At 66.0% G+C, this 57,671-nt stretch carries 36 protein-coding genes and 1 riboswitch (2 of these 37 cut by a window edge); of the genes, 17 read left to right on the top strand and 19 right to left on the bottom strand.

Going from position 1 to position 57,671, the window contains the following annotated elements:
- Positions 1-334, top strand: the final stretch of a protein-coding gene (locus AC1PLS_RS16785) for a LysR family transcriptional regulator (RefSeq protein WP_184433548.1). 569 nt of this gene lie to the left of the window's left edge; the window shows 334 of its 903 coding nt (coding positions 570-903); its start codon lies off the left edge, out of view; its stop codon occupies positions 332-334.
- On the opposite strand, the gene AC1PLS_RS16780 is transcribed toward AC1PLS_RS16785, so the two are convergent.
- The 4 genes from AC1PLS_RS16780 to AC1PLS_RS16765 form a co-directional block, all read right to left on the bottom strand.
- Positions 326-1,105, bottom strand: coding sequence for a substrate-binding domain-containing protein (locus AC1PLS_RS16780; RefSeq protein ID WP_184433550.1), 780 nt, complete (start codon positions 1,103-1,105; stop codon positions 326-328). The two genes, AC1PLS_RS16785 and AC1PLS_RS16780, sit on opposite strands and share 9 nt — an antisense overlap.
- Positions 1,102-2,181: a tricarballylate/proton symporter TcuC gene (gene tcuC / locus AC1PLS_RS16775; RefSeq protein ID WP_481103878.1), complete on the bottom strand. Its 1,080-nt coding sequence runs from the start codon at positions 2,179-2,181 to the stop codon at positions 1,102-1,104. The genes AC1PLS_RS16780 and tcuC overlap by 4 nt, the downstream gene beginning before the upstream one ends.
- A 314-nt stretch (positions 2,182-2,495) precedes the next feature.
- A complete protein-coding gene (locus tag AC1PLS_RS16770) occupies positions 2,496-5,144 on the bottom strand; it encodes a hybrid sensor histidine kinase/response regulator (RefSeq protein ID WP_184434371.1) in 2,649 nt (882 codons plus the stop codon).
- Positions 5,145-5,346: 202 nt separating this feature from the next.
- Entirely contained in the window at positions 5,347-6,519 is a 1,173-nt protein-coding gene (locus AC1PLS_RS16765) for an OprO/OprP family phosphate-selective porin (protein ID WP_016902551.1), read from the bottom strand.
- Positions 6,520-6,805: 286 nt separating this feature from the next.
- Between AC1PLS_RS16765 and AC1PLS_RS16760 the strand changes: the two genes are divergently transcribed.
- Both AC1PLS_RS16760 and AC1PLS_RS16755 read left to right on the top strand, forming a co-directional pair.
- Positions 6,806-8,152 (top strand): dicarboxylate/amino acid:cation symporter, encoded by a 1,347-nt coding sequence (locus tag AC1PLS_RS16760; RefSeq protein WP_184433552.1) that lies wholly within the window; start codon positions 6,806-6,808, stop codon positions 8,150-8,152.
- A gap of 198 nt (positions 8,153-8,350) precedes the next feature.
- Positions 8,351-10,660, top strand: coding sequence for an NADP-dependent malic enzyme (locus tag AC1PLS_RS16755; protein WP_481103877.1), 2,310 nt, complete (start codon positions 8,351-8,353; stop codon positions 10,658-10,660).
- Positions 10,661-10,977: 317 nt separating this feature from the next.
- On the opposite strand, the gene AC1PLS_RS16750 is transcribed toward AC1PLS_RS16755, so the two are convergent.
- Positions 10,978-14,340 carry a GH92 family glycosyl hydrolase gene (locus tag AC1PLS_RS16750; protein ID WP_481103876.1) on the bottom strand — a complete coding sequence of 1,121 codons (3,363 nt, stop codon included), beginning with the start codon at positions 14,338-14,340 and terminating at the stop codon, positions 10,978-10,980.
- Between the two features lie 316 nt (positions 14,341-14,656).
- Here AC1PLS_RS16750 and AC1PLS_RS16745 point away from each other — a divergent pair, with 316 nt between their 5' ends.
- The 3 genes from AC1PLS_RS16745 to AC1PLS_RS16735 are packed head-to-tail and all read left to right on the top strand — an operon-like array spanning position 14,657 to position 17,289.
- Positions 14,657-14,854 (top strand): zinc-finger domain-containing protein, encoded by a 198-nt coding sequence (locus AC1PLS_RS16745; RefSeq protein ID WP_016902555.1) that lies wholly within the window; start codon positions 14,657-14,659, stop codon positions 14,852-14,854.
- Positions 14,855-14,864: 10 nt separating this feature from the next.
- Complete coding sequence (locus tag AC1PLS_RS16740) at positions 14,865-15,977, top strand: glycosyltransferase (protein WP_481103875.1); 1,113 nt, start codon at positions 14,865-14,867, stop codon at positions 15,975-15,977.
- Positions 15,958-17,289 (top strand): O-antigen ligase family protein, encoded by a 1,332-nt coding sequence (locus AC1PLS_RS16735; protein WP_481103874.1) that lies wholly within the window; start codon positions 15,958-15,960, stop codon positions 17,287-17,289. Before AC1PLS_RS16740 ends, AC1PLS_RS16735 begins: the two co-directional genes overlap by 20 nt.
- 61 nt (positions 17,290-17,350) lie before the next feature.
- Here AC1PLS_RS16735 and AC1PLS_RS16730 read toward each other — a convergent pair whose 3' ends face one another.
- Positions 17,351-18,271 carry an LpxL/LpxP family Kdo(2)-lipid IV(A) lauroyl/palmitoleoyl acyltransferase gene (locus tag AC1PLS_RS16730; RefSeq protein WP_104571392.1) on the bottom strand — a complete coding sequence of 307 codons (921 nt, stop codon included), beginning with the start codon at positions 18,269-18,271 and terminating at the stop codon, positions 17,351-17,353.
- A gap of 76 nt (positions 18,272-18,347) precedes the next feature.
- On the opposite strand from AC1PLS_RS16730, the gene waaA reads away from it, so the two are divergent.
- Entirely contained in the window at positions 18,348-19,664 is a 1,317-nt protein-coding gene (waaA, locus tag AC1PLS_RS16725; RefSeq protein ID WP_481103873.1) for a lipid IV(A) 3-deoxy-D-manno-octulosonic acid transferase, read from the top strand.
- A gap of 575 nt (positions 19,665-20,239) precedes the next feature.
- On the opposite strand, the gene AC1PLS_RS16720 is transcribed toward waaA, so the two are convergent.
- The 3 genes from AC1PLS_RS16720 to AC1PLS_RS16710 form a co-directional block, all read right to left on the bottom strand.
- Positions 20,240-21,622 carry a TolC family outer membrane protein gene (locus AC1PLS_RS16720; protein ID WP_102580728.1) on the bottom strand — a complete coding sequence of 461 codons (1,383 nt, stop codon included), beginning with the start codon at positions 21,620-21,622 and terminating at the stop codon, positions 20,240-20,242.
- 20 nt (positions 21,623-21,642) lie between these two features.
- Positions 21,643-22,299, bottom strand: coding sequence for a protein-L-isoaspartate O-methyltransferase family protein (locus AC1PLS_RS16715; protein WP_024938983.1), 657 nt, complete (start codon positions 22,297-22,299; stop codon positions 21,643-21,645).
- Positions 22,300-22,427: 128 nt separating this feature from the next.
- Positions 22,428-23,081, bottom strand: coding sequence for a TetR/AcrR family transcriptional regulator (locus AC1PLS_RS16710; RefSeq protein ID WP_065032828.1), 654 nt, complete (start codon positions 23,079-23,081; stop codon positions 22,428-22,430).
- 232 nt (positions 23,082-23,313) lie between these two features.
- On the opposite strand from AC1PLS_RS16710, the gene AC1PLS_RS16705 reads away from it, so the two are divergent.
- A complete protein-coding gene (locus tag AC1PLS_RS16705; RefSeq protein WP_260297848.1) occupies positions 23,314-26,361 on the top strand; it encodes a diguanylate cyclase in 3,048 nt (1,015 codons plus the stop codon).
- A 36-nt stretch (positions 26,362-26,397) separates the two neighbouring features.
- On the opposite strand, the gene AC1PLS_RS16700 is transcribed toward AC1PLS_RS16705, so the two are convergent.
- Complete coding sequence (locus AC1PLS_RS16700) at positions 26,398-27,282, bottom strand: LysR family transcriptional regulator (RefSeq protein WP_481104511.1); 885 nt, start codon at positions 27,280-27,282, stop codon at positions 26,398-26,400.
- A gap of 120 nt (positions 27,283-27,402) precedes the next feature.
- Here AC1PLS_RS16700 and leuC point away from each other — a divergent pair, with 120 nt between their 5' ends.
- The 3 genes from leuC (at position 27,403) to leuB (ending at position 30,734) form a co-directional block, all read left to right on the top strand.
- Entirely contained in the window at positions 27,403-28,851 is a 1,449-nt protein-coding gene (leuC, locus tag AC1PLS_RS16695; protein ID WP_102255905.1) for a 3-isopropylmalate dehydratase large subunit, read from the top strand.
- 67 nt (positions 28,852-28,918) lie between these two features.
- Positions 28,919-29,566, top strand: a complete 648-nt coding sequence (gene leuD, locus AC1PLS_RS16690) for a 3-isopropylmalate dehydratase small subunit (protein WP_481103872.1) — start codon at positions 28,919-28,921, stop codon at positions 29,564-29,566.
- Between the two features lie 94 nt (positions 29,567-29,660).
- A complete protein-coding gene (gene leuB / locus AC1PLS_RS16685; RefSeq protein WP_046344201.1) occupies positions 29,661-30,734 on the top strand; it encodes a 3-isopropylmalate dehydrogenase in 1,074 nt (357 codons plus the stop codon).
- Positions 30,735-31,586: 852 nt separating this feature from the next.
- On the opposite strand, the gene AC1PLS_RS16680 is transcribed toward leuB, so the two are convergent.
- The 5 genes from AC1PLS_RS16680 to ilvC form a co-directional block, all read right to left on the bottom strand.
- Positions 31,587-33,149, bottom strand: a complete 1,563-nt coding sequence (locus AC1PLS_RS16680; RefSeq protein WP_104542316.1) for a 2-isopropylmalate synthase — start codon at positions 33,147-33,149, stop codon at positions 31,587-31,589.
- Positions 33,146-34,216 (bottom strand): threonine dehydratase, encoded by a 1,071-nt coding sequence (locus AC1PLS_RS16675; protein WP_024940103.1) that lies wholly within the window; start codon positions 34,214-34,216, stop codon positions 33,146-33,148. The genes AC1PLS_RS16680 and AC1PLS_RS16675 overlap by 4 nt, the downstream gene beginning before the upstream one ends.
- Positions 34,217-34,339: 123 nt before the next feature.
- The gene (locus AC1PLS_RS16670) at positions 34,340-34,597 is read right to left on the bottom strand and encodes an ACT domain-containing protein (RefSeq protein ID WP_046344199.1); all 258 of its coding nucleotides are present in this window, start codon (positions 34,595-34,597) and stop codon (positions 34,340-34,342) included.
- Positions 34,581-36,302 carry an acetolactate synthase 2 catalytic subunit gene (gene ilvG, locus AC1PLS_RS16665; protein WP_016902671.1) on the bottom strand — a complete coding sequence of 574 codons (1,722 nt, stop codon included), beginning with the start codon at positions 36,300-36,302 and terminating at the stop codon, positions 34,581-34,583. The genes AC1PLS_RS16670 and ilvG overlap by 17 nt, the downstream gene beginning before the upstream one ends.
- 42 nt (positions 36,303-36,344) lie before the next feature.
- A complete protein-coding gene (gene ilvC / locus AC1PLS_RS16660; protein WP_481103871.1) occupies positions 36,345-37,346 on the bottom strand; it encodes a ketol-acid reductoisomerase in 1,002 nt (333 codons plus the stop codon).
- A 642-nt stretch (positions 37,347-37,988) separates the two neighbouring features.
- On the opposite strand from ilvC, the gene ggt reads away from it, so the two are divergent.
- Positions 37,989-39,698: a gamma-glutamyltransferase gene (gene ggt, locus AC1PLS_RS16655; protein ID WP_166770336.1), complete on the top strand. Its 1,710-nt coding sequence runs from the start codon at positions 37,989-37,991 to the stop codon at positions 39,696-39,698.
- 79 nt (positions 39,699-39,777) lie between these two features.
- On the top strand, positions 39,778-41,616 hold the full coding sequence (locus tag AC1PLS_RS16650; RefSeq protein WP_184613083.1) for a methyl-accepting chemotaxis protein: 1,839 nt from the start codon (positions 39,778-39,780) through the stop codon (positions 41,614-41,616).
- Between the two features lie 9 nt (positions 41,617-41,625).
- On the opposite strand, the gene AC1PLS_RS16645 is transcribed toward AC1PLS_RS16650, so the two are convergent.
- Both AC1PLS_RS16645 and AC1PLS_RS16640 read right to left on the bottom strand, forming a co-directional pair.
- Positions 41,626-43,602 carry a prolyl oligopeptidase family serine peptidase gene (locus AC1PLS_RS16645; protein ID WP_481103870.1) on the bottom strand — a complete coding sequence of 659 codons (1,977 nt, stop codon included), beginning with the start codon at positions 43,600-43,602 and terminating at the stop codon, positions 41,626-41,628.
- Between the two features lie 303 nt (positions 43,603-43,905).
- Positions 43,906-46,677: a TonB-dependent receptor gene (locus AC1PLS_RS16640; protein WP_481104510.1), complete on the bottom strand. Its 2,772-nt coding sequence runs from the start codon at positions 46,675-46,677 to the stop codon at positions 43,906-43,908.
- A gap of 431 nt (positions 46,678-47,108) precedes the next feature.
- Positions 47,109-47,206: riboswitch (TPP riboswitch) on the top strand.
- Between the two features lie 114 nt (positions 47,207-47,320).
- Between AC1PLS_RS16640 and thiC the strand changes: the two genes are divergently transcribed.
- The 4 genes from thiC (at position 47,321) to AC1PLS_RS16620 (ending at position 55,852) form a co-directional block, all read left to right on the top strand.
- A complete protein-coding gene (thiC, locus tag AC1PLS_RS16635; RefSeq protein ID WP_481103869.1) occupies positions 47,321-49,198 on the top strand; it encodes a phosphomethylpyrimidine synthase ThiC in 1,878 nt (625 codons plus the stop codon).
- Positions 49,199-49,622: 424 nt separating this feature from the next.
- Positions 49,623-51,956, top strand: a complete 2,334-nt coding sequence (locus AC1PLS_RS16630) for a winged helix-turn-helix domain-containing protein (RefSeq protein WP_481104509.1) — start codon at positions 49,623-49,625, stop codon at positions 51,954-51,956.
- Positions 51,957-52,066: 110 nt separating this feature from the next.
- Entirely contained in the window at positions 52,067-52,960 is an 894-nt protein-coding gene (locus AC1PLS_RS16625) for a helix-turn-helix domain-containing protein (protein ID WP_024940093.1), read from the top strand.
- 48 nt (positions 52,961-53,008) lie between these two features.
- Positions 53,009-55,852 (top strand): TonB-dependent receptor plug domain-containing protein, encoded by a 2,844-nt coding sequence (locus AC1PLS_RS16620; protein ID WP_481103868.1) that lies wholly within the window; start codon positions 53,009-53,011, stop codon positions 55,850-55,852.
- 287 nt (positions 55,853-56,139) lie between these two features.
- Here AC1PLS_RS16620 and AC1PLS_RS16615 read toward each other — a convergent pair whose 3' ends face one another.
- Together AC1PLS_RS16615 and ppa are read right to left on the bottom strand one after the other, a co-directional pair.
- The gene (locus AC1PLS_RS16615) at positions 56,140-57,288 is read right to left on the bottom strand and encodes an HDOD domain-containing protein (protein ID WP_024940091.1); all 1,149 of its coding nucleotides are present in this window, start codon (positions 57,286-57,288) and stop codon (positions 56,140-56,142) included.
- A 113-nt stretch (positions 57,289-57,401) separates the two neighbouring features.
- Positions 57,402-57,671 carry the 3' portion of an inorganic diphosphatase gene (gene ppa / locus AC1PLS_RS16610; protein ID WP_005990841.1) on the bottom strand. 267 nt of this gene lie beyond the right edge of the window, so 270 of the gene's 537 nt are visible here — the last part of the coding sequence; the start codon falls outside the window, past its right edge; the stop codon is at positions 57,402-57,404.

Below are 57,671 nucleotides of genomic sequence, written 5' to 3'. Positions count from 1 at the left end.
CTATGGCCATGACTACATCACGCTCGACAAGACCTCGGGCAACCGGCTGGTGCTGGATCGGGCGCTGTCTGCATTCACGCCGGAGCAGCCGAGCATCTGCGAAACCCGCCACGTCACTACATTGCTGGGCTTGGTGGAGGCTGGCGTCGGCATTGCCGCCGTTCCTTCGATCGCCATGCCTTCCGGCCCGCATCCGGTGCTGGCGGCGGTGCCGCTGGTCGAACCGGAGGTGTTGCGCAACGTGGGGATCCTCAAACGCCGTGGGCGGACGCTGACACCGACCGCGCTCGAACTGGCGGAACTGGTGCGACGGATGCCCGCGCGCTCACGGTGAGACCGGATCCAGGCCGGTCGCGCGCGCAACCGCCTGCGCGTCACCCGACTGCAGGTAGGCAAGCAGGCGCCTGGCCGCTGCGGGATGATCCGGGCTGACCGGCACGCCTGCCGCATAGCGCGTGATCGACTGCAGCGGTTCGGGGATCTTGCCGACAACATCCACGCCTGCCACCGGGAGCAGTTCGGCCACCTGCTGAAAGCCCAGCTGATAACTGCCGTCGGCCACCACCGAGCCCACCGGGATGCGTTCGATCTTGCGGCTCTTGGCCATCATCGGGCCCTGGATCTGCAGCTGCTTGAACAGCGTGGTCTCGATGTAGACGCCACTGGCGCTGTCGGAATAGGCAACGGAATCGGCCTGCAGCAACGCGTGTTTGAACTGCTCGACGGTATCGATCTGCGGCTTGGGTGCGCCACTGCGCACCACCATGCCGATCCGGGAATCGGCCAGCTCCACCCGCGATGCCGGATCCACCAGTCCCGCATCGATCAGTTTCTGCAGCGCGCTGCCCACCATGATCACCACATCGGCATGCTCGCCACGCGCAAGCCGGTTGGGAATGGCTTGCGGCGTCTGCCCCATCGAAGGGCCATGCAGTGTCGCAACCTTCACCCTGGTCTGCCTGCTGTACTGCGGCGCCAGACGTTCGAAGGCGGCGGTGAAACCGCCGGAGGTCATCACGGTCAGATCCTGCGCGGCTGCGGCCGGCGACAGCAGGGCCGTGGTGACAACCGCAGCGAGCAATTTTTTCCAGAGAGCCCGCATCATTTCGCCGCTCCCGCAGCCGTATCGAGGCCGGTCGCTGCCGCTGCGTTGCCATGCCGGCGATACAGGAACAGCGTCGCCAACAGTGCGCACACCGACGCGAACACCAACCAGTACCCAGGGGCCGCCTTGTCGCCGCTGACATGGATCAGCCAGGTCGACATCACCGGCGTAAACCCGCCAAAGACTGCCGTGGCCAGGCTGTAGGCGAGCGAGAAGCCCGCCACCCGCACATGCGCCGGCATCAGTTCGGTAAGCGCGGGAATCATTGCGTACACGGTGATCAGATAGAACGCGGTCGTCGTCAGCGCCACCATCAAGCCGCCGGCAATCACGGTGCCGGCATTGTTCGCCAGCCCGCGCATCACCTGCTTCATCGTCACCCGCTGGGTGCGCTGCGCGAATTCCGCAGTCTCTTCCAGGCGCCGCCGCAGCAAAAAGATGAAGGGGATGATGACGCAACCGATGGCGAAGGGAATCCGCCAGCCCCACTGCGCCAGATCCTGCGGCGGCATCAGCTGGTTGAGCGCATAGCCGATGGCGGCCGCAGCGACGATGGCCACCTGCTGGCTGGCCGATTGCCAACTGGCATAGAAGCCGCGCCGCCCCGGCGTTGCCATCTCGGCCAGATACACCGACACACCGCCCATTTCGGCACCCGCCGAGAAGCCCTGCAGCAGCCGTCCGAGCAGCACCAGTGCCGGTGCCCACAAACCGATGCTGGCATAGCCCGGCACCAGTACGATCAGCACCGTGCCGCTGGCCATGATCGCCAGGGTGACGATCAAGCCCTTGCGGCGCCCGACATCGTCGATGTAGGCGCCCAGGATCACCGCGCCCAGCGGGCGCATCAGAAAGCCTGCGCCAAACACTGCGAAGGTCATCATCAGCGAGGCGAATTCATTGCTCGCCGGGAAGAACGCCGCGGCGATCTGGGTTGCGTAGAAACCAAACAGGAAGAAGTCGAACTGCTCGAGGAAGTTGCCCGAGGTCACCCTCAGCACCATCCCCAGTTTCGACTGCCGCGTTGCCTCAAGGTTCGAAGTCTGCATAGATCGCCCTCCACGATAGGTATGCACGTGCGTCTGATAGGTGAGGCGATCGATTCTGGTGGAGCGGGCCGGCATTGATAATTGCTGCTTTCTCATCGACTGATGCGCGTTGAACATCAACCACGCCGGAGCAATGCTCGACTCGACCTGGCGGCGATGCGACGAACGTGGCACGCAGCAGGTGCATGCAGGGCGTCCGCGAGGCGTGGGCGTTTATCGATCCAGGGCGTAGAAACGAACGCTGTCTCGAGCTGCCGATGCGCAGATCGCTCCTGAGCAGCGCGTGTGCTTCCGCTCTGCATCAACCGCTAGGCCGCATGCCGTGCCGGCAGCCGGGCAACCTATCCGCGCCGCAACAACATCTGGGTGACCAGTGCGCGCAGCGCGGGCGGGCGCACCGGCTTGGTCAGGAATCCCCAGCCCAGGTCGAGCGCGTGTTCGCGCAGCGCCGGGTCGGGTTCGGCGGTGACCAGGATCACGCGCGGTTCGCGTTGCCAGCGTTGCACCAACTGCGGCAGCAGCATGGGGCCGTAGTGCTCGCCCATGCGCACATCCAGCAACAACAGCTCCGGCACCTCGTCGGGGCTGGCGGTGGCCAATGCCTCGTCGGGTCCGCCGGCAAAGTCCACGCGGCATTCCCAGCGTTCCAGCAGGGCACGGCTGGCCTCGCACACGCGCGGGTCGTCGTCCACGCACCACACGCGGCAGCCGTGCAGGATCGGGTCGTTGGCGTTTTCTGCGGTGGTGGTGGTTGGCGGCGGCAATTGCCTGACGATGGCAGCGCGTTCGCCCAGCGGCACGGTCACCGAAAACACGCTGCCGCTGCCCAGCGTGGAACGCAGGCCGATGCGGTGGCCGAGCAGCCGGCCGATGCGCTCGACGATGGCCAGGCCCAGACCGGCGCCGCGATCGTTGGCCACGCCGTCATCCAGGCGCCGGAATTCTTCGAAGATCTCTTCCTGCAAGGCCTCGGGAATGCCGGGCCCCTGGTCGTGCACCTCGATGCGCAGCCAGCCGCCGCGACGACGGCAACCGATCAGCACCCGCCCGCGCGGGGTGTAACGGATGGCGTTGGACAGGAAGTTCTGCAGGATGCGCCGCAGCAGGTTTTCATCGCTCAACACCACTGCGGACGTGGGCACCCAGTCCAGCACCAGGCCGCGGTCTTCGGCCAGGATGCCGAACTCGCGGGCCAGCGTTTCCAGCAGCGGGGCGATGGCGAAATCGCGCACCTGGGTCTTCAGGCTGCCGGCCTCCAGCCGCGAGATATCCAGCAGGCTGTTGAGGATGGCGTCCTGCGCGGCGAGCGCGCCTTCGATGTTGTCGACCACGCGCGCGCTGCCGGGCTCGCCCACCTGTCCGCGCAGGACCGAGACGAACATGCGCGCGGCGTTGAGCGGTTGCAGCAGGTCGTGCACGGCCGAGGCGACAAAGCGGGTCTTGTAGCGATTGGCGCTCTCGGCCTCGCGCTTGGCCGCGGCCAGGTCGCGGGTCCGTTCGGCCACGCGGTGTTCCAGTGCATCGGCCAGCGAGCGCAGCTCGCGCGCGGCGTTCTTGTAACTGGTGATGTCGGCATAGCTGGTGACGAATCCGCCATCGGGCAGCGGATTGCCGCGGATTTCCAGCACGGTGCCGTCTTCCTTTTCGCTCTCGCGCATATGCGGTTTGCCGCTGCGCAGATGATTGAGGCGGCGTTCGATCGCCGCTTCGATCGGCCCCGGTCCGAGCAGGCCGCGGCGTGCGTTGAAGCGGAACAGGTCTTCGATCGGCCGGCCGATCTTCAGCAGTTCTGGCGGGAAGCGGAACAGCTCCACATAGCGCGAATTCCACGCCACCAGATTGAGCGCCTCGTCGATCACCACCACGCCCTGCGGCAGGTGTTCCAGGCTGCGGCTCAGACCGGCATTGGCCTGTTGCGCGGCGGTGACCACGCCATCCTGCGCGGTACGCAGTTCTTCGGCGTGTTGTTGCAGCAGCGTTTCCAGTTCGTGCCGGCTGCGCTGGCGCAATGCAGACAGGCGCCGCCGCTGCTGCACGAACAACCACAGCAAGGCCAGTGCCAACCACGCACCGGCCGCGGCAATCGCCGCGGCGCGGCCGGCCGCCGCGCTGGCGCGGGTGTCGTGCAGCAGATGCAGGCGCCAGCCGCTTTCGGGCACCTCCAGTGTCTGCCACAGCACCTGGCCGGCGAGCGGTGGGTCGCTGACCTCGGCCAGCACGCCACCGTTGCCGGTCTGCTCGATCAACCGGCGTCGCAGCGGCAGCAGGCCCTGGTCGGCGTACTGGCGGGTGCTGCGCAATTCGCTGCGGTCGCGCAGGCTCAGCGGGGCCAGCATGCGGTAGCGCCACTGCGGGCGGCTGGCCAGGAACACCACCGCATGCGCGTCGGAGGCCAGCACGATGTCCGGGGTTTGCAGCCATTCGCGTTCCAGCGCGGCCAGCGCGATCTTGATCACCACCACGCCCTGCACCTGGCCGCCGGCATCGACGATGGCCTGCGACAAGAAGTAGCCCGGTTCGCTGGTGGTCATGCCGATGCCGTAGAAACTGCCGCTGCCGTTGGCCAATGCCTGCTGGTAATACGGGCGGAAGGCGTAGTCCACGCCCACGTTGCTGCGCGCTGCGCGCCAGTTGCTGGCAGCCAGCGCAATGCCGTCGCGGTTGATGAGCGTCAGCGTGGAGGATTGGGTGACATTGTTGGCGCGCTCCAGTTTGCGATTGAGCCGCTCCACCTGCGCGGGCGACAACGGGCCGGAAACGGCCGCGCGCAGTTCCGGGTCCAGCGCCAGGATCTGCGGCAGCGTGCGATAGCGATCGATGCGTTGCTGCAGGGCCTGCGCGTACAGGCGCAGCTGGCGCCGCACGGTGGCGCTTTCCTCGTGCAGGGCGTTCTGTTCGACAAAATGCCCGGCTGCCAGCATGGCCACCAGCACGCCGCCCAACACGATGGTCAGGGTGAGCAGCAGACGGCGGCGTTGCGAGGCGTACATGCCGACAAGTATGGCGGTGCGTCGATGCATCGTGCAGCCATCGCCGCCACGGCGCCCCCAGATACGACTGCGGCCGCATCCCCGGAAGGAAGCGGCCGCAGGGGCCTGCATGCTGGCTTGAATAGCCAGGTTACCGCGTTGAAGCGGTCAACCGAAGCCAACCCGCGGCCGACCAGGCCCGCGTCAGCGTTGCGCGATAAGGCTAGAACTGCACCTGCGCGCGCAGCTCCATCACATGCGGGGTCTCATGCACGCCGTTGCGCGTGGCATCCACCCAGCTGTAGTTGGCCTGCATCTTGAAGTGGCTGGTGAGGTACCAGTTGGCGCCGATGGTGGTGTCGTGCTGGCGCCCGCCGCTGACGCGGTTGTCTTCCAGATCCAGGCGGCTGTAGCGGGCGGTCAGCTCGACCGCGCCGTAGTCGTGCGCCGGCTTGATGTTGCCCGGTACGCCGCCGGCATAGCTGCGCGACTCGCCGGTCAGCGTCCAGGTGCCATAGAGGTATTGGCCCTGCGCGATGTAATGCGGCAGGTTGTCGTTACGCGCCACCTCGGCGCGCAGCGCTTCGCTCTGCAGCGAGAACGGGCCGTGGATCCACACCGCTTCCACGCCGGCGCGGATCACGTGGTCCACATCGAGAATGGTGCCGGTGTCGATCAGACGCACGTCGGTCAGGCCGGCTTCCGGGCGGGCACGCAGGCGCACGCGCGGGCTGAACGACACGCCGCGGCCGTCGCTGAAGCCGCGCGGGTTTTCCACCGAACCGGCCAGGCCCAGGTGCAGCACGTTGCCTTCGGCCTTGAACGGGGTCCAGGCGGCATGCACGGCCTGGGTGGTGCCCGGGTTGTCGCCCTGCAGGTCCTTGCCGCCGTAGGCGCCGGCCTGCAGCAGGTACTGCTGGCGCTCCAGCGTCCATTCCACGCCGGTACGACGGCCCTGGAACACCGCCTGGATCGGCAGGCCCAGTTCCATGAAGCTGCCCGCACGCGAGCTCTGCACCGCTTCCAGACCCACCGGCACCTTCATGTAGCCCATCCGCACGCGACCGTAGTCCTGGCCGAACAGCGCCTTGGTCTCGACGCGGAAGAACACGTCCAGCCACAGCTTGGACTCGAAGTCGAAATACACCATGGCGTCGTAGACGCCCTTCTTCTTGAGGGTGGCGCCGAATTCCTTGCGGCGGAAGTCGGTGCGGTCTTCCAGGCGGTCGTCGCCGGAGAAGTTGTTGTCGTCGTAGGCATAGTTGCCGGTCAGGCCGAGCTCGGTGCCATCCCCGAAGGTGTATTTGGTGGGCCAGTTTTCCAGCGAGGTGGCCGCATTGGCGGCAGCGGGCGCGGCGGCGATGGCCAACGCGAGAACGAGCGGATTGAGGCGCATAGGTGTGGTCTTCGGCAAGGAGAAGGGGCCGGGCGTCCTGCCATGGCGGTCGCACTGAACAGCTTCAGCAAGCGCGCAGGTTCCGGACGGCCAACAACACAGGAATCGGTGTCTGCGTTAAACGGAATTAACGGCCGGTGGCGGCGCGGCTGAAGTGTAAGGCGACGTTCAGCCCGGGGACAGTGCGTAGTACCAATGGGCTATCGGCTCGGGCTGTGACGTACGGCCAGAATGCCCGCACCGGGTACCTGCTCAGGCACCCTCTATGTTCCCTCGGAGTGGCGTCATGCACATCAGCAAGCCTGCCGGCCCCTTGCCGGCGCCCGTCCCGTTTTACCGTCAGCTGTATTTCCAGGTGGTGGTGGCGATCGTCCTGGGTGCCCTGCTGGGCCACTTCGAGCCGACCTTCGCCGAAAGCCTGAAGCCGCTGGGCGATGCCTTCATCAAGCTGGTGAAGATGATCATCGCCCCGGTGATCTTCCTGACCATCGTCACCGGCATCGCCGGCATGACCCACCTCAAGACGGTGGGCCGGGTCTTCGCCAAGTCGATGACCTACTTCCTGTTCTTCTCCACGCTGGCGTTGATCGTGGGCATGATCGTGGCGCACGTGGTGCAGCCCGGCGCCGGCATGAACATCAACCCGGCCGAGCTGGATCAGAGCGCGGTCAATACCTACGTGCAGAAGTCGCACGAGCTGAGCCTGGTCGGCTTCCTGATGGACATCATCCCGGCCACGCTGGTCAGCGCCTTCGTCGATGGCAACATCCTGCAGGTGCTGTTCGTGGCGGTGCTGTTCGGGATCGCGCTGGCCCTGGTCGGCGAGCGTGGCCGCCCGGTGCTGAGCTTCCTGGAAGCGCTGACCGCGCCGGTGTTCCGCCTGGTGCACATGCTGATGAAGGCCGCGCCGATCGGTGCGTTCGGTGCGATCGCCTTCACCATCGGCAAGTACGGGGTGGAATCTCTGGTCAACCTGGCCTGGCTGGTGGGGTCGTTTTACCTGACCTCGCTGTTCTTCGTGCTGGTGATCCTGGGCATCGTGTGCCGGTTGTGCGGCTTTTCGGTGCTCAAGCTGATCCGCTACCTCAAGGCCGAACTGCTGCTGGTGCTGGGGACCTCCTCGTCGGAGTCGGCGCTGCCGTCGCTGATGGAGAAGATGGAGAAGGCCGGCTGCGAGAAGTCGGTGGTGGGCCTGGTGGTGCCGACCGGCTACTCGTTCAATCTCGATGGCACCAACATCTACATGACCCTGGCCGCGTTGTTCATCGCCCAGGCCACCAATGTGGACCTGAGCCTGGGCCAGCAGATCACCCTGCTGGCGGTGGCAATGCTCAGCTCCAAGGGCGCGGCCGGCGTGACCGGCGCCGGCTTCATCACCCTGGCCGCCACGCTGTCGGTGGTGCCGGACGTGCCGGTGGCCGGCATGGCGCTGATCCTGGGCGTGGACCGCTTCATGAGCGAGTGCCGCTCGCTGACCAACTTCATCGGCAACGCGGTTGCCACCGTGGTGGTGTCGCGTTGGGAAAATGCGCTGGACCGCGACCAGCTCAAGCTGGTGCTGGATGGCGGCTCGCCGCCGTTGCAGGCACCGGTGGCCTCGACCGACGTCGTCGCCCCGATCAGCGCACGCTGATGCTTCCTACGGCCCTGTATTCCGTCGGCGCTGCCGGCGGGGTGCAGGGCCGTTTCCGCTTCCAGCCCACACTGGCCGCAACGCACGACGCGCTGCAGCCTGCGATCTTCCTGCCACGCCGACAGCTGCGCGACAGGCCCTTGTTCAGGCAGGAGGGTAGAATTCAGCCCTCCTGCGCCTTCGAGACCCACACAGCCGATGTCCAACGACGACTTCAAACAGGCCGCCCTCGACTACCACCGCCAGCAGCCGGCCGGCAAGATCAAGGTCACCGCGACCAAGCCGATGCTGACCCAGCGCGATCTGTCGCTGGCGTATTCGCCGGGCGTGGCCTTCGCCTGCGAGGCGATCGTCGAGGAACCCACCCAGGCCAGCGAGCTCACCGCGCGCGGTAATCTGGTGGCGGTGATCACCAACGGCACCGCCGTGCTGGGCCTGGGCAACATCGGTCCGCTGGCCTCCAAGCCGGTGATGGAAGGCAAGGGCGTGCTGTTCCAGAAGTTCGCCGGCATCGACGTGTTCGACATCGAGATCAACGAGAACGACCCGGACAAGCTGGTCGACATCATCGCCAGCCTGGAGCCGACCTTCGGCGGCATCAATCTGGAAGACATCAAGGCGCCGGAGTGCTTCATCGTCGAGCGCAAGCTGCGCGAGCGCATGAACATCCCGGTGTTCCATGACGACCAGCATGGCACCGCGATCATCGTCGGCGCCGCCGTGCTCAACGCGCTGGTGGTCACCGGCAAGAAGATCGAAGAGGTCAAGCTGGCCACCACCGGCATGGGCGCGGCCGGCATCTCCTGCGTCAACATGCTGGTCTCGCTGGGCCTGAAGCCGGAGAACATCCTGGCGCTGGACCGCGACGGCGTGATCCACACCGGCCGTACCGACCTGGACCCGGACAAGCAGCGCTACGCGCGCGATACCGACAAGCGCACCCTGGCCGAGATCGTCGAGGGTGCGGACATCTTCCTGGGCCTGTCGGCGGCCGGCATCCTCAAGCCGGAGATGGTCGCGAGCATGGCGCGCCAGCCGGTGATCTTCGCGCTGGCCAATCCCAACCCGGAAATCACCCCGGAAGCGGCCAAGGCGGTGCGTCCGGATTGCATCATCGGCACCGGCCGTTCGGACTACCCGAACCAGATCAACAACGTGCTGTGCTTCCCCTACCTGTTCCGCGGCGCGCTGGACGTGGGCGCCACCGGCATCAACGAGGAAATGAAGATCGCCTGCGTCAAGGCGATTGCGGCGATGGCGCGGCGCGAGGCCTCCGACCTGGGCGCGGCCTATGGCGGCGAGACCCCGAGCTTCGGCCCGGAATACCTGATTCCGCGTCCGCTGGACCCGCGCCTGCTGGTGGAGCTGTCGTCCGCCGTTGCGCAGGCGGCGATGGATTCGGGCGTGGCCACGCGCCCGATCACCGACATGGAGGCTTATCGCGACAAGCTCGGCCAGTTCGTCTACCGCACCAGCCTGATGATGAAGCCGGTCTATGACCGCGCGCGCGCCGACAAGCAGCGCGTGGTGTATGCCGAGGGCGAAGAGGAAGTGGTGCTGCGCGCAGTGCAGAACGTCGTCGACGAAGGCCTGGCGTTCCCGATCCTGATCGGGCGCCCGGACGTCATCGAGGCGCGCATCGAGCGCATGGGTCTGCGCCTGACCGCCGGGGTGGACTTCGAGATCACCAACATCCTCGACGACCCCCGCTTCAACGAATACTGGCAGTACTACCACGCGCTCACCGAGCGTCGCGGCGTGACCGTCACCGCCGCCAAGGAACTGATGCGCTCGCGTCCGACCCTGATCGCGGCGGTGATGGTGGCGCGTGGCGAAGCCGATGCGATGCTGTCGGGCGTGGTCGGCCGCTTCCACAAGAAGCTGGGCTACGCACGCAGCGTGATTCCGCTGGAGCCGCGGGTGAGCTCCACCTCGGCGATGACCGGCGTGATCAACCAGCTGGGCGTGTTCTTCTTCCTGGACACGCATGTGCAGGAAGACCCGACCGTGGAGCAGGTGGTCGAGGCGACGCTGCAGGCTGCGTACCGCCTCAAGCTGTTCGGCATCGAGCCCAATATCGCGCTGCTGTCGCACTCCAACTTCGGCAGCCACGACTCGCGCGATGCGCTGAAGATGCGCCAGGTGCGCGAAGCCCTGCTCAAGCGCAAGCCCGAGCTCAACATCGACGGCGAAATGCAGGGCGACACCGCCTGGGACGAGGCGCTGCGCAAGCAGATCATGCCCAACAGCACGCTCAAGGGCCGGGCCAACCTGTTCGTGCTGCCGAACCTGGAAGCGGCCAACATCGCCTACAACCTGGTACGCGTGTTCACTGACGGCGTGGCGATCGGCCCGATCCTGATGGGCATCTCCAAGCCGGTGCACATCCTCACCACCAGCGCCACCTCGCGCCGGGTGATGAACATGACCGCGATCGCGGCGGTGGATGCGCAGATCCGCCGGCAGCGCGATGCCGAGAAGACCGTCAGCGAAAAAAATAGCGATTGAGATCCCCCACCGGGAAACATCAAAGACCGATCCGCTAGCGGCACCCCACGTGCCGCGCCAACGCCCCTCTCCCATCGGGGCGACAAGGCACTGCTTGCGCGCCACTGGCACGCGTGCCTTAAAGCGCCCGCGCCGCAAGCGCGGGCCGGCGCGCGGAGCGGGGGGGAAGGGGACGGTTCACTAGCGCTGCTGACGTTGCAGTAAAACCCCGCTCCGGCAGCCCCCGTGCAATTCCGTCGATTGCGTGAGCGGGTGCCTGCATCCTGCAGTCGCCTGCCTGCAGAAAGCAGCGCGATCAGCGATGCGAGACCTGCGCCTCAACGCGCCGCAGGCTCAGCCCCCAGCAACTCGATCTCCGCCAGCTGCAGTTTCGCAGGTGCGCTGAATCGCAGCCGATACTCGGCATACGCACCCGGGGAGGCAATGCGAAACGGCCGCGTCTGCAATGGCCAGTCAAACGTTTCCTCGCGGCGCTGATCGACCACCTTCCAGGCACCATCGGCCGTCCGCGCTTCCAGCGTCCATCCGCTCGCCGCAATCGCCGCGTTGCCGCTGGTCAGCGTGTAGAGCGTCGGCGTGCCGCGCGCCATGCCGCTGAACGTCAGTGCCGATGCCGATGCAACTGCAGCGACCGTCCCGGCATCGTCGTCATGCAGTGCCGGGACATCGCCACCATCGGCCAGGGTGATGCGCGCCGTGTCTCCGAGCACATCGCGCAAGGGGGCAGGGCGTTCACCCGCAGGCGTCAGCGATGGAGGCGCATCGTCCGGCCCGGTACCCCAGCGCGAGGGCGTCGGCCCCATGACGAAGTCCAGCGTCGCACCCCTGGCGATGTCTGCATGCGGCAACCAGGTCTTGCGCCAGGGCTTGCCGTTGACCTTGAGCGATTGCACGTACACGTTTTGCGGCGAATTCTGCAGCGCATTGACCGTCAGCGTCCCGCCGTTCGGCAAACGCAGGCTGGCCTGCGTGAACAGCGGCGAGCCGATCACATAGTCAGGCGTACCCATGCGCAACGGATACAAGCCCATCGCTGCGAACAGATACCACGCCGACATTTCGCCATTGTCCTCATCGCCGGGGTAGCCCTGGCCGATCTCGCTGCCCAGGTACAGGCGCGCCAGGATCTCGCGGGTCAGGCGTTGCGTCTTCCACGGCTGCCCGGCGTACAGGTACATCCACGGGATATGGTGCGCGGTCTGGTTGCTGTGCGCGTACATGCCCATGCGCACGTCGCGCGCTTCGGTCATTTCGTGGATGGTGGAGCCGTAAGAGCCGGCGAACCTGGCCTCGGCGGTCTCGGGGGTGGCGAAGAACGTATCCAGTTTCGCTGCCAGACCGGCGCGTCCTCCATACAACGCGGCCAGGCCTTGCCCATCGTGCGGTGCGGTGAACGCAAACGTCCAGCCGCTGGATTCGGTGTAATCGTGGCCCCAGACGCGCGGATCGTACCGTGCCGCGTCCACGCGCCAGATGCCGTCCGGGGTGCGGCCCTGGAAGAACCCGATCGCCGGGTCGAACAAGGCCGAATAGCCCGCTGCGCGATGACGGAAATACACAGCCTCGGTCGCGTAACGCTCGCGCGCCGTGGCTGTTTTCGCCTGTGTGGCCAGCGCATCGGCCATGTTGGCGATACCGAAGTCGTTGAGCGCGCCTTCCATCGACCACGACATGCCTTCGTGGGTGTCGGTATCGGCATAACCGCGAAAGGTCGAACGCGCCATGCCCTTGCGGCCGACATGCCTGTCGGGCGCCACCACGGTGGCGTTCTTGCGTGCGGCAACATACGCCTCGAGCGGATCGAAGCCCTGCACGCCCTTGAGCCAGGCATCGGCAAAGGCCACGTCGGAACTGGTGCCGACCATCAGATCGGCATAGCCGGGCGACGACCAGCGCGCCACCCAGCCGCCCGCGCGCGACTGCTCCAGAAAGCCTTGCACCAGCGCACCGGCATCGTCGGGCGCGAACAAGGCGTAGGCCGGCCACGCGGTGCGAAAGGTGTCCCACAAGCCGTTGTTGACATAGACCCGGCCATCGCGGATCGGCGCAAAGCTGCGCACCGCGCTGCCATCGATGTTGTCGTCCGACCAGCTGCTCTGGCTGGCGTAACGCCAGTCCGGTGCGCTGGCGCTGCCGACGTTCTCATGGCCGGAGTTGGGATACAGGTGCAGGCGGTACAGGTTGGAGTACAGCGTGGTCTTCTGGTCGGCGGTGGCATCGGGCACCTCCAGGCGTCCCAGCAATGCATCCCAGGCGTCCTGCGCACGCGCGGCAACCTGCTCGAATGTCGCCTGCGGCGCGATTTCCAGGGCCAGGTTGTGCCTGGCCTGATCCAGCGAGATCAGCGAGGTGGCAATGCGCATCTGCACCTGCCGGGTGCTGCCGGCATCGAACTTGATCCAGCCGGTGGGCCGGCCGGTATCGCTCAGGCCGCTGGCTTTCCACGGCGTGTCGAAGCTGGCATAGACATACATGCGCGTGGCCCCGGTCGATAGCCCGCTACGCACATCGGTGTAGCCGGAGAGCGTCTGTGTTGCCGCATCCAGGCGCAGCGCGCCGCGCGCGTCCACATTGTCGAACACCAGATTGGCATCGCCCTGCACCGGGAAGCGAAAGCGGAACAGCGCGGCATGGTCGGTCGGTGCGATCTCGGCCTGGATCCCGTTGTCCAACCGCAGCGCGTAGCGATAGGGGCGCGCAGTTTCATTGGCGTGCGAAAACGCCAGTGCACGCTGTTTGCGATCGGCTGGCGGCACGCCCGCGGCCAACGACGGCATCACCTGAAAGGTCTGGCGGTCGCCCATCCACGGGCTGGGCTGATGGCTGAGCGACAACGCCTGCAGGCGCGGGCGATTGTCCGCATCGTTATGTTCGTTCCAGCGATACAGCCAGGTCAGCGTGCCCGCATCGGTCACCGGCGTCCAGAAGTTGAAGCCATGCGGCACGGCCGTTGCAGGGAAATTATTGCCGCGCGAGAACGTGCCATTGGACTGCGTGCCGCGCGTGGTCAGCACCCAATCCGACGGACGCGTTGCCGGCGTCAGCGGCACCTCGGCAAGCGCGATGTCGTCGATCCAACCGGCACTGGTCGCGCCTGCGGGCGGCGCAACGTCCAGCTCGATCGCACGCACACGGCGGCCACGCAGGCCGGGCACGTCGCCCAGCCGCACCGCCTTGCGCGCCCATTGCTGCGGATACAGCGTCTTCGACTCGCCTTGCGCCTGCGCAGCTGGCGCGACGCCATGCTGATCCCGCGCAGCGCTGGCAGACACGCGCGTGCCGTCGTCCAGCAGCAGATCCAGTGACACGTAGGTCGATGCCACATGCTCGCCGCCCACACTCTCCGGCAATACCAGCCACGACAGCGTCGTATCGGCACCGATCGGGACATCGGCGGTAAACAGGGTGCGCCGCCCACCTGCAGCATGACCTTGATACCGCAATGCATGCGCACCGCTGTAGCCGGCGTTGGGCTTGGCCGCATATGGCGCGGCCGGGCCGGTACCGATGGCAATCTGCACCGGCCCGGCCGCCGCGCTCACCGGCAACGGCTGCCCGGGCTCGAACGAACTCGAAAACTCAATCGCCGCGCTCACCGACAGCGGCGCAGCGCAGCCCAGGGCGACAACCAGCCGGAGCCACAGCTCACGCGGGTGCAACAGCACAACAGACGAGGTCACGTGGCGATGTCTCCTTAGGGTGCGATGCCGCAGGGCAGGTCCGGCCGAGTGCTGCGGGCGATCCGGACACGGGGCGCAGGCACGGGGCGGTGCGCCATGGTCAGGCGATGATAAGCGCGATGTCCGGGTGGGGTGGCGCTGCCGTGCCTGTAGGGGGCCAGGCGCTGCTGGATCTTTAGCATCTCTCGAGGTTGCCGGCGCCCGCGCTGGCGCCGGGACCATCGCCACCCGAACCGGCGTCACCCGCTCAATGGGCCGATCACCACGCAGGCTGCTAGAATCCGCGCTCTGCCTTTGCCTCTACGATCGTGCCGCCATGAGCCAGACCGCCACCGCGCCCGCCAATGCCGAATCGCGCTACACCGTGCATCGCAGCGATCTGCCGCTGAGCTGCCCGACACCGCAGATGGCGTTGTGGAACTCGCATCCGCGCGTATACCTGCCGATCGAAGACGAGCCCAACTGCGAAGCCAAGTGCCCGTACTGCGGCGCGCTGTTCGTGCTCGCCGACTGATCCTGGCCGGATGCACCGCCTGACCGTGGTGCAACTGCTGCCGGCGCTGCAGTCCGGCGGCGTCGAGCGCTCCACCCTGGAAATCGCTGCTGCGCTGGTGCGCGCCGGCCACCGCGCGGTGGTGGTGTCGGCCGGCGGTCGCCTGGTCCAGCCGCTGCTGGAGGCCGGTGGCGAACATCTCACCCTGGACATCGGGCGCAAGTCGCTGCTGACCTTGCGTCATGTGGTCGGCCTGCGCCGGTTGTTCGCCGAACTGGGCGCCGACATCGTGCATGCGCGTTCGCGCCTGCCGGCCTGGCTGGGCTGGTACGCGTTGCGCGGCATGCCGCCAGCCACGCGGCCGCGCTTTGTCACCACCGTGCACGGGCTCAACTCGCCCAGCCGCTACAGCGCGGTGATGACCTACGGCGAGCGGGTGATCTGCGTGTCGCAGACGGTGCGCGAGTACGTCTGCACGCACTATCCGCAGACCGACAGCGCATGCTTGCGCACGATACCGCGCGGTGTCGATATCGCGCAGTTTCCGCGTCGTCCGCATCCGGATCGCCGCGCGCGCGCCTGGGCACAGAGCATGCTGCCCGGCCTGCCGGCCGATGCGCCCCTGCTGCTGCTGCCCGGGCGCGGCACCCGTCTGAAGGGGCACACCGACGGTCTGCAACTGCTCGCCGACGTGCGCGCTGCCGGCGTGCCGGCCTGGTTGTGGCTGCCGGGCGCGCGCGAGCCGGGCCGCGAAACCTATCTGCACGAGCTGGAAGCCGAGGCCACCGGGCTGGGCGTGGCTGAGGCGGTCGCCTTCACCGAACCCACCGCACGCATCGCCGAGGCCTACGCCGCCAGCGATCTGGTGCTGCAGCTGTCGCGCAAACCCGAGGCCTTCGGCCGCACCGTGGTGGAGGCCTTGTCGGTGGGTCGGCCGGTGCTGGGGTGGGCGCATGGCGGCGTCGGCGAGCTGCTGGCCGAGTTGCAACCCGGCGGCGCGGTGCCGGCCTTCGATGCCGCTGCCTTGCGCACCCAGGCGCTTCATTTGCTGCAGCAGGCGCCGACAGCGCCCGCCGTGCTTCCCTACACGTTGCAGGCCATGCAAGCGGCCACCCTGAAGGTCTATGACGAACTCCGCCGCTGAGGCCATCCCTCCCGCGTCCGTGCTGACGCCCGATGCCGGTCGCTGGGCGCCGCTGTGGGTGATCCTGTTCGTGGCCCTGTGGCCCACGCCCGGGCTGGCCGAGACGGTGTTGTCGCTGGGCGCGCTGTTTGCGGCGTATCGCCTGCTGCATGCGCGCTTCCGCGGCGGCACCCGGCTGCTCAGCGGTGCGGCCTGGGCGCTGACCAGTGTGTTGTTCTTCGCGTACTGGTTGCCGCAGATGCTGTCGGCGTTCGATGCGGTGGACGTGGGCCGCGCGCTGCGCAAGTCGGCCACCGATCTGCGCTATCTGCCTTTCATGTGGTTGTGCGCGATCGCGGTGGCCAATGCGCAGCGGCGTCGGCGCACCTTCACCGGCCTGGCAGTGATTGGCGCGGTGTGGACGCTGGATGCGCTGCTGCAGGCCGCGTTCGGCAACAGCCCGTTGTTCTTCGGCCTGGATCAGATCAAGCAGCTGATCAGCGGGCATGGCCTGTGCACGCCGCAGGAGCTGGCCCTGGTCGACCGCCTCAGCGGCGTGCTGGGGCCGTGCAACCTCAAGTTCGGCCAGACCCTGGCCAGCCTGTCGCCCTTCCTGTTGCTGGCGCTGGGCCGGCGCCATGCCTGGGCCTGGGCAGGCGCTGCGGCGGCGGTCGGGGTGGTGTTGGTGCTGGCCGGTTCGCGGGCATCGTGGATCACCTATGGCGTGATCGTGCTGTTGTCCGGCTGGCAGTTGCTGGGTGGCCGTCGCCTGCTGGGAGTGGCGCTGATCGGCGCGCTGCTGGCGGCCGGCGTGGTGGCGGTGGCGCCGCAGGCGCGCGAGCGGATCCAGCGCACCGCCCTGGCCTTTAGCGATGGCGAGCAGGGCGTCGACCAGGCCCTGTCCGGGCGTGCGCAGATCTGGGGCGCGGCGCTGTGCATGATCCGCGCGCATCCGCTCAATGGCGTGGGCGCACGCGGATTTCGGCAGGCGTATCCGGCCTGCAATCCGGCCCCCGCGCAGGCGCCGGCATGGGGCGACGGGCCGGCCTTCCATGCGCACCAGATCGTGCTGGAAATCCTGGCCGAAACCGGGGTGATCGGTTTGCTGCTGTGGCTGGCCGGTGCGGCCCAGGCCTGGCGCGCGTGGCGCTATTCCAGCCTGGCCGCGCGCGCGCAGGCACGCCCGGCAATGATCGCGCTGGTGGCAACCGTGTTCCCGCTCAATACGCATCTGGCGTTCTATTCCAGCTTCTGGGGCGGGCTGAGCCTGATGCTGGCCGGCCTGTATGCCGGTGCCTTGCTCAACGACGACGCAGATCAGCCGCCGCGCTGACCCGCCGCACATCCGTGCGTTGCGGCTTCTGCACGCAGCGCAGGCATGAGGCCCGCCGACATCAGCGATAGAATTCGCTGCGCCCGCCCGGCTGGCGCTTGAAGCGCCGATGGATCCACAGGTACTGGTCCGGCGCCTCGCGCACCATGTCCTCGATCGCCGCATTGACCTGCGCGGTATCGGCGATCACATCGTCGGAGGGGATGTCTGCCAGCGGCGGTGCGATCTTGAGGATGTAGCGGCCACCTTCGCGCCGATGGAAGTACGGCACCACCGCGCAGCCGGTCAGCCGCGCCAACTGGTGGGTGGCGGTGATGGTGGAGGCCGGATGCCCGAAGAACGGCACGAACACCGTGTCCTTGCCGCGCATGTCCTGATCCGGCGCGTACCACAGGAAACCGCCGCGCTTGAGGTGCTTGATGGTGGCGCGCAGATCCTCGTTGGCGAACATGTGCGTGGCATAGCGCAGCCGCCCGCGCTTGACCGCCCACTCGAACACCGGGTTGCGATGCCTGCGGTACATGCCGGCCAGTGGCACGTAATCGCATAGCAGCCGCCCGCACATCTCCAGCGTCATGAAGTGGCCGGACACCAGCAACACGCCGCGCTTTTGTTCCTGCAGACGCTGCAGATGTTCCAGCCCTTCGACCTGCACACCCGGCCGGATGACATCGATGCTGCCCCACCAGGCACGTGCGAATTCGAACAGGCCCACGCCCAGCGCATCGAAACTGTCGCGCAACAGCCGCGCCCGCCAGGCATCGTCCTGTTCGGGAAAACACAGCTTGAGGTTGACCTCGGCAGCGCGCCGACGTGTGCCGGCCAGGCGCATCGCGATCCAGCCCACGCCACGGCCGAGCGCGCGCTGCAGCGTCCAGGGCAGGCGCCCGGCGATCACCATGACGGCAAGGGCCAGATACATCGGCCAGTGCCTGGGGTTGCGCAGGGAAGGGCGGACAGCGACGTTGGCGGGTTCGGACATGCGTCAATTCTAAGGGATCACGCGCGCGCGTCGGCGTGCACATGCGCACGCCGCAACGCTCCCGTATCCTGCAGCGATGCGGAAAGACCCGATCGAATGGCTGTTGCGCGGACTGTACTCGGCGCTGTTGTACCTGTTGCTGCCGGTGACGGTGTACCACCTGGTGTGGCGCGGTTTTCGCGTGCGCGAATACTTCAACCGCTGGAACGAGCGCTATGCCTCTTACACGCATGCCTGCGGTCGCCCGCGCGTATGGGTGCACGCGGTGTCGGTGGGCGAGGTCAATGCCGCCGCGCCGCTGGTCAATGCCTTGCGCGCGCAGCGTCCGGATATCCGCTGGGTCATCACCACCATCACCCCCACCGGCTCCGAGCGCGTGCGCGCGGTCTGGGGCGATGCGGTGGACCACGTGTATCTGCCCTATGACGTACCTGGCAGCGTTGGCCGGTTCCTGGAGCATTTCCGGCCGCGCCTGGCGTTGATCCTGGAAACCGAACTGTGGCCGAACATGTTGTTCGGCTGCCGCGACCGCAGGATTCCGGTGTACATCCTCAATGCGCGGCTGTCGGCACGCTCGCTACGCGGCTATCGCCTGCTGGCGCCGTTGATCAGCCGCGCGCTGCGCAGCGTCACCTGCGTGGCGGCGCAGTCGCACGACGATGCCGAACGCTTCATCACGCTGGGTGCGCGGCCCGACCAGGTGATCGCACTGGGCAATCTCAAATTCGATATCGCCGCGCCTGCGCAGTTGCAGGCGCTGGTCGCGCAGTTCCATACGCAGGTGCCGGCAACGCGGCCGGTGTGGATTGCCGCCAGCACACACGAAGGCGAGGAAGCGGCCGTGGCCGACATCCATGCGCGCCTGCTGCTGCAGTTTCCTGACCTGCTGATGTTATGGGCGCCGCGCCACCCGGAGCGCTTTCCCAAGGTCGAGGCCGTGGCGCGCGAGCGTGGCTGGGCCGTGTCCACGCGCAAGAGCCAGCAATGGCCGCAGGCGCGCGACAAGGTGTTTGTCATCGATACCCTGGGCGAGCTGATGAGCTTCTACGCCTGCGCACAGGTCGCCTTCGTCGGCGGCAGCCTGCAGCCGATCGGCGGGCACAATCTGCTCGAACCGGCAGCAGTCGGCACGCCGGCAGTCACCGGCCCGCATCTGCACAATTTCTCGGAGATTTCGCGGCGCATGCGCGAGGCCAATGCGGTGGCCATCTGCGACGATGCCGACTGCGTCTACCACGATCTTGCGCGCCTGCTCGGCGACCCAGCCCAACGCGAGGCGATGGCCGCGGCGGGGCTGGCCTTGGTCGCCAATGGCAAGGGTGCGGTGGCGCGGACGCTGGTGCAGATCGCGCCGGACCTGCCACCGGTGGTGAGCGAGGGCGCGGCGTCCTGAGGATGTCACTGCGCCTGCACTGCAGCGCTGCAGTGATCCTGCCGCAGTCACGCTAATGCGTGTCATCCAACGGCCTTGGAGTGCCAACAGGACGTGGCGATCGCGCAATCGTGTGATCAGCCGCTTTGGGCGTCATCTGGAGAGTCTCAAGCCGCATTGGTCGAGCGTGCGGTGTCCTCGCCGCTCGCGGGACACGCCGTGAATCGGTCCGTGGAGGCTCGGTGGCGGCATCCCTGCCGCCACACGGTCCCGCAACCGGCGAGGACACCGCAGCAGAGAGTTCGCCGGTTGCTTTGTTGAAATTGCTTGCAAACCTGCACGCCGACCATCTCGACTGGTCCTTGCCCGTTCACCGTCGCGGGACCTGACGCGGCATGGAGGCCGCGTAAGAGCTTACTGGGACCTACTTGCGGCGTGTCCCGCGATGGTGGGCGGGCAAGGGCCCTGCAGCCAAGTCGCAGATCAGCGGCTAATGCCGCAGTCATCGCAGGGATCGCACGCAGCCAGGTACGCGCGTGCATCGGACATAAAAAAGGCGGGCTGCGCCCGCCTTTTTAGTTACCTATCCGCCCGCATTACTGCAGCGAGCCACTGCCCTGCAGCTTGGACTCGGCATCCTGCGACAGCAGGCGGTTCACGTCCTGCAGGTCGGTGATGTCGAGCTTGCCGATCGCCTGGCCCAGCAGCAGACGGTTCTGCAGGAAGTTGTAGCGCGACTGCGCATAGTTCAACTGCGCCTGGAACAAGGTGCGCTGGTTCTGCACCACGTCCAGCACGGTGCGCGTACCGACTTCCAGACCCACTTGCGAAGCGTCGTATGCGGCCTGTGCGGAGACCACGGCCAGGCGGCGTGCTTCCACTTCGCTGATGCCGGCGACCACGGTCTGGTAGGCATTGCGCGTGTTGCGATCCAGCGCGCGCTTCTGCTGCTCGTAGGTGTCCTGCTGGATATCGCGACGCGACAGCGCCTGACGCACGGCCGACTGGGTGGCGCCGCCGGCGAAGATCGGAATCGACAGCGTGATGCCGATCGAATCGGTATCGATGTCGCGGCCGCTGGTAGTGAAGTTGCCGGCCGCCTGATCGACGGTGCCTGCGCCTCCCCAGCTGTTGGTGCGGCCGATATTGGCGCCAAGGTTCAAGGTGGGGTAGTGGCCCGCACGCGCGGCATTGACCTGCGCCTCGGCGGCGCTGACCTGCAACTGCTGCGCCTTCAACGCCGGATTGTCGGCGATGGCGGTGGCTACCAGTTGATCGACGTTGGCATAGGCGGCCGGTACTTCCGGACGGAACTCTTCCGGCAGTGCACGCAGGCTGACCACCGGCTGGCCGGTGAGCTCGGTCAACGCCTGGTAGTAATCCTTCAGCGTGTTGCGCGCGTTGATCGTGTCGGCACGCGCCTGGTCGTACTGGGCACGCGCTTCGTGCACGTCGGTGATCGGGGCCAGGCCCACTTCCAGGCGCTTGTCGGCGTAGTCGAACTGTTTCTTGGCGGCCGCTTCGTTGGTCTCTGCCGCCGCCAGCGATTCGATGCCGACCAGTACCTGGAAATACGCCGCCGAGGTGCGGGTGATCAGGTCGTTGTTGGCCGATTCCAGCGTGAAGTCCGCCGCCTTGGCCACTTCGCGCTGTGCACGCAGATTGGCGAACTGCGCCCAGTTGAAGATGGTCTGGTTGCCCTGGATCGCGTACTGACGCTGCTTGGTGGTTGAGCGGCCATCCACGCCTTCCAGCTCGCGGTGCGACTGGGTGTACCCGGCGGTGCCGTCCAGCTGCGGCAACAACGCCGCACGCGCCTGCACCTGACCTTCCCGATTGACCAGGCGAGTGGATTCGGCCACTGCCAGCTGCGGATCGCCGTTGCGGGCCATTTCGTAGACCTGCAGCAGATCGGTGGCGTTCGCAGCCATCGGAGACAGGGCGGCGGCCAGCGCCAGGACGAGGGATCGGCGGATCATCGGGGAAGCTTCCTTGGGAATCAGAATTGGAATCGGGGCGTCGGTGCGGCGCCCTGGAGATAGGCGAGGTCGGTTTCGAACAACGATTCGATGCGCGGCGCGTTGACGTCGCCACGGACCAGGACCGCTTCCATCACTGGATCGTGACCGCGCACCACGAACAGCCGGCCGTTCGGGCGCAGCCACTGCAGCCACTGCGTCGGCAGCGACTCGACCGCGCCGGTCACGCAGATGGCATCGAAGCGACGCTCGCTCTGCCAGCCGAACACGTCGGCGGTCTCGATCCGCACATTGCTGCCCAGGCCGCTGCTATCCAGATTGGCGCGTGCAGCGGCGGCCAGTGCCGGGTCGATCTCCAGGCTCAGCACTTCGCGGGCCAGCGCGGCCAGGCAGGCAGTGGAAAACCCGCTGCCGGTGCCGATTTCCAGCACGTCTTCGCCCGGCTGCAGATCCAGCGCCTGCAACATGCGGCCTTCCACTACCGGCTTCATCATCTTGTGGCCGGCCGACAGCGGGATTTCCACATCGACATAGGCCAGGGTCTTGTAGGCCTCGGGCACGAAGGCCTCGCGCGGCAGGCGCGCCAGCACCTCGAGCACGCGCAGGTCCAGCACGTCCCACGGCCGGATCTGCTGTTCGACCATCTTTTCGCGGGCCTGGGAGAAATCGATCGTCATGGTGCGGTTATCCAACGCGGTGGGGCAGGCATTTTACCGGTGCACGGGGCAACTGGCGCATCTAGCATCGCTGCGCGCCGCCAAACGGCGCAGTGCCGGAAGTCATCGCCACCAAAGGCCGGGGGCGGTCAGCGCGGCGCATACGCCCTCAGGAAGAAATCCACGCTGGCCTGCAGGTGCTCGTCCACCTGCGCGCGGGTGGGCTGGCCATGCAGGCCGCACATCATCAGCGCATACAGCTCGCCCTTGAGCAGGCAGAAGAACTGCGAGGCCGCACGCGCCACGTCGTCGATCTTCAGCTGGCCATCGGCCACGCGCGCGGACAGGAAATCCGCCAGCGCCTGCTGGGTTCGCTTGGGGCCGGCGTCCCAGAACATCTCCCGCACATGCACATCGCCGGTACCGGGCGCCATCATCATGCGGTGGGTGGCGATGGCCGAGTCGGTGCTGACCATGGCGAAGAAGGCGTCGGCGATTTCGATCAGCTGATCGCGCAGCGCGCCCTCGGGGGCATGGTCGAACAGGTCGTCCGGCATCATGTGCTGGCATTGCGCACGGATCGCCTCGGAAAACAGGCTCTCCTTGTCGCCAAAATGACTGTAGACGGTGAGCTTGGACACGCCCGCCTGCGCGGCGATGCCATCCATGCTGACACCGGCATACCCCTGCTCCATGAACATGGTGCGGGCAGCGCCCAGGATGGCGGCGCGTTTCCCAAGATCCTTGGGCCGTCCAGGGCCGTTGCTCTTGGCCTTGGACTTGAGGGGGGGCGAGCTGGACATGCCGCCAATACTAGACCATCGGGTTCTATATTTATACTCGCCGCCCGCGCTGCGCCTTGAAGCACTCAGGAAAGATCGCGCCACCGCGTTAGCTGCGCCCCCGCTTGGTGATGGCCAATAATTGTTTCAACTGAATGCCTCCCGGTGTCATGGTGCGTCCCATCCTTGTGGGGAATCCACCTAGGGCGCCGAAAAACCCCCGGTGATAGATTGACTAACGGTCTGTCGGCGCATGTCGGCAGCCTCTTTTGCCGGCACGACGAGGGGATGGGAGAGCGTGGACAGGGTCGGGGCGCATGCGCATACAGGCTGCGTCCGCAGCACATGCGTGCGGCGGACCGGGCTGCTGTGGCGATGGGCGTTGCTGGCCTGCATCCTGCTCGGCGTGTGGCCGGCCGGCGCCCAGCCGCCGACCCATACCGCGTATCACACCGTCACGCGCTGGAGCATGGACGACGGCCTGCCGCACAATCTGGTGCATGCGGTGGCGCAGGGCGCCGATGGCCTGATCTGGCTGGGCACCTGGGAAGGCGTGGCGCGCTTCAACGGCCGCGACTTCACCGTGTATGACCGCCAGAACACACCGGGCGTCGAGCTGGGAGGCGTGTTCGTGGTGATACGCGACAGCACCGGCGGGATGTTGTTCGGCACCGCATTCGACGGGGTCTACCACTACCAGGACGGCCACTGGCAGCAACTGGGCGACGCTTCGGCGCGGCACCTGGCGGTCAGTGCGCTGCTGCGACGCGCCGACGGCGCGCTGTGGGTCGGCACGCCGCAGACGCTGTACCGCATCGAGCCGGATGGGCGGGTGGTGGACGTCGGTCGCCAGGCCGGCCTGCCGCGCGCGCGCATCACCGCGCTGGCGGCCGAGGGCAGTGGCGATTTATGGGTGGGTACCGAAGTCGGGCTCTATCGTCTGCCCCGTGACGGCAGCGCAGCCGAGGCCTGGGGCAAGGCACATGGGATGCGCGCCGCACCGGTGCGGCGGCTGGCCGGCGATCGTCAGGGCGGCCTGCTCGTTGCAGGCGACGACGGCGTGTGGTGGTGGAGCCGCGGCGGCGGCCTGCAGCGGTTCCGCCAGGGCCAGCGCGTGGATGCATTGCTGCTGGACCGGCGCGGACATCTGTGGATGAGCCTGCCCTCGGGCACGCTGGTGGTCCACAGCGGTGCGAATGCGCCCGACGAACAGATCGCCATTTCAGGAGTGGCCAGCCCGGCGCTGCTGGAAGACGCCGAGGGCCTGATCTGGGTCGGCAGCACGCACGGCCTGTTCCGCATTGCCGAGGGCGCCGCGCACGGCATCACCCACGAGGACGGGCTGGCCTCGGACTATGTGCGCACGGTGTTGCAGACCGGCGACGGCACCGTGTGGGTGGGCAGCGCGGTGGGCCTGGACCGCTGGCGCAATCGTCAGATCAGCCGCGTGTCGGTGGTGCCGAACCAGGGCGGACGCGTGCTGGAGCAGTCGGTGCTGGCCCTGGCCGACGCCGGCGATGGCGGCGTCTGGGCCGGCACCTACAGCCAAGGTGTGGTGCGGCTGGATGCGCAAGGTCGCGTGCTGGCGCGCATCGGTGCGGCCGACGGCCTGCCGTCGCTGTCGGTGCGCGCGGTGTTGCCGGATGGCCAGACGCTATGGATCGGCACCACGGCCGGGCTGGTGCGCTGGCGCGATGGCAAGGCACGCCGCTACACCGCCGCCGACGGCGTACCCGATGGCTCGGTGCAGGTGCTGTATCGCGACACGCTGGGCACCGTGTGGATCGGCACCGATCGCGGCATGACCGCGCTGTCGGCAAACGGCAGCACGCGCGCATGGCTGGGCGAGCAGGATTTTCCCGGGCAGAACGCCTTCGACTTCCTGCGCGATGCCAAGGGCGACCTGTGGATCGCCAGCGATCGTGGCCTGCTGCGGCTGAGTGGTGAGACCTTTCGCGTCTACGACCACCGGGTCGGGCTGCCGCGCGACAAGGTGTTCCGGGTGATCGATGACGGCCGCGGTTATTTCTGGTTGTCGAGCAACCATGGCGTGTTCCGCATCGCGCGCAGCGACTTCGACCAGCTCGATGCCGGGACGCGCGAGCAGTTGAGCGTGGAGGTGGTGGATCGCAGCGACGGCATGCCCGGCAATCAAGGCAACGGCAGCAGCGCGCCGGCCGGCTGGATGACGCAGTCCGGGCAGCTGCTGTTCCCCACCGCTGCGGGCCTGGGCGTGATCGATCCGGCGCGCGTGGGCACCTTGCAAGGCCATCGCGTGCCGATCGTGTTCGAGCGCCTGCTGGTCGACGGCATGGTGCAGCCGCTCACTGGCCTGCATCGCTTCGGTGCGGAGACCCGGCGCATCGCCATCGGCTATGCCGGGTTGAATTTCCGTGGCCCGGACAAGGTGCGCTACCGCTACCGGCTGGAGGGCTTCGACCCGGACTGGGTGGACGCCGACAGCACCAGCGAGGCGGTCTACACCAATCTGCCGCCGGGGCGCTTCCGCTTCCGTGTCCAGGCGATGTCGCTGCCGGTGGACTGGCGACAGACCGCGCTGTTGGGCGAATCCAGCCTGGTGATCGCGCTGGCGCCGCCGTGGTGGCGCCGTGGTGAAGTGATCGCCCTGGGCATCCTCGGGCTGGGCAGCCTGATCTACGGGTTTTATCTGTGGCGTACCGCCAGTTATCGCCGCCGGCAGCGCCAGCTCAATACGGTGATCGACGCACGCACACGCGAGCTGAGCGACAAGAACCTCGCGCTGCAGCAGGCCAGCCAGGAGCGCGAAGCGCTGATGCGCCAGCTCGAATACCGCGCCAGCCATGACGTGCTGACCGACCTGCCGAATCGCCGCGAGGCCGAGCGGGTCCTGCAGCAATGGTTCGACGATGCGCACGCCGGTGGCGCCCCGTTGGCGTTGGTGCTGATGGATATCGACCACTTCAAGCACATCAACGACGAATACGGCCACGAGGTCGGTGACGCGGTGCTGTCCGCGATCGGCGAAGCGCTCAGTGAACAGGATCGGGCGCAGTGCTTTGCCGCGCGCCACGGTGGCGAAGAGTTTCTGCTCGCGGCAGTGGGTGTGGACGCGGCACAGGCGCGCGCCTTGTTCGAGCGCATGCGCCAGCGGCTCGCCGCGATCGCTGTCCAGACGCAGGGCACGACGGTGCGCTGCACCGCCAGCATGGGCATGGCGATGAGCGATGAGGCACCGAGCCGGCGCGAATTGCTGGCGCTGGCAGACCGCCGTCTGTACCACGCCAAGCGGCTGGGGCGCGATCGGTTGGTGGATCAATAAGGCTGCTGCGTTGCCGGCTGCGTGGAGTTGCCGCGCTCACGTCTGCAACTGGTCCGCCTGCGCATGCAGCAACGCGACAAATGCCTGCGCGGCGCGCGACAGGGTGCGCCCGCCATGGGTCACGCAGCCCAGCTCGCGCGACAGCGCCACGTCGGGCAGCGGCAGCGCCACGATCTGATGGTCGATCATGCGCTCCGGCAACACGCTCCACGCAAGGCCCACCGACACCAGCATCTTGATCGTCTCCAGATAGTTGGTGGTCATGCGCAGGCTCGGCACCAGGGCGCGCTCGGCGAACAGACCGGCGACGATGCGATGGGTGAACGTGCCCGGGTCCGGCAGCACCGCTGGATGCGCCACCACATCTTCCAGCGACACCCCGCGCAACGCGGCCAGCGGGTGATCCGGCGCCACCACGAACTGCAGGCGGTCATGCCAGATCGGTTGCGCGCGCAGCGGCGCACGCGTATCGGGTGCCAGCGTGGTGACCGCCAGCTCCACCTCGCCGCGCAGCACCGCGGCATAGGCCAGCTCCGAATCCAGAAACTGGATGTCCAGCGCGGCCTGCGGGTGTTGCGCAGCGAAGCCGCGCAGCAGGGCGGGCAGGCGATGCAGGCCGACATGATGGCTGGTGGCCAGGCTCAGGCGCCCACCGACTGCCGCGCCAAGATGCTCCAGCACGCGGCGGGTGTCCTGCAGCTCGGCCAGGATGCGTTGCGCACGCGGCAGCAGGGCCTGGCCGGCCTCGGTCAGCACCACCTGGCGACCAAGGCGGTCGAACAGCCGCGCCGACAGTTGCGCTTCCAGCAAGGCGATCCGCTTGCTCACCGCCGGCTGGGTGAGATGCAAGGCCTCGCCGGCTGCCGAAAAGCTGCCGCTCTCGGCGATCGCCACGAAGGCGCTGAGGCTTGCCAGGTCCATTTCCATTCCCAAATTTCATTTGTTGAATAAACAATATGAATTTGCGTTATCCAAGGCAAGCTCCTAGCATCGAACGCAGCCAGGTGGGTGCTCCCACCATCCGCCAACCGGATCGCCGCAATGACTGCCAAGACGCTGTACGACAAGCTGTGGGACCTGCACGAGGTCACGCGCCGCGACGATGGTTCGTCGCTGATCTACATCGACCGCCACATCCTGCATGAAGTGACCTCGCCGCAGGCGTTCGAAGGCCTGCGCCTGGCCGGGCGCAAGCCCTGGCGCATCGACGCCAACATCGCCACGCCCGACCACAACGTGCCGACCACGCGTGCCGAGCGCCAGGGCGGGCTGGAGTCGATCTCCGACGAAGTCTCGCGGCTGCAGGTGCAGACCCTGGACGAGAACTGCGACGACTTCGGCATCCTCGAGTTCAAGATGAACGATGCGCGCCAGGGCATCGTGCATGTGGTCGGCCCCGAGCAGGGCGCCACCCTGCCGGGCATGACCGTGGTCTGCGGCGATTCGCACACCTCCACCCATGGCGCGTTCGGCGCGCTGGCGCACGGCATCGGCACCTCCGAGGTCGAGCATGTGCTGGCCACGCAATGCCTGATCGCCAAGAAGATGAAGAACATGCAGGTGCGCGTGGAAGGCACGCTGCCGTTCGGCGTGACCGCCAAGGACATCGTACTGGCGGTGATTGGCAGGATCGGCACCGCCGGCGGCAACGGCCATGCACTGGAATTTGCCGGCAGCGCGATCCGCGCGCTGTCGATGGAAGGCCGCATGACCATCTGCAACATGTCCATCGAAGCCGGTGCGCGCGTGGGCATGGTGGCGGTGGACGAAAAGACCATTGCCTACGTGCAAGGTCGCCCGTTCGCGCCCAAGGGCGCCGACTGGGAGGCGGCGGTCGCGTTGTGGCGCACGCTGGTCTCCGATGCCGACGCGCACTTCGACACGGTGGTGGAGCTGCGCGCCGAAGACATCAAGCCGCAGGTCAGCTGGGGCACCTCGCCGGAAATGGTGCTGGCGGTGGATCAGCAGGTGCCCGACCCGGCAACCGAACAGGATCCGACCCGGCGCGATTCGATCGAACGCGCGCTGAAGTACATGGGCTTGCGCGCAAACCAGCCGATCACCGAGATCCGCCTGGACCGCGTGTTCATCGGCTCGTGCACCAACTCCCGCATCGAAGACCTGCGTGCGGCCGCTGCGGTTGCGAAGGGCCGCAAGGTCGCCTCCACCATCAAGCAGGCGCTGGTAGTGCCGGGCTCGGGTCTGGTCAAAGCGCAGGCCGAGGCCGAAGGCCTGGACAAGGTGTTTCTGGACGCCGGCTTCGAATGGCGCGAGCCGGGTTGCTCGATGTGTCTGGCGATGAACCCGGACAAGCTGGGCAGCGGCGAACATTGCGCCTCCACCTCCAACCGCAACTTCGAAGGCCGCCAGGGCGCCGGCGGCCGCACCCATCTGGTCAGCCCGGCGATGGCCGCAGCGGCGGCGGTCAGCGGGCATTTTGTTGATGTGCGTGACCTTGGGGATTCGGGAATAGGGATTCGGGATTCGTAAAAAGCGCTCCACCATCCCCAGCCTTTTCGAATCCCCAATCCCCAATCCCCAATCCCGGCCTCTCTCAATGACCCCTTTCACCCAACACACCGGACTGGTGGCGCCGCTGGATCGCGCTAATGTCGATACCGACCAGATCATTCCCAAGCAATTCCTCAAGTCGATCAAGCGCACCGGCTTCGGGCCGAACCTGTTCGACGAGTGGCGCTATCTGGACATCGGCGAGCCCGGTCGCGACAACAGCCAGCGCCCGATCAATCCGGAGTTCGTGCTCAATTTCCCGCGCTATCAGGGCGCCAGCGTGTTGCTGGCACGCGAGAACTTCGGCTGCGGTTCCTCGCGCGAGCACGCGCCGTGGGCGCTGGACGAATACGGCTTCCGCGCCGTGATCGCGCCCAGCTTTGCCGACATCTTCTTCAACAACAGCTTCAAGAACGGCCTGCTGCCGATCGTGCTGGCCGAAGCGGAAGTGGACGCCCTGTTCGAGCAATGCCTGGCCGCCGAGGGTTACCAACTCACCGTGGATCTGGCCGCACAGCGCGTGCGGCGCCCCGATGGCGTGGAATACGGCTTCGACATCGATGCATTCCGCAAGCACTGCCTGCTCAACGGCCTGGACGACATCGGCCTGACCCTGCAGGACGCCGATGCAATCGGCCGCTTCGAGCAAGGCCATCGCGCGCGTCAACCGTGGCTGTTCGGCGCGCTGCAGTAAGGTCGCCGGCGGTCACCGATGAGCCGGTCATGCCAGGTGTGTGTGGCGCGATGTTGATTTCCAAGGCGCTGCGGCGCCAACTGACGAGGATTGCATGAGCAAGCAGATTCTGATTCTTCCTGGCGACGGCATTGGCCCGGAGATCATGGCCGAAGCGGTCAAGGTGCTGACGCGCGTCGATGCGCAGCACGGACTGGGCTTCAGCCTGGTGTACGACGAACTGGGTGGCGCAGCCTACGACAAGTACGGCAGCCCGCTGGCCGACGAAACGCTGGAGCGCGCACGCGCCGCCGACGCAGTGCTGCTGGGCGCGGTCGGTGGGCCGCAATGGGACACCATCGACCCATCGTTGCGCCCGGAGCGGGGCCTGCTCAAGATCCGCTCGCAGCTTGGGTTGTTCGCCAATCTGCGTCCGGCACTGCTGTATCCGCAGCTGGCCGAGGCCTCCACGCTCAAGCCGGAGGTGGTGTCCGGGCTGGATCTGCTGATCCTGCGCGAGCTCACTGGCGGCATTTATTTCGGTCAGCCGCGGGGTACGCGCACGCTGGAAAACGGCGAGCGTCAGGCCTACGACACGCTGCCATACAGCGAAAGCGAGATCCGCCGCATCGCCAAGGCCGGTTTCGAGATGGCACGTTTGCGCGGCAAGAAGCTGTGTTCGGTGGACAAGGCCAATGTGCTGGCATCGAGCCAGCTATGGCGTGCCGTCGTCGAAGAAGTGGCCAAGGATTATCCGGACATCGCGCTGTCGCACATGTACGTGGACAACGCGGCGATGCAGTTGGTGCGTGCGCCCAAGCAGTTCGACGTGATCGTGACCGACAACATGTTCGGCGACATCCTGTCCGACCAGGCGTCGATGCTCACCGGTTCGATCGGCATGCTGCCCTCGGCCTCGCTGGATGCCAACAGCAAGGGCATGTACGAGCCGTGTCATGGCTCCGCGCCGGATATCGCAGGCAAGGGCATCGCCAATCCGCTGGCCACCATCCTGTCGGTGGCAATGATGTTGCGCTATACGTTTGCGCAATCTGCTGCCGCTGATGCGATCGAGCAAGCAGTCGGCAAGGTGCTCGACCAAGGCCTACGCACCGCCGACATCTGGTCGGAAGGCACGACCAAGGTTGGCACGGTGGCAATGGGCGATGCAGTGGTGGCCGCGCTGTAACAGCGATCGCTTCCTTGATGCGTCGTGGCTGTCCTGGTGGCTATCGTTCTTCTGACGATAGCCACTTTCGTTTGGTTGACCGATTCGTGATCACATCATTCGACCGAGGCGCTGGCATGAAATCGGCGGCTGTCGTGCGCAGGACTGGTCGGCACGCAGGGGCGGTAGGCGGCGCGGCGCCGCATCTGGTGTCGGGACACGCCGTAAATCCATTCCTGGAGGCTCGGTGGTGGCATCCAGGCCGCCACACGGTCCCGCCCCCGGACGCGACACCACGCTCCCAAGATTGCTACTGCTGATCGGCAAGCAATGCGTCAAGCACGTGTTGATGCCTGCGGACTTCCTGGCCGATGTAATCGGCAAGCCATCTATCTGCTCACATCGCCAGGATGGACGCTACGAACGACCTGCATGCCCAGCATGCCCTCTGCATTTCTTTCCGCACCCGATAGCAATTGGTGGCGCTTGCGCGGCTGCCGGCGTGGGACCTTGAGCGGCATGGATGCCGCGCCAGAGCCTACATGGATGTACTTGCGGCGTGTCCCACACCGGTACGCGTGCAAGCGCCCGCAGCAAACCGAAGCATTCGCGCAAAGTCGGCAGACATCGTGCGCGAGGCTGTTCTGTGTCGGTACGCGTGCAAGCGCCTGCAGCAACCCGATGCATTCGTATAAAACCCGCAGATGCTGCCCCCAAGATTGGTGGCGCGGCGCCGCATCCAGTGTCGGTAGGCGCACAGGCGCCCGCAGCAAATCGACGGCCTTGCAAGAAAGTTGGAACACCAAACACCAGAACGGCCAGCAGATCACACTGCCGGCCGTCAGGTTTGCATCGTCCAGCGAATGAGCGGTGTTACGCCACCGCAGCCGTCTTGCCGGCGACCACGCCGCGCTCGCGCTGACGCAGCAGGCGGTTGGCTACATCCAGCCACGCCAGGGCGCTGGCTTCGATGATGTCCTTGCTGGTGCCGGTGCCTTCGTATTCCACGCCATCGTGGCGCACGCTCAGGCTGGCTTCGCCGCGCGCATCTGCGCCGATGCCCACGCTGTGTACCTGGTAGCTGTCCAGCTCCAGCTTCACACCGGTGGCCGACGCCAGCGCGCCGAAGAGCGCGTCTACCGGGCCATTGCCCTGTGCGGTTTCGGCCACGCGATTGCCTTCCGGGTCGGACAATTCCACCAGCGCATTGGCACGGCTGCCGACATCGCTGATGGTCATCGACGCCAGGCGATAGCCTTCCTGCACGGTGGCGTCCTGCATCAAGGCCTGCAGGTCCGCGTCGGTGACCACACGCTGCTTTTCGCACAACGCCTTGAACTGCTCGAAGACCAGCTTGACCTCTTCTTCCTCCAGCAGATACCCCAAGGCACGCAGGCGCTGTTCCACCGCCGCGCGGCCGCTGTGGCGGCCCAGCACCATCTGCGAGGACTCCCAGCCCACGTCTTCCGGACGCATGATTTCGTAGGTGCCGCGATGGCGCAGCATGCCGTGCTGGTGGATGCCCGACTCGTGCGCGAACGCATTGCCGCCGACCACTGCCTTGTTGCGCTGCACCGGCATGCCGACCAGGCGCTGCAGCAACTGCGAGGTGGAGACGATGCGAGGGGTGTTGATGTCGGTATCGATGTTGTAGAACGCACCGCGCACCTTCAGTGCCATGGTGATTTCTTCCAGCGCGCAGTTGCCGGCGCGCTCGCCGATGCCGTTGATGGTGCACTCGACCTGCCGTGCGCCGCCTTCGATCGCCGCCAGCGAGTTGGCCACCGCCAGGCCCAGATCGTTGTGGCAGTGCGCGCTGAAGATCACGGTGTCGGCACCTTCCACGCTGGCGATCAGGCGCGAGAACATGCCGCGGATCTCTTCCGGCGTGGTAAAGCCTACCGTGTCCGGCAGATTGATCGTGGTGGCACCGGCGGCGATCGCCACGCGCGCCACCTCGGCCAGGAAATCTTCTTCGGTGCGGGTGGCGTCTTCGGCGGAGAACTCGATGTCGTCGATATAGCCGCGCGCCAGCGTCACATGCTTGTGCACCGACTCCAGCACCTGCTCGCGGCTCATGCGCAGCTTGTGCTCGCGGTGCAGCGGGCTGGTGGACAGGAAGACATGCAGGCGCGGATTGGCGGCTGCCTCCAGCGCACGTGCAGAGGTTTCGATATCAGCCTGCAGGCAGCGCGACAGCACCGCCAGCGTGGGGCGACGCAGCTCGCGGCCGATCATCGTGACGGCCTCGCGGTCCGAATGCGAACTGGCCGGGAAACCGGTTTCGATGATGTCCACGCCGAGTTCGTCCAGCGCGCGCGCCATTACCAGCTTTTGCTGGGGCGTCATGCTGCAGCCGGGGGATTGCTCGCCGTCGCGCAGGGTGGTGTCGAAAATTCGGATACGCGGGGTCTGGTTGGATACGGTCGTGTTCACCAGGAAGACTCCTCTACGGCGATGGCGGTGACAGGCGTTGGAGCGACTGCGGATGGGCGGGAAAGAACGGGTGTTTCGGGAAGTGACTTGGCGCTGCGTTCGTTGCGAAGTCGCTCGGTATTGCGACGACGCGGCTTGCGTGGCGGCCGCGGCCGCACCTCGGACAAGAGTGTGGCCAGAACAGTTGCGTCGATATTACCGCCAGAGACCACCGCACACTTGCGTTTCCCTGAAACGCGGCGACCGGCGGCCAAGGCCAGCGCGCCAGCGCCCTCGGCGATGACGTGTTCTTCCAGGGCCAGGCGCACCAGCGTTTCGCGTAATTCCGCCTCGCGCACGATCACCACATCGTCGAGCAGGCTCGCGCACAGGCGGCGGGTCAGAAAGCCGGGAATCTTGACCTTCACGCCGTCGGCCAGGGTGGGGACGGGAGCGATTTCACGCAGATCGCCACGTACGGCGCGCGCCATCGAATCGACACCTTCCACCTGCGCGCCGACGATGCGCACGCCTTGCGATTTCAGCGCCAGCGCCACCCCGGAGGCCAGCCCGCCGCCGCCGATCGGCACGATCACCACGTCCGGCGCATGCGCGGCCAGCTCGATGCCGACCGTGCCTTGCCCGGCGATCACATCCGGGTCGTCGAAGGCGGACAGAAAACGGTAGCCGTTCTGGTCGGCCAGCTCGCGCGCGAACGCAAACGCCTCGTCGTAGCTGTTGCCATGCTGGCGGACGGTGGCGCCCCAGTGCGCGACGCCGGCGATCTTGGTCTGCGGCGCGCCGTAGGGCATCACCGTGATGGCCTGCACGCCCAGCCGGTACGCCGACCACGCTACGCCTTGCGCATGATTGCCGGCCGAGGCGCAGATCACCGGGCGCTCGTCGCCGCGTTCCAGCCCTGCCAGCAAGGCATTCAATGCACCGCGCACCTTGTAGGAGCCGGTGCGCTGCAGATTTTCCAGCTTCAACCACACACCGAAGCGTTCGGCGTAATGCAACGGCGTGGGCGACAGATACTTGCGCAGACGGGCCTGCGCGGCCAGAACGTCGGCCACGCTGACCGCCACGTCGCCTACGTCTGGCTCCTGCGGGGAGGGGCGGCCGGAATCAGGCATTGCGGCACGCGCACGGCCGATCCGGGAGAAGACACCTCCGGACAGCAGTTTCATGCTCGCGCGAGGTCCGGGCGTTCACGCCGCGACCTCGACCGAGTCCAGCACGGTGATCGTCACCGACTCGCAGTCGTACACCTTCTCCAGCTGCAGGCGCAGCGTCTCCGGCGGGCGGGTGCTGTCCACGTCCAGTTGCAGATGCCAGCGGCCGGCATCGTCCGGGGCGCTGGCGCCCTGGATGGCGCAGGGGCGGAAGCCGCGTCGCTCGGTCATGCCGAGCACGCGCACCAATGCGCCTTCGGCCGGCTTCAGCACCAGATCAAGCCGGTAACGCATGCGATGTCTCCTTGGCCGCGTGTGCGGGATTGCTGTCCAGCATGGTGCTGTTGGCGTTGTTGGGCGGCACCAGCGGCCATACGTTGGCACGCGCGTCGATGGCCACATGCAGCAGGCCGGGGCCGGGTTGCGCCAGCAGTTCGGCCAGTGCGGCATCGACATCGCCGCGCGCGATGATGCGCTTGGCCGGGATGCCGAAGACCTGCGCCAGGGCGGCAAAATCCGGGTTGTCGGACAGATCGATTTCGCTGTAACGCTCGGCAAAGAACAGTTCCTGCCATTGCCGCACCATGCCCAGCGAGCTGTTGTCCAGCAACACGATTTTGACCGGCAGCTTGCAGCGCGCGATCGTCACCAGCTCCTGCACGTTCATCATGAAACTGCCGTCGCCGGAGACCAGCACCACGGTGCGGTCGGGGCAGGCGAACTGCGCGCCCATCGCCGCCGGCAGGCCGAAGCCCATCGTGCCGAGCGCGCCGCTGGTGAGGTGATTACGCGGATCGTTGAAGCGGCAATGCTGGGCCACCCACATCTGATGCTGACCCACGTCGCACGCGATGATGGTGTCGGCCGGGGCCACTTCGCTCAGGCGCTTGAGCAGCGCCGGCGCGTAGATATCGGTGCCGGGCGCGTCGTAACGCGCGCCGAATTTTTCGCGGTTGGCAAAGCAGCGCGTGCGCCATGCCTGGCAATTGCCACGTGCTGCGCTCAATGCCTTCAGACTGACCGCCACATCGCCGGGCACGGCGATGTCGGCCGTGCGCAGCTTGGAGATTTCATACGCATCGGCATCCAGATGGATGACGCGCGCGAATGGTGCGAACTCGCTCAACTTGCCGGTGGCACGGTCGTCGAAGCGCGCGCCGACCACCACCAACAGATCGCATTCCTGGATCGCCATATTGGCCGCACGGGTGCCGTGCATGCCCAGCATGCCCAGATAATCCGGATGCGCATGCGGCAACGCGCCCAGCCCGCGCAAGGTCAGCGCGGTGGGAATGCCGGTGGCTTCGACAAAGCGCCGAAACGCCTCCACCGCACCGGCCAGGGCGATGCCGCCACCGCCGTACACCACCGGGCGTTCGGCACTGGCGATGGCCGCCAGCGCTTCGGCCAATTTCGCATCCTCCGGGGCCGGAGGTGGCAACACTGCCGCCGGCACATGATCGGGCAGATGCGAGGCATCGGCGATCTGCACGTCCTTGGGCAGGTCGATCAGCACCGGCCCGGGGCGTCCTTCGCGGGCGATGCGGAACGCTTCGCGCACCATCTCCGGGAGATCCTCCACACGCCGCACCAGAAAGCTGTGCTTGACGATCGGCATGGTCATGCCGAACACGTCCAGTTCCTGGAACGCATCGGTGCCCAGCAGGGGCGTGGCGACCTGGCCGGTCAGGCACACCATCGGGACCGAATCGAGCATCGCATCGGCGATGCCGGTGACCAGATTGGACGCGCCCGGGCCGGAGGTGGCCACGCACACGCCGACCCGGCCGCTGGCACGGGCGTAGCCGTTGGCGGCGAGGGCGGCGCCCTGTTCGTGACGGACCAGGATGTGCTTGAGCCTGGAATCCACCAGGGCATCGTAGAACGGCATGATGGTGCCGCCCGGATAACCGAACAGCGTTTCCACGCCCTCGGCTTCCAGGGCCTGCGTCAGCCAGCGCGCGCCGTTGCGGGGCGTGCTGTGTGCGGAGGTGTTCATGCGTTGCGGACCTTCGGTGTTAGCGGTGGGGGTGCGGCGGCATTACGCCGCTTGTTGATTCGCAGGTGCGGCGGCGGCCTGCTGCTGACCGTTGAGCCACACCATCTTGGCGCGCAGCTTCTTGCCCACTTCCTCGATCGGGTGCTCCAGATCGGCCTGCTTGAACTTGTTGTAGTTCGGCAGGCCGGCTTCGTATTCGGCCACCCAGTTCTTGGTAAAGGTGCCGTTCTGGATATCGGTCAGCACGTCCTTCATGCGCGCCTTGGTGCTGGCGTCGATCACGCGCGGGCCGCTGACATAATCGCCGTATTGCGCGGTTTCGGACACGAATTCCAGCATGCGGGTGATGCCGCCTTCGTAAAACAGGTCCACGATCAACTTCAGTTCGTGCAGCACTTCGTAGTACGCGATCTCCGGTTGGTAGCCGGCTTCCACCAGCACTTCGAACCCGGCCTGCACCAGCGACGAGGCGCCACCGCACAGCACGGCCTGCTCGCCGAACAGATCGGTTTCGGTCTCTTCCTTGAAGGTGGTCTTGATGATGTTGGCGCGCGCGCCGCCCAGGCCGCCGGCATAGGTCAGCGCGAACTGCTCGGCCTTGCCGCTGGTGTCCTGGTAGACCGCATAGATGCACGGCACGCCGCGGCCGATCTCATATTCGCGACGCACCAGCGCGCCCGGGCCCTTCGGCGCGACCAGCACCACGTCCAGATCGGCGCGCGGGGTGATCATGTCGAAATGCACGTTCAGGCCATGCGCAAACAGCAGGCAGGCGCCTTGCTTCATGTTCGGGGCGATGACCTCTTCGTAGAGCTTCTTCTGCACCATGTCCGGGGTCAGGATCGCAACCAGGTCGGCACTCTTGACCGCCTCGGCCGGCGCCACCACGGTGAAGCCGTCGGCCTGAGCCTTGGATTCGGTCGGGCCACCGGCACGCAGGCCGACGGTGACCTCGAAGCCGGAATCGCGCAGGTTCAGCGCATGCGCGCGGCCCTGGCTGCCGTAGCCGATGATCGCGATTTTCGGTTGGGTGTCGTTGCTCATGGAGTAGTCCTTGCGGGGTTGGCAGTGGGAAAAGGATCAGCCGGCAGCGTCAGGGGCTGGCCGGCCGAGCAAAGCGGGGATGGACGACGGCACCGGCCATGCAGGCACTGCACCAGCGCAGTGGCCGGCGCGGGTAGGGCAGTTGGTGGCGATGTCGGTGATGTCGTTCATGTCATTCGAAACTTTTGGTGGTCCCTGAAACGCGAAACCCCGCGCCGTTGCCGGTGCGGGGTCTGATCGAAGCCTTGTGTGTCTGTTGCCTACACGAAGTCCCGTCCCGCACCGGTTGGCGAGGTAATAAGTACGAGCACGAGAAGCGACGCTGCCGACGCGCCGATGGGCGCGGACACTGGGGCGTTCGAGGTGGTGTGGCGGTGCGACATGTGGCTGAGATAACCATCGCTGCAGGTGGGGTGTCAACCCTTGCGCATGAAACGGCCGCATCAATCGGCGCTGTGCCGCGCGAAACCGCGTGGCAGCAGCATGGTTGCTGTTGAAACCGCATCGTTGCAGGGTGGTGACGGGCGATGCGAGTCACTAAATGCGCGGTATTTGTGCTGACAGGCAGCGCTTGTCGAGCGAGGCGGCCCGACCCGCTGGTATGGTTGGCCACTTACCTGTGGTGTCCGGGGATCTTCTGTCATGCGTCGCGTACCTGTGTTGTTGATGTCTGCCCTGGCGCTGCTCGCGCCGCCCCTCACTGCTGCCGACCGGATCACCGGGCAGCCGTTCGCCACCCGCTCCGAAGTCATCGCCCCGCATGCGATGGCGGCGACCTCGCAGCCGTTGGCCACCCAGATCGCGCTGGATGTGATGAAGGACGGCGGCTCGGCGGTGGATGCGGCGATTGCCGCCAATGCCGCGTTGGGCCTGATGGAGCCCACCGGCAACGGCGTCGGCGGGGATCTGTTCGCCATCGTCTGGGACCCCAAGACCAGCAAGCTCTACGGCTACAACGGTTCGGGCCGCTCGCCCAGGTCGCTGACCCTGGCCGAGTTCCAGCGCCGTGGGCTGAAGGACATACCGCCGACCGGCCCGTTGCCGGTCTCGGTGCCGGGCGCGGTGGATGGCTGGTTCGCGCTGCACGAGCGCTTCGGGCGCAAGCCGATGGCGCAGAACCTGGCCCCGGCGATCCGCTACGCCCGTGAAGGCCATCCGGTGGCCGAGACCATCGCCTATTACTGGGACCGCTCGGTGCCGCGGCTGTCGCAGTACCCCGGCTTCAAGGAGCAGTTCACCATCGACGGCCATGCTCCGCGCAAGGGCGAGCTGTGGAAGAACCCGAACCTGGCCAACACCTTGCAGCAGATCGCCGACGGTGGCCGCGATGCGTTCTACAAGGGCGACATCGCCCGCACCATCGGCGCCTATTTCAAGGCCAATGGCGGCTACCTGAGTTACGAGGATCTGGCCAGCCACACCGGCGAGTGGGTGGAGCCGGTGTCCACCAACTACCGTGGTTATGACGTCTGGGAGTTGCCGCCCAACAGCCAGGGCATCGCCGCGCTGCAGATGCTCAATATCCTGGAAGGCTACGATTTCTCCAAGATACCGTACGGCTCGGCCGAGCATGTGCACCTGTTCACCGAAGCCAAGAAGCTGGCCTTCGCCGACCGCGCGCGCTTCTATGCCGACCCGGCGTTCCAGCCGGCGCCGCTGGCCAGGCTGATTTCCAAGGACTACGCCGCGCAGCGTCGCGCGCTGATCTCCATGGACAAGGCGCTCAAGGAAGTGCAGCCGGGCACGCCCAAGCAGCTGGAAGAAGGCGACACCATCTACATGACCGTGGCCGATGCCGACGGCATGATGGTGTCGCTGATCCAGTCCAATTACCGCGGCATGGGCAGCGGCATGGCCCCGCCCGGGCTGGGCTTCATCCTGCAGGACCGCGGCGAGATGTTCGTGCTGAAAAAGGATCACCCCAACGGCTACGCGCCGGGCAAGCGGCCGTTCCAGACCATCATTCCCGCCTTCGTCACCAAGGACGGCAAGCCGTGGCTGAGCTTCGGGGTGATGGGCGGGGCGATGCAGCCGCAGGGACACGTGCAGATCGTGATGAACCTGGTGGACTTCCATATGAATCTGCAGGAGGCCGGCGACGCGCCACGCATCCAGCATGAAGGCTCCACCGAGCCGACCGGCCAGGCCACCGCGATGAGCGACGGCGGCGAGGTCAACCTGGAAACCGGCTTCTCCTACGACACCATTCGCGCGCTGATGCGCAAAGGCCACCGGGTGATCTTTGCCGATGGCCCGTATGGCGGGTACCAGGCGATCGCGCGCGACCCGGCCAGCGGGGTGTATTACGGCGCTTCGGAAAGCCGCAAGGACGGGCAGGCCGCCGGCTACTGAGCGGGCGCTTGCGGTGCGTGGCGCCGCTCAATTGCAACCGCAGTGCGCCGCTAATGATGGTGATGGATTAGGAAAGCCCATGAGCTCGATGCAACAGCCCGATCCGCCGTCGCAAACGCATGCGGCGCTGCTCCCCGATGCACCGGTCGCGCTGTTGCGGCTATCGGCCGAGGCCTGCGTGGTGGCCTGCAACCGCGCAGGCCTGGACGTCCTGGGCAAGACCGCCGGCGAGCTGCAAGGCGCACCGGCGTCGGTGTTGTGGGGATTGTGCGCAGCCGATCTGATCGGCGAAGACGGCGTCTGGGCGGCCCCGGGCGACGACCCGGCCCGGCGCGTGCGCTATGTGCGCGACCGCGAGCACGGTGGCTGGATGCTGTCGTTGCCGCATGTGGAAACCGCGATCCTGCTGCGCGAAGCCACCCGTCTGGCCGACGACAGCCGACCGGTGCCGATCTCGCCGCTGCTGCAGCCGCTGGTGGCGCGCCTGCAGGCCGAACACGAAGACCGCACCGTGCTGGAGCGCACCGCCAACGCGTTGGCTGGTTGCGAGCTGGAACTGCTGCTGCCGCCCGGTCTGGCGGAGACCGACATGGGGCGCCGGCTGCAGGCCGGCTTCGGCAATCTGGCCGAAGCGATCCGCCAGGCCGTGGCGTTGTCGGTGCAGATCGCCGCCGAAGTGCCGCCGCTGGTGGCCGAAAACGACGGCATGGTGCGTCAGTCGCAGGCGCAGGCCGATGCACTGGATGGCGCCCGCACGGCGGTGCAGCGGCTCTCTTCGAGCCTGCAGGACGTCAACGCCGATCTGGCGCAGGTGATTGCGCTGGCCGCCAGTGCCGACGACAGCGCACGTCAGGGCGTCGCCGCCGCACATGCGCTGGGCCAGGCCATGCACGAAGTGGAACGTCGCGCCGCGCGTGCCGGCGAGGTCATCGAAGTCATCGACTCGGTGGCGTTCCAGACCAATATCCTGTCGATCAACGCCGGTATCGAAGCCGCGCATGCCGGCGATGCGGGGCGCGGGTTCGCGGTGGTCGCCACTGAGATCCGCCGCCTAGCCGAACGGGCGGCAGCGGCAGCGCGCGACGTGCGCGCGATCCTGGCCGAAACCAGCGCCGCGGTGGGCGAGGGTGCGGCCTCCGCGCGCGGCACCGAAGCGGTACTCGACGGCATCACCCGCGTGCTCGGCCAGGCCAGCAGCGCGATGACCACCGTGGCCGGGCGGATCCAGGCGCAGGACGGTGAGATTCGCGGCATCGAACGTGCCGTCGATGGCGTGGTGGCGCTAGGTCGCAGCAACCTGCAGCATGCCGCGCACGTGGCCGAACGCAGCGAGGCGCTGGAGCGCGGTACCGAAACGCTGCGCGATTGCGTGGGCCTGTTCCGTCTGCCGGCCGACCCGCTGACAGTGCCCCGGCACGCGCGCGTCAAGGAACTCACCGTGGCGACCGCCGCTCGTATCGGCACTGCCCTGGCGCAGGCCATCGCACGCGGCCAGATCGACGAAGCGGCGCTGTTCGCCCGCACCTACACGCCGATTGCCGGCGTGGAGCCGGCCAAGTTCAGCACCGACTTCGATGCGCTTTGCGACGAGGTGTTGCCGGCCTTGCAGGAGCCGCTGCTGGATGCGCATCCGTGGATCGTGTTCGCCATCTGCGCCAATCCCGACGGCTATGTGCCCACGCATAATCTGCGCTTCACCCAGCCGCTGACCGGCGATCCCAAGCGCGATCTGGTCGGCAACCGCACCAAGCGCAAGTTCACCGACCGCGTCGGCCGCAGCGTGGGCGCGCACACCGACCCGTATCGCCTGCAGGTCTACCGCCGCGACACCGGCCAGATCATGTTCGACCTGTCGGCCCCGATCTACGTCGGCCGCAAGCACTGGGGCGGTTTGCGGGTGGGCTATACGCTGGACTAGCTTGCGTGGTCACTGCGGCGCGGCGGATACGGCACTGGACGTCGTCGCTGTGGTGGTGTCGCCCAACTGCTCGGCAAGAAAGCGTTCGAGCGTGCGGTAGAAGGTGACCTGGTTGGCCTCCTTGTAGAAGCCGTGGCCTTCCTTGGGAACGGCCATCCACTGCGGCGCGTTGCCGCTGCGCGTCAATGCCGCGCGCAGGCTCTTGGCCTGTGCAAACGGGGCGCGTTCGTCCTCTTCGCCGTGCACGAGCAGCACCGGCACCTTGATGCGCTCGGCCAACATCACCGGGGAGTGTGCGGCCAGTTCGGCGGCATCACGGCCGATGGCGCGCTCCAGATAATTCAGGCCGTACTCGCTGCGATTGATGTCGCCCTTGCTGTACATCATCTGCAGATCGTAGATGCCGGCCACACCGACCGCGCAGCGGAACAACTCCGGCGCCTTGACCTGCACCATCATGGCGGCATACGCGCCGAAACTGGCGCCGTAGCTGCAGATGCGCGTCTGATCGGCCAGTCCCTGGCCCACCGCCCAGCGTACGCCGTCGATCAGATCGTCCTGGATGCGTTCGCCCCACTGGCGATATCCGGCGCGCTCGAACCGGTTGCCACGACCCAGGCCGCCGCGATAGTTGACCTGCAGCACCAGATACCCGCGGCTGGCCAGGAACTGGGCGTCGGTATCGAAGGCCCAGCCATCGCCATCTGCGTGCGGGCCGCCGTGCGGCAGCAGGATCATCGGCAGGCGCACCCCATTTGCGGCGTTGCCGGGAACGGTGAGCACGCCGTCCAGGGTCAAGCCGTCGCTGGCTTGAAAGGTCACCATGCGCCGCTCGCTCATCTGCGCTGCCTGCAATGCATTGCGTGCCTTGATGACGAGTTTGAGCGTATTGCTCGGCCGGTCGAAGATGTACCAGGCTCCGGCATCGCGGTCGCTGTAGGCCCTCAGCAGCAGGCCATTGCCGTCCTCGGTGAAATTGATGAAGTCCACGTACTGGCCGGCCAGGGTCTGGCTCAGGCTCCGGTGCAGTTGCGCTTCGGCGGTGTCCTGCTCGAAATAGCGCAGTGTCGGCCGCCCTGGCCCCAGCCGTGCAGCAAACGGCGTTTGCGGCGCCGAACCCCATTGCAGGTCATCCACGCTGTAGAACGGGTCCGACGCAAGCACCCTGCGCTGCTGGCCATCGGGATCGGTGGCCACCAGGACTGCAGGGCCACCCGCGTCGCTGTACCAGCCATAGAGGCGGCCCGGCTGCCGCGCGAATGCGATCGGTCGCCAGCTAGCCTGGACCTGGCTCATTGGCGACCAGCCATTGCCCGAGCGGCGGAACAGCAACGGGTTATCGTTGTCGTCGGTGCCGTACGCGTAGTGCGCCACGCCATCGTGGTCGAGCACGAATCGCAGATCGGGGACGTCGATGTCGGCCATCAGGCGATGGGTGGTGGTGTTGGCGTCGACGTCGTAGAGCATCGAGTGGCGCGAGTCCAGTGACAGACGCCGCATGTAGAAGTGCCCGTTGCGGCGACTCGGCAGGCCCTCGATATAGCCGAATCCGCGCTCCAGGCCCGCATTGCGCGTGCTTTGCAGGTAGCCGTACACATAGCGCTGATTGCTGCCATCCAGATCGGTGGCGATGATCTCGCCCATCGGCACGGGTTCTTCCAGCGAGCCGAGTTTGCGCCCCTTGCCGATCACCAGCCGCCGGTCGCTGACCCAGGCAATGCGCACCGGCAATTCATAACGCGGCAAGCGCAGCATCGTGGTGGATTGCATGCCGGCGATGCGGTAGACCACCAGCGCGTAGTTGCCATCGCCCAGATTCGCACTGACCGCCAGATGCTTTCCATCGGGTGACATCGCCGGCGAGGTGATCGGACCGGATTCGACGAATGCCTCGACAGGCGGCGCAGAGGCGGCCTGCGCGGTCCCTGAAAAAAATATTCCCGTCAGCAGCACTGCCGCCCAGCCAAACCGGTGCATCCTCTGCATCTGCGTCGTCCATCCCCTGTTTCACAGAACGATAACGAACCGGCGACGGCTGTGGCAAGTAGGTCCAAAAAAAAGCCGCCGAAGATCGGCGGCAGGGAGAGAGAGCGGGTTTCTTGTTGTAGTGACTGCAGGCTAGCGGGGGGATGTGCCGTGGAAATGTCCCTGCATGGCGCCGCTGGCGTGCTGCGTGCCAAGCGGCCGCCTGCGTGTCAGCCCTGGCACATGCACAACGACCTCCCGAGGGAGGCCGTTGTGACAACCGGCGTATCCAGCCAGCGGGCCCGGCGGCCCAAGGGCGCGCGATCAGAAGCGCTGGGTGTACTGCAGGTAGCTGTAGCGTCCCGGGATGGCATAGGCCGAGTCGAACGAGTTGGCAGAGGCGCTGAGCGCCACCGGCGGGTCGCGGTCGAAGACATTGTTCAAACCCACGCGCACAGTCGCATTCCACGGCAGCTGGTAAGACACCTGCATGTCGTTGAACGCAGTCGCCGCGACGTGGCGATAGTTGCCGGTGTCGTCCAGCTCCGAGTCGTAGTCCTTCATGCCCGAGTAGTACCGCACGGCCCAGTTGGCGGCCAGGTTGCCGTAGCTCCAGTCCAGGGTGAGCGTGCCGCGCGTGCGCCAGTTCGGGTTATCGGTGTGGTAGATGCCGTTGTAGCTTTCCCAGGCCGCATTGTCGTCCTGCTTCTGCTCGTTGACGGCCACGTAGGTCGAATCCAGCGTCAGCATGAACTGACCGATCGCGGTCTGCGGCAGTTTGTAGCGCGCGGTGAAATCGTAGCCTTCCATGCGTTGCTCGCCGACGTTCACCGGCTGGATCACCAGGCCGGTGATAGCGCCGGTGGCATCGCGGGTGACCAGGTCGCAGAACGCCGAGACATTGAACTGGTAACACTGCGACAGGATCTGGTTGGCGCTGAATTCGGTGATGGCGTCGGTGATCCTGATCTTCCACCAGTCCAGCGACACATCCAGGCCTTGCACCGAGGCGGGGCTGTAGACGAAACCGAGCGTGGCGTTCTTAGACTTTTCCGGCTGCAGGTTGGCGTTGCTGGTGTAGGTGAACGGATAGATGGTCTGGCCGGAGTTGCCGCTGGCGCTGTTGTACTCGGCCACGTAATTGGCCGGTACGCCGCCGGCCGCGCACGCGGTGGCAATCGCGCCGGTGTAGGAGGTGCTGTTGGTCGAGCAGGGATCGGAATAGGTATCGAAGCTGTCCGATGCGCCCAGGTACAGGTTTTCGATCGATGGCGCGCGGAAGCCGGTAGCGTAGTTGCCACGGATCAACAGGTCGGCGACCGGTTTCCACTTGAAACCGAATTTGCTGTTGGTGGTGCTGCCGAAGGTGTTGTAGTCCGAGTAACGCACGGCTGCGCTCAGTTCCAGCAATTGCGCACCGGCCACATCCTTCAGCAGCGGAATCGCCACTTCGGTGTAGTAGTCGTTGAGCGTGTACGAGCCGGAGGTGGGCGTAAACGAATTGCCCGAGGTGTAACCGGCCGAAATCAACGCATCCGGCGAGGAGAAGCCGCTTTCCTCGCGATGCTCGACGCCGGCGGCAAAGCTCATCCAGCCGGCAGGAAGCTCGAACAGATCGCCGGTGAGGTTGGCGGTGAAACTGCTGTTCTTGTACTGATAGGTGTTGTGCGCGGTGAACAGGATGTAGTCCAGCATCTCCTGAGTCACGCCACCGGCCGGCGACAGTGGGTTGAATGGCACGCAGCCGGCAATGACTGCGCCGCCGCTGTCCAGGCACGACAGGGTGCCATTGACGATGGCGGATGCGCCGAGCGCGTTGCCCAGGTTGAGCAGGTTGACGTCGCCGTACTGGGTTTCGGTCTGGTCGGTCTGATTGTGCGCAAAGCCCACGTCCCAACTGAACTGCCTGTCCGCAAACTGGAAGTCGCCTTCCAGCCCGGTATACACGTGCGAGGTCTTGACGTCCTGCTGGTAGGTGCGCGCGAATTCGGTCAACCGATGCGACCAGCCCACATCGCGTCCGTCGCCGCCGTAGGCGCTGTTGTACGGGTTGTAGTAGCTGTCGCCGCTCATCAGGATGCCGGTGTTGACCGAGGCCAGCGGAAAGCCGGCCAGCTGCTGTGACGATTGGCGGCGGTTGTAGAGTCCATCGAACTTGAAGCGCACGTTCTCGGTAAGTGCGTAGTTGCCCTGCACGTACAAGGCATCACGCTTCTGCGGCGTGACCAGGTAATTGTCCTTGGCGTAGTTGTAGCCGTAGTCGGAGGTATTGAAGGCGGTGTACTGGTCCAGACCGTAGCGCGGATAATTGCTGTCGCCGCTGGCGGTTGCGCTGCCGGGCAACACGGTCCAGGCACCGCTGTTGCCACCTGCACGCAGACGGCCACTTGCCGAGTAGCTGCTGTACGCCGACGACCCTGCGCCATACACCGGCTCGGCCGAGATCTCGCGGTCGCCTGCCATCACCGCATCTTCCTTGACGCTGGACAGCCCGATCACCAGATTGCCGCGCTCGCTGGTGGCGCCCACGGTGGCATCGAACGAGGTGCGCTGACCGTCGCCCTGGCCGTACTGGCCGACGTAGGCATTGACTTCGGCACCATCGAAATCGCTGCGGGTGATGATGTTGACCACACCGGCGATGGCATCGGAGCCATAGATCGACGAGGCGCCGTCCTTGAGCACTTCCACGCGCTCCACGATGGCCGACGGGATGGTGTTGAGATCCACCGAGCCGGACAGGCCCGACACCCAGCGCCGTCCGTTGACCAGGACCAGGGTGCGCGAGGCACCCAGGTTGCGCAGGCTCACGGTGGCCGAGCCGTCGCCGCCGTTGTTGACGGTGGAGTTCATCGTTGCGCCATTGGAGGGGATGCGCTTGAGCACGTCGGCCACCGAGGTCAGACCCTGCTTTTCGATGTCCTGACGCGTGAGCACCAGCACCGGTTGCGAATTTTCCACATCGACAGAGCGGATGCGCGAGCCGGTGACTTCGATCTTGTCCAGATTGGTCGGACTCTTGTCGGTCTGTTCCTGGGCAACGGCACTGGTGGTGATGCACAGGCCGATGGCGATCGCGAGCGAGCCCCGACGCAGGGTCGGGTGGAGCGTGGACATAGTCATGTGTACGGCGATTCCCGGTAGAGGAGGAACGACAGCGCGATCCCCGTTGGATGGCACCTGCGCATGTACGTCTTCATCGGCACGACACGCAGGCTTAGCGGGAATTTAACGAGCGCGTGTCGCCACCGTTTTTCGCCAATCGGCGCCTTGTCGCGCTGCGCCGCGCACAGTGCGCGGGTGCGCCATGCAATGCCGTGGCGAGGCCGTGCATGTGCACCGCCGACCTGCGGCGGCAGGCGGAGACATATGTCGCTGTGAAAGGCGAGGCTACTGCTGCACGCTCTGCCAGGTGGGCAGCGTTCGCTGCCCAGAACGGCATGCGTCGCTGGCGCACTCGGTGCGGGCGCATTGCCGACGCCCCGCGATATTTTTTCAGCCGCGCAGGGTGCGATGTGGTTTAATCGCCGCCGAAGTGGGGGTACCGCAGTACGCTGCGGTTGAGATAGTCCCTTCGAACCTGATCCGGCTGATACCGGCGTAGGGAAGCTTCGTTAGATGCGATGGTCCGTGCCTGCACGGGTGCATCGCCATTGAGCGCCGCCGCTTCGTCCGCCTGCGAATCCTTCGCAGGGCCAGCGCCGTGGGTGCTGGTCTTCCAGCACACAGGACGAACGCCATGAATGCCGCGCCGACCGTTTTGCAGCAACAAGCCCAGTCGCTGTCCGAGGCTGTGACCCAGCCGATTCCAGGCTCCCGCAAGGTCTTCGTGCAGGGTTCGCGCGCCGACCTGCAGGTGCCGATGCGCGAGATTGCATTGACCCGCACACCGACCCTGTTCGGTGGCGAGGACAACGCGCCGCTCAGCGTCTACGACACCTCCGGGCCGTATACCGACCCGCATGCCGCGATCGATCTTGCCGCCGGTCTGGCGCCGCTGCGCGCGCGCTGGATCGCCGAGCGTGGCGATACCGTGGCGCTGGATGGCCTGAGTTCCAGCTTCGGCCGCGGCCGCGAGCACGATGCGCGCCTGGATGCGGTGCGCTTTCCTGCACGGCGCCTGCCACGCGTGGCGCGCGAGGGTGCCAACGTCACCCAGATGCATTACGCGCGGCGCGGCATCATCACCCCGGAAATGGAGTTCGTGGCGATCCGCGAAAACCAGCGCCTGGAAGCGGTGGCCGACGCGATGCTGCGCAAGCAGCATCCGGGCGAAGCCTTCGGTGCCGCGATCCAGCAACGCATCACACCGGAATTCGTGCGTGACGAAATCGCACGCGGCCGCGCGATCCTGCCCAACAACATCAATCACCCGGAAAGCGAGCCGATGATCATCGGTCGCAACTTCCTGACCAAGATCAACGCCAACATCGGCAACAGCGCGGTGTCGTCCGGCATTGCGGAAGAGGTCGAAAAGCTGGTGTGGTCGATCCGCTGGGGCGGCGACACGGTGATGGACCTGTCCACCGGCAAGCACATCCACGAAACGCGCGAATGGATCATCCGCAATTCGCCGGTGCCGATCGGCACGGTGCCGATCTATCAGGCGCTGGAAAAGGTCGACGGGCGTGCGGAAGAGCTTACCTGGGAAATCTTTCGCGACACCTTGATCGAGCAGGCCGAGCAGGGCGTGGATTACTTCACCATCCACGCCGGCGTGCTGCTGCGCTATGTGCCGCTGACGGCAAAGCGGGTGACCGGCATCGTCTCGCGCGGCGGGTCGATCCTGGCCAAGTGGTGCCTGGCCCATCACAAGGAAAACTTTCTCTACACGCACTTCGAAGACATCTGCCAGATCATGAAGGCCTATGACGTGGCGTTTTCGCTGGGCGATGGCCTGCGCCCGGGCTGCATTGCCGATGCCAACGATGCAGCCCAGTTCGGCGAGCTGGAAACGCTGGGCGAGCTGACCAGAATCGCCTGGAAGCACGATGTGCAGACCATGATCGAAGGTCCGGGGCATGTGCCGATGCAGCTGATCAAGGAAAACATGGACAAGCAGCTGCGCGAATGCGGCGAGGCGCCGTTCTATACCCTGGGGCCGCTGACCACCGATATCGCGCCCGGCTACGACCACATCACCAGCGCCATCGGTGCGGCGATGATCGGCTGGTTCGGCACCGCGATGCTTTGCTATGTCACGCCCAAGGAACATCTGGGCCTGCCCAACCGGCAGGACGTACGCGACGGCATCATGGCCTACAAGATCGCCGCACATGCTGCGGATCTGGCCAAGGGGCATCCCGGTGCGCAGGTGCGTGACAACGCCTTGAGCAAGGCGCGTTTCGAATTCCGGTGGGACGACCAGTTCCATCTCGGGCTGGATCCGGAAAAGGCCAGGGAGTTCCACGACGAAACCCTGCCCAAGGAGGCGCACAAGCTGGCGCACTTCTGCTCGATGTGCGGGCCGCATTTCTGCTCGATGAAGATCACCCAGGACGTGCGCGATTATGCGGCCGAGCACGGTATGGGCGAGGCGCATGCCTTGTCGGCGGGAATGGAAGAGAAGTCGGCACAGTTTCTGGCGCAAGGCGCGCAGGTGTATCGCGCCACGTGACATGCGGCAGCATCGTCGCGTTGCAGCAGACCGACTGGCTGCTTAGGAAAAATTCAGCTTCGACTTAGTCAGATCGCAGCGCGGTACGCAAGTGCCGCGCGGTGACTGCGTTGCAAGCGGTTACAGCCCGCAAGCATTTCGCGGCATTTTCCTGAATCGCAGATAAAAAAATCGCGCCAGAGGCGCGAAGGGGACATCGTAATTATTTGAATTCGTCGGCGAGAGAGAGAGAGCCTGACGTCGCCACCTGTCGTAGGGAAGCAACGAGGCATAGAGTAAAATTTGCACCAAATGGATGCATGACACAGTTGGTTGTGGTCCTTTGCTGAATTTGGCGTTTCGCGCGAAGTGCGTGTTGCGTTCTTTGTAGTCCTTGCATGCCGATGCGTGTTTCTTGCCGATGAGTGTTCCTCCCGCTAATGCCATGCCATCGGGCCGGTTACGTGTCGGCCAATGCGTGGTCGACGTCGCCTCGCGCGAGGTGCATGCGCCCGGCGCCAAGCGCGCCGCGCGTCTGGCGCCGAAATCCCTGGCGGTATTGCTGACGCTGGCGCGGCAGCCGGGCCAGGTGGTGACGCGCGAGCAACTGCTGGCCGAGGTCTGGCCCGACACCTTGCCGACCAACGACGTGGTGACCCAGGCGGTCACGCAACTGCGCAAGGCATTGGCCAGCAACGGCAGCCAGCGCTTCGAGCATATCGAGACCATTGCCAAGACCGGCTATCGGCTGCTGGCCCCGGTTGCGTGGGAGCAGCCGTCGGACGGTCCGGCCGATGTTGCCGCGCCCGCGACGGCGGTGACTGCATCGGACAAGGAGCCCGGCGAGCGCAACCGCACCGCCGGCGTCACCGCGACTGCTGCAGTGGAGCGCAGCCCGGTCACCCGGCAGCCTCCAGCATCGGTTCCGCCTGCGTCGGCTGCAGTGCGGCAGCGCCGATGGATGGCCTTGGCAGTGGCCAGCGTGGCCTTATTGGTGGTGCTGGGACTGGCGGCGCGGACGCTGTGGATGCGCGCGCCGGATCGCGACGCGGCAGCGGCCTCGGCAGTGCTCGGCAGCCCCAAGCGCCCGTATCAGATCATCACTGCGGGCGGCGGATTCGATCTCATGCCCAGCCTGTCGCCGGACGGGGCGATGGTGGCCTATGCCTCGCTGACCAGCGATCGCGCAGGCACTTCGATCCTGGTCAAGACCACCAACAACGCCTACCCGCGCGTGCTGGACACGCCGGCGGCCGGTATCTCCGATCGGCTGCCGGCCTGGTCACCGGATGGGCGCGAGATCGCCTTCTCGCGGCAGGCGCCCGATGGCAGCTGCCGCATCATGATTGCTGCTGCCAACGGCCCGGCTGCCGCACGCGAGGTGGCGCGCTGCGATGGCGCGGACATGCTGAGTTTCAGTTGGTCGCCGGACGGCCGTGCCCTGCTGTTCGGCAGCATGACCGGCATGCACGGGTCGCCGCGCATGCGGCGGCTGGATCTGGAAACCGGCCAATGGCAGCCGCTGCGCTACAGCGCGCAGTCGAGCGACTTCGACTACACGCCGCGCTATTCGCCCGACGGGCACTGGATCGTGTTTCTGCGCAATCCGCAGCTTGGCGATCTGTGGCGCATTTCGGCAAGCGGCGGAACCGCCGAGCGGCTGACCCACGACAACGCCGATATCCGTGGCTGGAGCTGGTTGCCCGACGGCAGCGGGCTGATCTTCGGGCGTCGTGTGGACAGCGAAGCGCGGCTCTACCGGCTCGATCTGGTCGACCGCAGCCTGCATGACCTCGGTGTGGACGATGCGCAGGCACCGGATGTGGCGCATGGTCATCTGGTCTTCGTGCAGCGCAAACCGCAATTTGGCGTCTATCAGGTCATTCACGACCCCATGAATGGCGGCTACATTCGCCGCCGGCTGTTTCCTTCCAGCGGGCGCGACGATCAGCCGATGATTGCGCCGGACGGGCGCCAGTTGATCTTTGCCTCCAATCGCTCCGGTGCGTACGGCCTGTGGTGGGGCGATGTCGGCAAGCCCGGCTCGGTGCGCCTGATCGAAGGCCTGCGGCCGGATGCGCGCCAGGCCGCCGACTGGTCGGCCGACTCGCAACACGTGCTGGTCAGCGGCAGCGATGCGCACGGGCATGCGGCACTGTTCGAAGTGACCCCGAGTACCGGCAAGGCGCTGCGGCTCCCGGTGCCGCAGCCGCGACCGTTGCAGGCGATCCATGTTCCCGATCCCGATCAGTTGTTGGTGGTGGCTGCCGCCGATGACGGGCGCACCTTTGCCACGCTCTACGACAGACGCAGTGCTCCATGGCGCGCGCTGGCGTCGCTGCAGGACGTCTCGCAGCTGCGGCTGGACCGCGCCAGCGGCCAGGTATTGCTGACGCGTCTGACCGGCGGCGGGCTATGGCAGGTCGCCCCGTCGCTGGCCGCCGACACCTTGCGACCGGTCGATCCGCAGCAGCCATCGCGCTGGCGCTATCGCAGCTGGGCTCCCGGCGCGCGCGGGCAATTGCATTACCTGTCGTCCACAGACGCCTGTGCCACCTATGACAGCGACCTGCGCGGCGGTGTCGGGCGCTGCATGGATGCGGCCAAGTACACCACCATCAATGGTTTCAGCGTGGATCAGCGCAGCGGCGCGTTGTATGTGGCATTGGCAGAAGAAGACGGCAGCTCGATTGCCTTCATGGCGTTGCCGGAGCGCCTGGCCACGCCGTTGGGTGTGATATCCAACCTGTTGATCGTGTTGAGGAAAATCGCTTCGTAAGTTTTTCGGAAAGACTTCGTGGCAATTTCGGCAGACCTTCGTCGGAACTTCCTGACTGACGCCAGATTCGGCAAAACACTACGCCCTCTTTTGTACAGGGGGCTGCCACCATGCAACAGGTCATCACCGCAGATCGCGGGCTCGCACTTTCCTTGGACGGTGCCAGCGAGCCGACGTCGACGACCTGTCTGGCGGTCTCCCGCCTGGGCAGCATCCGGACCGCCGCGGCCACGTTCACGCTGTGGGTGCAGTTGCGCGGCCGCGCCTGGGTGGAGTCAAAGGAAGGGCGCTTCCGTCTGCGCGCCGGCGACTGGATCGCCTTCGACAAGGAATCGCATCCCACCGTACAGGCCGACCGCAGCGCGCTCTGTGTCGGCGTCAGCCTCGATGGCGACAGTCTGCAGTCGCTGGCCGAGTTGACCGACGCCACGTTGTATCCGGGACGCAGCCAGCTGTCGCGTGGCGATCTGCGCATTGCATTGCGTCTGTGGCGTAATGCGGCTGCGCAGAGCGGCGGTGCATCGGCACGCCCGTTGTTGCTGCATCTGGCTGCGATGCAGCGCGACTTCATCGCGCAGGAGCAGCGCTGCCCGGGGCGTTCGCGCAGCCGTCGCCGTCAGGTCTTCGGTCGCATGCAACGCGCGCGGCTGTATCTGGAAGGCAACAGCGACCGCGTGGTGCGCATCGCCGAGCTGGCGCAGCTGACCAACTTCTCCAGCTGGTATGTGTCCAAGACGTTCCAGAGCCTGTACGAGGAAAGCCCGCAGGCCCTGTCGGCGCGCCTGCGCCTGGAACGCGCCTCCGATCTGCTGCGCGATACCTCGATGATGATCGGTGAGGTTGCTGCCGCAAGCGGGTTCGACAATTGCTGCAGCTTTGCGCGTGCGTTTCGTGCGCGTTTCGGTGTCTCCGCATCGCATTACCGCGACCAAACGACAAATCCGCCAGATTCGGCAAAGCCACGGAACGTGACGCGCAAAGCGACGATGTTCACGCAATCGTAATTTGCACAGGGGCGCTTAACGCGCCACTAACGAACCCTGGAGAGATTGATGAACCTTCGCACCTCCGCAGTGCGGCTGGGCCTGTTGCCCGCCGGTATTGCGATCGCGTTGACGCCGGCATTTGCCGTCGCGCAAGAATCGACCACCACGCTGGACCGTATCGAGATCACCGGCTCGCGCATCCGCAGCGCCGATGTCGAGACCCAGCAGCCGATTTTGACGCTTGACCGTCAGGCACTGGAAAAGCAGGGTCTGACCTCCGTCGCCGACGTGCTGCAGAACCTGACCTCCGCTGGTTCGCCGGCGATCTCGCGCGCTGATGCGCTGTCGTCGGGCGAAGACGTCGGCGGTTACTACGTCGATCTGCGTAACCTCGGCGCGCAGCGTACGTTGGTGCTGGTGAACGGTAAGCGTCTGGGTGCATCGACCTCCGGTCTGCAGGATCTCAGCCAGATTCCGATGTCGGCAATCGAGCGTATCGAAGTGCTGAAGGATGGCGCTTCGTCCATCTACGGTTCCGATGCCATTGCCGGTGTGGTCAACGTCATCACCCGCAAGCGTTTCGACGGCGCAGAAGCCAGTGTGCAGTTCGGCCAGTTCGGTCAGGGCGACGGCGATACCACGCAGTACTCCTTCACTGTCGGTTCGCAGGGCGAGCGCGGCGGCGTGACGCTGTCGGCCGAGTACTCCAAGCAGGATCCGGTGTTTGCCAAGAACCGCTGGTTCAGCCGCGATGGCTCGCGTGGTCCCAACTCCACCCCGAACAGCTGGAGCCCGATCAGCCAGAACGGCTCGTGGTGCAATCCGCTGCAGGTCGACTGCGCAGATCCGGACACCGCGGTGTGGCAGACCCTCAATGCCGGTGGTAACCCGAACAACCCGGCCGACTATCACCCCATCACCCCGGCCGAGTACGCCAACTCGAACCAGCAGATGATGGTGCAGACCGGTATCGAGCGGAAGTCGGTGTTTGCCAACGTCAACTACGACGTTGCCGATGCCATCACCTTCAACGCCGACATCGCTTACAACGAGCGCACGACCGACGGACAGATCGCGGGTTATCCGTACCAGTCCGGTTCGTTCGGCACGCCGCTTGAAGCCGGCAGCGCGTTCAATCCGGTTGGCCAGGACGTCGATTTCCGTCGCCGCCTGTGGGAAGTGCCGCGCGCCACCGAAAACCAGCTCAAGACCCTGCGCTTTGCGCCGACCTTGAGCGGCTACTTCGATCTCGGTGGCAAGACCTGGGACTGGGACGTTGGCGCGTTGTGGAATCGCAACGAGAACACCAAGCGCAGCCGTGGCGACATGAGCCTGATCGCATCGCGTCAGGCACTGGGCCCGTCCTTCATCAACGGCCAGGGCGTTGCACAGTGCGGTACCGCTGCCAACCCGACCCCGCTGTCGGCGTGCCGTCCGTGGAACCCGTTGCTGCCGTACAACGTTGCAGGTCAGGGTTCGCTCGCCGATCCGGCGTTGCAGGAATTCCTGTTCCCCACCTTCACCGATACCGGCCTGACCAAGACCACCAGCTTCACTGCCAACCTGTCCGGTTCGATCGTTGAACTGCCGGCTGGCGACCTGGGCATTGCGGTCGGCTATGAACACCGCAAGGAAGAAGGCCGCTTCTCTCCTGACGCATTCGCGCAGTCGGGCGAGAGCACGGGCCTGGGTGCCAAGACCACGCAGGGTGAGTACTCGCTGGACGAGGTCTACCTCGAATTGAATGTGCCGCTGCTGAGCGACGCCGCATTCGCCAAGGAACTGACCTTCAACGCTGCGACGTGTTACTCGGACTACAGCAACTTCGGCGACACGCTGAACTCCAAGTTCGGCCTGACCTGGCGTCCGCTGGAAGACCTGCTGGTGCGTGCGACCTATGCGGAAGGCTTCCGTGCGCCGACCATCAGCGATCTGTACGGCGGCCTGAGCAGCAGCTTCGAGGATTACATCGACCCCTGCGGCGTCGGTGCCCCGAACAGCGTCAACGGCAATGCGGCCTGCACCAATGCCGGCGTACCGTTGGGCTACACCCAGCTAGGTCAGGGCTTCGTGCCTTGCACGACCTACCCGTGCCAGACGCCTGACGAATTCGTCAGCGGTGCCAACCCGAACCTGAAGCCGGAAACCTCCACCAGCAAGACCGCTGGTCTGGTGTGGAGCCCGCGTTGGGTGCAGGGCCTGGATATCTCGCTGGATTGGTACCGCTACGAGATCAACGACATGATCATCGCCGATAGCGTCGACCGTATCCTGCGCGACTGCTACGTGCTGGGCAATTCGGAGCGCTGCGCAGGCGTGACGCGTGCAGCCGACGGCCATATCTCCTCGATGACCTACGGCGTGGCCAACCTCGGCCAGATGGAAACCGAAGGCTACGACCTGGGCGTGAAGTACCGTTTGCCGGAAACTGCAATCGGCTCTTTCACCCTGGATTGGCAGACCAGCTACGTCAGCAAGTACGACGAAGCCGGCCAGGACAGCGCGGGCAACGCCATCATGATCGGCCGCGTCGGCGAGCCGGGCATCTTCCGCGTGCGTTCCAACGTTGGCGTGAACTGGGCGCTGGGTGATTTCGGCGTCAACTACACCCTGCGTTACTACTCGGGCATGAAGGAAAGCTGCATCACGCTGGCCGAGGGCTATTGCGACGCCCCCGACCATTTCGCCAACGGCGAATCCGATCCGCTGCGCCACACCGGTTCCAACACCTTCCACGACCTGCAGGTCAACTGGAAGGCACCGTGGGACGCAACGATCGCACTCGGCGCGAACAACGTGTTCGATCACCGCGGTCCGCTGCAGTACTCGGCACCGAACAGCAGCTTCGCCTATTACGGCGGCTTCGAAATCGGTCGCTTCGTGTACATGAAGTACACCCAGCGTTTCTGATCCATCGACGCGCTGTAGCATGAGGGACGGGCCGCAAGGCCCGTCCTTTTTTTATGGTGAGGTGGATGCGATGCAGGCCTCTGCGGCCCTCATGATCAAAGCGACCGTGCCGACGGTCAGCCGACGCCACTGCCATCACTGATGACATCTGCACTGATGTGGCAAGCCGCCGATCGGAAAGGAGGTGCCGGCTGCACTTCAGCGGCTGCGTTTCAATGCGGCCTTGCTGCAGTGGTGCGGCAAAAAAAAACGCGGCTTTCGCCGCGTTTTTTTTATTCACAGGCAGCTCAAGCCTCGGCAAGCCCCAGCAAGGTATCGGCCTGTTCGCGCCAGGTTGGCAGGCGGGCGAGCACACCGACCTTGGACAGGTACTCTTCGTCCACGGTTTCGCCGCTGGCCAATGCGGTCGCCACATGCACCGCGCCGGTCACCCAGAAACTGCGCAGGCTGGAGCGCTGCGGGTGGCGATGGAAGGCCACCGCTTCGATGATCGGCATCGGCAGGCCCCACAGGCCGAGCAGGTAAGCACCGGCTTCGGTATGGCCCAGGCGGTCGTCGCCGCCTTCCAGCGGCGGCTCGCGCTCGTCGCGCACGCCGGGCAGCAACAAGCCGATATCGGCCAGCAGCGCGGCGGTGGAGCCCAGTTCTGCGCTGGTCGGCGGCAACACCTTGGCGGCCAGTCGCGAGGAGAGCAGGGCGCGGCGCTGCATCGCATTGCGCTCGGCCGGGGTCAGCGTCTGCACCGAGAACACTTCGCTGGCCAGGACCAGGTCGCGCAGCGTGGCCACGCCCAGGCGGGTCACTGCCGTGCGCAGATCGGTGATGCTGCGGCCGCCGGAGAAGAATGCGGAATTGCACAGCTGCAGCACCTTGGCGGCAATCGCCGGATCGCCGGCGATCAGCTTGGCGATATCGGCCGCGTCGGCGCCATCGTCTTCTTCCAGTGCATGCATCAGGCTCAGATACAGATGCGGCGGCGACGGCAGTTTTTCGATCCGGCCGATGGCGGCGCGCAAGCGCGGATTGCCGAGCAGATCGCGCAGTTCTTCCAGGCTGGTGATGGCTTCGAGCAGGACTTCCGGGGCCAGCGGCACCGGCAGAAAGCGGTGCGCCACGCCAATGATGCGAGCAGGCGGGGTGCGCTGACCATCCTGGGCATCGATTAGGGCGATGCGGATGGTGTCCGGGCGCAGCGTACGGATCTGCCCCAGCAACGTGGCGGACGTGAGATCGGGCAGGACGGGGGCGACGATGACCGCGTCGAACGGCGATAACGCGGCCGCCTCGATCGCCGAATTGCCGTCGGCCACCTGCTGCACCTGCCACTGATCACCCAGATCGGCGACATAGTCGCTCAATTCGGACGGAAGACTGGCTTCGTCCCCAACAAACAGAATACGCAAGACACTTCCCCAAGAGTCACCGGTGACAGACACCGGCTAAACGCTGTCGGCAATGTACCCAATCTGCCGCCGGCGGTCACCGGGATCACGCCGGAAGCGTGATCCCGATCGCCCCGCGGTTGCGGGGCTGCGTCACGGTCGTTGGATCAGGGTGCGTCGGAATTATAGCGTTCCACCGACTCCACCAGGATGCGCTTGGCCTCGGCCGCGCCGCCCCAGCCATCCAGCTTGACCCACTTGCCCTTCTCCAAGTCCTTGTAATGCTCGAAGAAATGGCCGATGCGCTCCATCCAGTGGCTGGACACCTGGTTGATGTCCTCGATATGCGCGTAGCCGGAGAAGATCTTCTCGATCGGCACTGCCAGGATCTTTTCGTCGCTGCCGGCCTCATCGCTCATGCGCAGTACGCCCACCGG

The sequence above is a fragment of the Xanthomonas sp. NCPPB 3218 genome, from assembly GCF_056725185.1.
This window is presented reverse-complemented; position numbering and strand designations above follow the sequence as displayed.

Excerpts from the sequence above, each read along its gene's own strand:
- AC1PLS_RS16780 (WP_184433550.1), bottom strand. The coding sequence starts at position 1,105 with ATGATGCGGGCTCTCTGGAAAAAATTGCTCGCTGCGGTTGTCACCACG.
- AC1PLS_RS16770 (WP_184434371.1), bottom strand. The coding sequence starts at position 5,144 with ATGTACGCCTCGCAACGCCGCCGTCTGCTGCTCACCCTGACCATCGTG.
- AC1PLS_RS16765 (WP_016902551.1), bottom strand. The coding sequence starts at position 6,519 with ATGCGCCTCAATCCGCTCGTTCTCGCGTTGGCCATCGCCGCCGCGCCC.
- AC1PLS_RS16760 (WP_184433552.1), top strand. The coding sequence starts at position 6,806 with ATGCACATCAGCAAGCCTGCCGGCCCCTTGCCGGCGCCCGTCCCGTTT.
- AC1PLS_RS16755 (WP_481103877.1), top strand. The coding sequence starts at position 8,351 with ATGTCCAACGACGACTTCAAACAGGCCGCCCTCGACTACCACCGCCAG.
- AC1PLS_RS16745 (WP_016902555.1), top strand. The coding sequence starts at position 14,657 with ATGAGCCAGACCGCCACCGCGCCCGCCAATGCCGAATCGCGCTACACC.
- AC1PLS_RS16740 (WP_481103875.1), top strand. The coding sequence starts at position 14,865 with ATGCACCGCCTGACCGTGGTGCAACTGCTGCCGGCGCTGCAGTCCGGC.
- AC1PLS_RS16735 (WP_481103874.1), top strand. The coding sequence starts at position 15,958 with ATGACGAACTCCGCCGCTGAGGCCATCCCTCCCGCGTCCGTGCTGACG.
- AC1PLS_RS16730 (WP_104571392.1), bottom strand. The coding sequence starts at position 18,271 with ATGTCCGAACCCGCCAACGTCGCTGTCCGCCCTTCCCTGCGCAACCCC.
- waaA (WP_481103873.1), top strand. The coding sequence starts at position 18,348 with ATGCGGAAAGACCCGATCGAATGGCTGTTGCGCGGACTGTACTCGGCG.
- AC1PLS_RS16720 (WP_102580728.1), bottom strand. The coding sequence starts at position 21,622 with ATGATCCGCCGATCCCTCGTCCTGGCGCTGGCCGCCGCCCTGTCTCCG.
- AC1PLS_RS16715 (WP_024938983.1), bottom strand. The coding sequence starts at position 22,299 with ATGACGATCGATTTCTCCCAGGCCCGCGAAAAGATGGTCGAACAGCAG.
- AC1PLS_RS16710 (WP_065032828.1), bottom strand. The coding sequence starts at position 23,081 with ATGTCCAGCTCGCCCCCCCTCAAGTCCAAGGCCAAGAGCAACGGCCCT.
- AC1PLS_RS16705 (WP_260297848.1), top strand. The coding sequence starts at position 23,314 with ATGTCGGCAGCCTCTTTTGCCGGCACGACGAGGGGATGGGAGAGCGTG.
- AC1PLS_RS16700 (WP_481104511.1), bottom strand. The coding sequence starts at position 27,282 with ATGGACCTGGCAAGCCTCAGCGCCTTCGTGGCGATCGCCGAGAGCGGC.
- leuC (WP_102255905.1), top strand. The coding sequence starts at position 27,403 with ATGACTGCCAAGACGCTGTACGACAAGCTGTGGGACCTGCACGAGGTC.
- leuD (WP_481103872.1), top strand. The coding sequence starts at position 28,919 with ATGACCCCTTTCACCCAACACACCGGACTGGTGGCGCCGCTGGATCGC.
- leuB (WP_046344201.1), top strand. The coding sequence starts at position 29,661 with ATGAGCAAGCAGATTCTGATTCTTCCTGGCGACGGCATTGGCCCGGAG.
- AC1PLS_RS16670 (WP_046344199.1), bottom strand. The coding sequence starts at position 34,597 with ATGCGTTACCGGCTTGATCTGGTGCTGAAGCCGGCCGAAGGCGCATTG.
- ilvG (WP_016902671.1), bottom strand. The coding sequence starts at position 36,302 with ATGAACACCTCCGCACACAGCACGCCCCGCAACGGCGCGCGCTGGCTG.
- ilvC (WP_481103871.1), bottom strand. The coding sequence starts at position 37,346 with ATGAGCAACGACACCCAACCGAAAATCGCGATCATCGGCTACGGCAGC.
- ggt (WP_166770336.1), top strand. The coding sequence starts at position 37,989 with ATGCGTCGCGTACCTGTGTTGTTGATGTCTGCCCTGGCGCTGCTCGCG.
- AC1PLS_RS16650 (WP_184613083.1), top strand. The coding sequence starts at position 39,778 with ATGAGCTCGATGCAACAGCCCGATCCGCCGTCGCAAACGCATGCGGCG.
- AC1PLS_RS16645 (WP_481103870.1), bottom strand. The coding sequence starts at position 43,602 with ATGCAGAGGATGCACCGGTTTGGCTGGGCGGCAGTGCTGCTGACGGGA.
- thiC (WP_481103869.1), top strand. The coding sequence starts at position 47,321 with ATGAATGCCGCGCCGACCGTTTTGCAGCAACAAGCCCAGTCGCTGTCC.
- AC1PLS_RS16630 (WP_481104509.1), top strand. The coding sequence starts at position 49,623 with ATGCCATCGGGCCGGTTACGTGTCGGCCAATGCGTGGTCGACGTCGCC.
- AC1PLS_RS16625 (WP_024940093.1), top strand. The coding sequence starts at position 52,067 with ATGCAACAGGTCATCACCGCAGATCGCGGGCTCGCACTTTCCTTGGAC.
- AC1PLS_RS16620 (WP_481103868.1), top strand. The coding sequence starts at position 53,009 with ATGAACCTTCGCACCTCCGCAGTGCGGCTGGGCCTGTTGCCCGCCGGT.